Origin of the sequence: Streptomyces sp. NPDC026672 (assembly GCF_040638185.1) — a bacterium.
GTDB lineage: Bacteria > Actinomycetota > Actinomycetes > Streptomycetales > Streptomycetaceae > Streptomyces.
Genome location: NZ_JBEZXS010000033.1, coordinates 1 through 54,801 on the forward strand (window position 1 = coordinate 1; position 54,801 = coordinate 54,801).

General features: G+C 69.4%; 55 protein-coding genes and 9 pseudogenes (1 of these 64 only partly in view). 35 read left to right on the top strand and 29 right to left on the bottom strand.

What is annotated here, in order from left to right:
* The first annotated feature begins 347 nt into the window (after positions 1–347).
* The 3 genes and pseudogenes from AB0F77_RS30945 to AB0F77_RS30955 all read left to right on the top strand — a co-directional run bounded on the left by AB0F77_RS30945 (position 348) and on the right by AB0F77_RS30955 (position 3,602).
* The gene (locus AB0F77_RS30945; RefSeq protein ID WP_358079590.1) at positions 348–500 is read left to right on the top strand and encodes a DUF4240 domain-containing protein; all 153 of its coding nucleotides are present in this window, start codon (positions 348–350) and stop codon (positions 498–500) included.
* Between the two features lie 12 nt (positions 501–512).
* Positions 513–905, top strand: a pseudogene (locus AB0F77_RS30950) (DUF4240 domain-containing protein); the annotation flags it as partial.
* A 330-nt stretch (positions 906–1,235) separates the two neighbouring features.
* Positions 1,236–3,602, top strand: a complete 2,367-nt coding sequence (locus AB0F77_RS30955; protein WP_361955003.1) for a Helicase associated domain protein — start codon at positions 1,236–1,238, stop codon at positions 3,600–3,602.
* Positions 3,603–4,664: 1,062 nt separating this feature from the next.
* On the opposite strand, the gene AB0F77_RS30960 is transcribed toward AB0F77_RS30955, so the two are convergent.
* The 4 genes and pseudogenes from AB0F77_RS30960 to AB0F77_RS30975 form a co-directional block, all read right to left on the bottom strand.
* Positions 4,665–5,804: a hypothetical protein gene (locus AB0F77_RS30960; RefSeq protein WP_361955004.1), complete on the bottom strand. Its 1,140-nt coding sequence runs from the start codon at positions 5,802–5,804 to the stop codon at positions 4,665–4,667.
* A 64-nt stretch (positions 5,805–5,868) separates the two neighbouring features.
* Positions 5,869–6,681 (bottom strand): ATP-binding protein, encoded by an 813-nt coding sequence (locus AB0F77_RS30965; RefSeq protein ID WP_358079596.1) that lies wholly within the window; start codon positions 6,679–6,681, stop codon positions 5,869–5,871.
* Entirely contained in the window at positions 6,678–8,153 is a 1,476-nt protein-coding gene (locus tag AB0F77_RS30970) for a Mu transposase C-terminal domain-containing protein (RefSeq protein ID WP_358079598.1), read from the bottom strand. Before AB0F77_RS30970 ends, AB0F77_RS30965 begins: the two co-directional genes overlap by 4 nt.
* Before the next feature lie 403 nt (positions 8,154–8,556).
* Positions 8,557–8,625 (bottom strand): annotated as a pseudogene (locus AB0F77_RS30975) (XRE family transcriptional regulator); the annotation flags it as partial.
* Positions 8,626–8,650: 25 nt separating this feature from the next.
* Here AB0F77_RS30975 and AB0F77_RS30980 point away from each other — a divergent pair.
* Positions 8,651–8,821, top strand: a complete 171-nt coding sequence (locus AB0F77_RS30980; protein ID WP_361955005.1) for a hypothetical protein — start codon at positions 8,651–8,653, stop codon at positions 8,819–8,821.
* Here AB0F77_RS30980 and AB0F77_RS30985 read toward each other — a convergent pair.
* Both AB0F77_RS30985 and AB0F77_RS30990 read right to left on the bottom strand, forming a co-directional pair.
* A protein-coding gene (locus AB0F77_RS30985) for an IS5 family transposase (RefSeq protein ID WP_361955006.1) occupies positions 8,818–9,761 on the bottom strand; the annotation gives its coding sequence in 2 pieces (ribosomal slippage) (positions 8,818–9,378 and positions 9,381–9,761; 942 coding nt in all). The genes AB0F77_RS30980 and AB0F77_RS30985 overlap by 4 nt on opposite strands.
* A 70-nt stretch (positions 9,762–9,831) precedes the next feature.
* Positions 9,832–11,439, bottom strand: a complete 1,608-nt coding sequence (locus AB0F77_RS30990) for an ATP-binding SpoIIE family protein phosphatase (protein ID WP_358079741.1) — start codon at positions 11,437–11,439, stop codon at positions 9,832–9,834.
* A gap of 177 nt (positions 11,440–11,616) precedes the next feature.
* Between AB0F77_RS30990 and AB0F77_RS30995 the strand changes: the two genes are divergently transcribed.
* Positions 11,617–11,991, top strand: coding sequence for a septal ring lytic transglycosylase RlpA family protein (locus tag AB0F77_RS30995; protein WP_361955007.1), 375 nt, complete (start codon positions 11,617–11,619; stop codon positions 11,989–11,991).
* Positions 11,992–12,144: 153 nt separating this feature from the next.
* A complete protein-coding gene (locus AB0F77_RS31000; protein ID WP_361955073.1) occupies positions 12,145–12,951 on the top strand; it encodes a glycoside hydrolase family 19 protein in 807 nt (268 codons plus the stop codon).
* 190 nt (positions 12,952–13,141) lie between these two features.
* Here the strand turns inward: AB0F77_RS31000 and AB0F77_RS31005 are convergent, their stop codons facing one another.
* The 4 genes and pseudogenes from AB0F77_RS31005 to AB0F77_RS31020 form a co-directional block, all read right to left on the bottom strand.
* Positions 13,142–14,413: an ROK family transcriptional regulator gene (locus AB0F77_RS31005; RefSeq protein WP_358079805.1), complete on the bottom strand. Its 1,272-nt coding sequence runs from the start codon at positions 14,411–14,413 to the stop codon at positions 13,142–13,144.
* A 107-nt stretch (positions 14,414–14,520) separates the two neighbouring features.
* A pseudogene (locus AB0F77_RS31010) lies at positions 14,521–14,736 on the bottom strand (transposase family protein); the annotation flags it as partial.
* Between the two features lie 387 nt (positions 14,737–15,123).
* On the bottom strand, positions 15,124–17,043 hold the full coding sequence (gene htpG, locus AB0F77_RS31015; RefSeq protein ID WP_361955008.1) for a molecular chaperone HtpG: 1,920 nt from the start codon (positions 17,041–17,043) through the stop codon (positions 15,124–15,126).
* A gap of 128 nt (positions 17,044–17,171) precedes the next feature.
* Positions 17,172–17,822 carry a type III effector protein gene (locus AB0F77_RS31020; protein ID WP_361955009.1) on the bottom strand — a complete coding sequence of 217 codons (651 nt, stop codon included), beginning with the start codon at positions 17,820–17,822 and terminating at the stop codon, positions 17,172–17,174.
* A gap of 127 nt (positions 17,823–17,949) precedes the next feature.
* Here AB0F77_RS31020 and AB0F77_RS31025 point away from each other — a divergent pair, with 127 nt between their 5' ends.
* From AB0F77_RS31025 to AB0F77_RS31035, 3 genes are all read left to right on the top strand, one after another.
* Complete coding sequence (locus tag AB0F77_RS31025) at positions 17,950–18,381, top strand: Hsp20/alpha crystallin family protein (RefSeq protein ID WP_361955010.1); 432 nt, start codon at positions 17,950–17,952, stop codon at positions 18,379–18,381.
* 101 nt (positions 18,382–18,482) lie between these two features.
* A complete protein-coding gene (locus AB0F77_RS31030) occupies positions 18,483–18,878 on the top strand; it encodes a DUF2267 domain-containing protein (protein ID WP_361955011.1) in 396 nt (131 codons plus the stop codon).
* Between the two features lie 60 nt (positions 18,879–18,938).
* Complete coding sequence (locus tag AB0F77_RS31035) at positions 18,939–19,376, top strand: DUF2267 domain-containing protein (RefSeq protein ID WP_361955012.1); 438 nt, start codon at positions 18,939–18,941, stop codon at positions 19,374–19,376.
* A 308-nt stretch (positions 19,377–19,684) separates the two neighbouring features.
* Here AB0F77_RS31035 and AB0F77_RS31040 read toward each other — a convergent pair.
* Positions 19,685–20,133, bottom strand: a pseudogene (locus AB0F77_RS31040) (transposase); the annotation flags it as partial.
* 48 nt (positions 20,134–20,181) lie between these two features.
* Here AB0F77_RS31040 and AB0F77_RS31045 point away from each other — a divergent pair.
* Positions 20,182–20,274, top strand: a pseudogene (locus AB0F77_RS31045) (IS5/IS1182 family transposase); the annotation flags it as partial.
* Between the two features lie 53 nt (positions 20,275–20,327).
* Here the strand turns inward: AB0F77_RS31045 and AB0F77_RS31050 are convergent.
* The 3 genes from AB0F77_RS31050 to AB0F77_RS31060 are packed head-to-tail and all read right to left on the bottom strand — an operon-like array spanning position 20,328 to position 23,140.
* Positions 20,328–21,455, bottom strand: a complete 1,128-nt coding sequence (locus AB0F77_RS31050) for an FAD-dependent monooxygenase (RefSeq protein WP_361955013.1) — start codon at positions 21,453–21,455, stop codon at positions 20,328–20,330.
* Positions 21,456–21,479: 24 nt separating this feature from the next.
* On the bottom strand, positions 21,480–21,923 hold the full coding sequence (locus tag AB0F77_RS31055) for a hypothetical protein (RefSeq protein WP_361955014.1): 444 nt from the start codon (positions 21,921–21,923) through the stop codon (positions 21,480–21,482).
* A gap of 35 nt (positions 21,924–21,958) precedes the next feature.
* Entirely contained in the window at positions 21,959–23,140 is a 1,182-nt protein-coding gene (locus AB0F77_RS31060; RefSeq protein WP_361955015.1) for a methyltransferase, read from the bottom strand.
* A 200-nt stretch (positions 23,141–23,340) separates the two neighbouring features.
* Between AB0F77_RS31060 and AB0F77_RS31065 the strand changes: the two genes are divergently transcribed.
* The gene (locus AB0F77_RS31065) at positions 23,341–23,988 is read left to right on the top strand and encodes a helix-turn-helix domain-containing protein (protein ID WP_361955016.1); all 648 of its coding nucleotides are present in this window, start codon (positions 23,341–23,343) and stop codon (positions 23,986–23,988) included.
* 158 nt (positions 23,989–24,146) lie between these two features.
* On the opposite strand, the pseudogene AB0F77_RS31070 reads toward AB0F77_RS31065, so the two are convergent.
* Both AB0F77_RS31070 and AB0F77_RS31075 read right to left on the bottom strand, forming a co-directional pair.
* Positions 24,147–24,347: pseudogene (locus AB0F77_RS31070) on the bottom strand (IS256 family transposase); the annotation flags it as partial.
* A complete protein-coding gene (locus AB0F77_RS31075) occupies positions 24,338–24,718 on the bottom strand; it encodes a peptidase inhibitor family I36 protein (RefSeq protein ID WP_361955017.1) in 381 nt (126 codons plus the stop codon). The pseudogene AB0F77_RS31070 and the gene AB0F77_RS31075, both read right to left, overlap by 10 nt.
* A 562-nt stretch (positions 24,719–25,280) precedes the next feature.
* On the opposite strand from AB0F77_RS31075, the gene AB0F77_RS31080 reads away from it, so the two are divergent.
* The gene (locus AB0F77_RS31080) at positions 25,281–26,081 is read left to right on the top strand and encodes a hypothetical protein (RefSeq protein WP_361955018.1); all 801 of its coding nucleotides are present in this window, start codon (positions 25,281–25,283) and stop codon (positions 26,079–26,081) included.
* A 41-nt stretch (positions 26,082–26,122) separates the two neighbouring features.
* On the opposite strand, the pseudogene AB0F77_RS31085 reads toward AB0F77_RS31080, so the two are convergent.
* Positions 26,123–26,335 (bottom strand): annotated as a pseudogene (locus AB0F77_RS31085) (transposase); the annotation flags it as partial.
* Positions 26,336–26,928: 593 nt separating this feature from the next.
* Here AB0F77_RS31085 and AB0F77_RS31090 point away from each other — a divergent pair.
* Entirely contained in the window at positions 26,929–27,516 is a 588-nt protein-coding gene (locus AB0F77_RS31090; protein WP_361955074.1) for a replication-relaxation family protein, read from the top strand.
* Positions 27,517–27,537: 21 nt separating this feature from the next.
* Here AB0F77_RS31090 and AB0F77_RS31095 read toward each other — a convergent pair whose 3' ends face one another.
* Positions 27,538–28,449, bottom strand: coding sequence for a LysR family transcriptional regulator (locus AB0F77_RS31095; protein ID WP_361955019.1), 912 nt, complete (start codon positions 28,447–28,449; stop codon positions 27,538–27,540).
* Between the two features lie 204 nt (positions 28,450–28,653).
* Between AB0F77_RS31095 and AB0F77_RS31100 the strand changes: the two genes are divergently transcribed.
* From AB0F77_RS31100 to AB0F77_RS31135, 8 genes and pseudogenes are all read left to right on the top strand, one after another.
* The gene (locus tag AB0F77_RS31100; RefSeq protein WP_361955020.1) at positions 28,654–29,286 is read left to right on the top strand and encodes an NAD(P)-binding domain-containing protein; all 633 of its coding nucleotides are present in this window, start codon (positions 28,654–28,656) and stop codon (positions 29,284–29,286) included.
* 91 nt (positions 29,287–29,377) lie between these two features.
* Positions 29,378–30,316: an SDR family oxidoreductase gene (locus AB0F77_RS31105; protein ID WP_361955021.1), complete on the top strand. Its 939-nt coding sequence runs from the start codon at positions 29,378–29,380 to the stop codon at positions 30,314–30,316.
* 78 nt (positions 30,317–30,394) lie between these two features.
* Complete coding sequence (locus AB0F77_RS31110) at positions 30,395–31,054, top strand: NAD(P)-binding domain-containing protein (protein ID WP_361955075.1); 660 nt, start codon at positions 30,395–30,397, stop codon at positions 31,052–31,054.
* Positions 31,055–31,324: 270 nt separating this feature from the next.
* Positions 31,325–31,464, top strand: a pseudogene (locus AB0F77_RS31115) (DUF475 domain-containing protein); the annotation flags it as partial.
* Between the two features lie 44 nt (positions 31,465–31,508).
* Positions 31,509–32,150: a PadR family transcriptional regulator gene (locus tag AB0F77_RS31120; RefSeq protein WP_361955022.1), complete on the top strand. Its 642-nt coding sequence runs from the start codon at positions 31,509–31,511 to the stop codon at positions 32,148–32,150.
* Between the two features lie 134 nt (positions 32,151–32,284).
* Complete coding sequence (locus tag AB0F77_RS31125; protein ID WP_361955023.1) at positions 32,285–33,262, top strand: ATP-binding cassette domain-containing protein; 978 nt, start codon at positions 32,285–32,287, stop codon at positions 33,260–33,262.
* A complete protein-coding gene (locus AB0F77_RS31130; RefSeq protein ID WP_361955024.1) occupies positions 33,259–34,065 on the top strand; it encodes an ABC transporter permease in 807 nt (268 codons plus the stop codon). Before AB0F77_RS31125 ends, AB0F77_RS31130 begins: the two co-directional genes overlap by 4 nt.
* Positions 34,066–34,083: 18 nt before the next feature.
* Positions 34,084–34,311: pseudogene (locus tag AB0F77_RS31135) on the top strand (DEAD/DEAH box helicase); the annotation flags it as partial.
* A 28-nt stretch (positions 34,312–34,339) separates the two neighbouring features.
* On the opposite strand, the gene AB0F77_RS31140 reads toward AB0F77_RS31135, so the two are convergent.
* Complete coding sequence (locus tag AB0F77_RS31140; RefSeq protein WP_361955025.1) at positions 34,340–34,843, bottom strand: hypothetical protein; 504 nt, start codon at positions 34,841–34,843, stop codon at positions 34,340–34,342.
* 217 nt (positions 34,844–35,060) lie between these two features.
* Positions 35,061–35,888, bottom strand: coding sequence for an oxidoreductase (locus AB0F77_RS31145; RefSeq protein ID WP_361955026.1), 828 nt, complete (start codon positions 35,886–35,888; stop codon positions 35,061–35,063).
* A 92-nt stretch (positions 35,889–35,980) separates the two neighbouring features.
* Between AB0F77_RS31145 and AB0F77_RS31150 the strand changes: the two genes are divergently transcribed.
* Positions 35,981–36,883, top strand: a complete 903-nt coding sequence (locus tag AB0F77_RS31150; protein ID WP_361955027.1) for a LysR family transcriptional regulator — start codon at positions 35,981–35,983, stop codon at positions 36,881–36,883.
* Positions 36,884–37,205: 322 nt separating this feature from the next.
* Here the strand turns inward: AB0F77_RS31150 and AB0F77_RS31155 are convergent, their stop codons facing one another.
* Positions 37,206–37,457: a hypothetical protein gene (locus AB0F77_RS31155; RefSeq protein ID WP_358079871.1), complete on the bottom strand. Its 252-nt coding sequence runs from the start codon at positions 37,455–37,457 to the stop codon at positions 37,206–37,208.
* A 35-nt stretch (positions 37,458–37,492) separates the two neighbouring features.
* On the opposite strand from AB0F77_RS31155, the gene AB0F77_RS31160 reads away from it, so the two are divergent.
* Both AB0F77_RS31160 and AB0F77_RS31165 read left to right on the top strand, forming a co-directional pair.
* A complete protein-coding gene (locus AB0F77_RS31160) occupies positions 37,493–37,702 on the top strand; it encodes a hypothetical protein (RefSeq protein WP_358079873.1) in 210 nt (69 codons plus the stop codon).
* Between the two features lie 316 nt (positions 37,703–38,018).
* The gene (locus tag AB0F77_RS31165) at positions 38,019–38,612 is read left to right on the top strand and encodes a GNAT family N-acetyltransferase (RefSeq protein ID WP_361955076.1); all 594 of its coding nucleotides are present in this window, start codon (positions 38,019–38,021) and stop codon (positions 38,610–38,612) included.
* A gap of 81 nt (positions 38,613–38,693) precedes the next feature.
* Here the strand turns inward: AB0F77_RS31165 and AB0F77_RS31170 are convergent, their stop codons facing one another.
* From AB0F77_RS31170 to AB0F77_RS31185, 4 genes are all read right to left on the bottom strand, one after another.
* On the bottom strand, positions 38,694–39,455 hold the full coding sequence (locus tag AB0F77_RS31170; RefSeq protein WP_361955028.1) for a class I SAM-dependent methyltransferase: 762 nt from the start codon (positions 39,453–39,455) through the stop codon (positions 38,694–38,696).
* Between the two features lie 77 nt (positions 39,456–39,532).
* Entirely contained in the window at positions 39,533–40,741 is a 1,209-nt protein-coding gene (locus tag AB0F77_RS31175) for an aminotransferase class V-fold PLP-dependent enzyme (protein WP_361955029.1), read from the bottom strand.
* Between the two features lie 4 nt (positions 40,742–40,745).
* Positions 40,746–42,083, bottom strand: a complete 1,338-nt coding sequence (locus AB0F77_RS31180) for a pyridoxal-phosphate dependent enzyme (protein WP_361955030.1) — start codon at positions 42,081–42,083, stop codon at positions 40,746–40,748.
* A complete protein-coding gene (locus tag AB0F77_RS31185; RefSeq protein ID WP_361955031.1) occupies positions 42,080–43,579 on the bottom strand; it encodes a Y4yA family PLP-dependent enzyme in 1,500 nt (499 codons plus the stop codon). The genes AB0F77_RS31180 and AB0F77_RS31185 overlap by 4 nt, the downstream gene beginning before the upstream one ends.
* A gap of 203 nt (positions 43,580–43,782) precedes the next feature.
* On the opposite strand from AB0F77_RS31185, the gene AB0F77_RS31190 reads away from it, so the two are divergent.
* From AB0F77_RS31190 to AB0F77_RS31225, 8 genes are all read left to right on the top strand, one after another.
* Positions 43,783–44,229 (top strand): transcriptional repressor, encoded by a 447-nt coding sequence (locus AB0F77_RS31190; RefSeq protein ID WP_361955032.1) that lies wholly within the window; start codon positions 43,783–43,785, stop codon positions 44,227–44,229.
* Positions 44,230–44,347: 118 nt separating this feature from the next.
* A complete protein-coding gene (locus tag AB0F77_RS31195; RefSeq protein ID WP_361955033.1) occupies positions 44,348–45,286 on the top strand; it encodes a zinc ABC transporter substrate-binding protein in 939 nt (312 codons plus the stop codon).
* An 11-nt stretch (positions 45,287–45,297) separates the two neighbouring features.
* A complete protein-coding gene (locus tag AB0F77_RS31200; protein ID WP_361955034.1) occupies positions 45,298–46,164 on the top strand; it encodes an ATP-binding cassette domain-containing protein in 867 nt (288 codons plus the stop codon).
* On the top strand, positions 46,161–47,042 hold the full coding sequence (locus AB0F77_RS31205; protein ID WP_361955035.1) for a metal ABC transporter permease: 882 nt from the start codon (positions 46,161–46,163) through the stop codon (positions 47,040–47,042). The genes AB0F77_RS31200 and AB0F77_RS31205 overlap by 4 nt, the downstream gene beginning before the upstream one ends.
* A gap of 99 nt (positions 47,043–47,141) precedes the next feature.
* Positions 47,142–47,312: a 50S ribosomal protein L32 gene (rpmF, locus tag AB0F77_RS31210; protein WP_361955036.1), complete on the top strand. Its 171-nt coding sequence runs from the start codon at positions 47,142–47,144 to the stop codon at positions 47,310–47,312.
* Between the two features lie 6 nt (positions 47,313–47,318).
* Positions 47,319–48,500, top strand: coding sequence for a GTP-binding protein (locus AB0F77_RS31215; RefSeq protein ID WP_361955037.1), 1,182 nt, complete (start codon positions 47,319–47,321; stop codon positions 48,498–48,500).
* Positions 48,501–48,790: 290 nt separating this feature from the next.
* Positions 48,791–49,816: a permease gene (locus tag AB0F77_RS31220; RefSeq protein WP_361955038.1), complete on the top strand. Its 1,026-nt coding sequence runs from the start codon at positions 48,791–48,793 to the stop codon at positions 49,814–49,816.
* The gene (locus AB0F77_RS31225; RefSeq protein ID WP_361955039.1) at positions 49,813–50,541 is read left to right on the top strand and encodes a TIGR03943 family protein; all 729 of its coding nucleotides are present in this window, start codon (positions 49,813–49,815) and stop codon (positions 50,539–50,541) included. The genes AB0F77_RS31220 and AB0F77_RS31225 overlap by 4 nt, the downstream gene beginning before the upstream one ends.
* Positions 50,542–50,564: 23 nt before the next feature.
* Here the strand turns inward: AB0F77_RS31225 and rpsR are convergent, their stop codons facing one another.
* From rpsR to rpmG, 4 genes are all read right to left on the bottom strand, one after another.
* Positions 50,565–50,804, bottom strand: coding sequence for a 30S ribosomal protein S18 (gene rpsR, locus AB0F77_RS31230; protein WP_361955040.1), 240 nt, complete (start codon positions 50,802–50,804; stop codon positions 50,565–50,567).
* Between the two features lie 123 nt (positions 50,805–50,927).
* Positions 50,928–52,103 carry a GTP-binding protein gene (locus AB0F77_RS31235; protein ID WP_361955041.1) on the bottom strand — a complete coding sequence of 392 codons (1,176 nt, stop codon included), beginning with the start codon at positions 52,101–52,103 and terminating at the stop codon, positions 50,928–50,930.
* Complete coding sequence (locus AB0F77_RS31240; RefSeq protein WP_361955042.1) at positions 52,100–52,357, bottom strand: type B 50S ribosomal protein L31; 258 nt, start codon at positions 52,355–52,357, stop codon at positions 52,100–52,102. The genes AB0F77_RS31235 and AB0F77_RS31240 overlap by 4 nt, the downstream gene beginning before the upstream one ends.
* A gap of 5 nt (positions 52,358–52,362) precedes the next feature.
* The gene (rpmG, locus tag AB0F77_RS31245) at positions 52,363–52,527 is read right to left on the bottom strand and encodes a 50S ribosomal protein L33 (RefSeq protein WP_361955043.1); all 165 of its coding nucleotides are present in this window, start codon (positions 52,525–52,527) and stop codon (positions 52,363–52,365) included.
* 79 nt (positions 52,528–52,606) lie between these two features.
* Here rpmG and rpmB point away from each other — a divergent pair, with 79 nt between their 5' ends.
* From rpmB to AB0F77_RS31260, 3 genes are all read left to right on the top strand, one after another.
* Entirely contained in the window at positions 52,607–52,843 is a 237-nt protein-coding gene (gene rpmB / locus AB0F77_RS31250; RefSeq protein WP_361955044.1) for a 50S ribosomal protein L28, read from the top strand.
* Positions 52,843–53,148 carry a 30S ribosomal protein S14 gene (gene rpsN, locus AB0F77_RS31255; RefSeq protein WP_361955045.1) on the top strand — a complete coding sequence of 102 codons (306 nt, stop codon included), beginning with the start codon at positions 52,843–52,845 and terminating at the stop codon, positions 53,146–53,148. The genes rpmB and rpsN overlap by 1 nt, the downstream gene beginning before the upstream one ends.
* A 573-nt stretch (positions 53,149–53,721) precedes the next feature.
* On the top strand, positions 53,722–54,801 hold the 5' portion of the coding sequence (locus AB0F77_RS31260; protein ID WP_361955077.1) for a YibE/F family protein. Its footprint extends 327 nt past the window's final position; 1,080 of the gene's 1,407 nt are visible here — the first part of the coding sequence; it begins with the start codon at positions 53,722–53,724; its stop codon lies off the right edge, out of view.

A 54,801-nucleotide genomic window follows, 5' to 3' on the forward strand; every position in this document is an offset into this window, starting at 1 on the left:
CGCACGATGGCCCCGGGCTTGCATCAGCTTCTTTGAACTGCGGAGACACCGTCACCCATCGCGCTACGCGCGATGCAAGCGAACTCCCGTGCTGCGCACGGGAGTTCCGCTCACGCGGAGCGTGAGCGGAGGTGGGTCGCGTTGCTCGCCACCCAATTCGTGTGCTGCGCACACGAATTGACGTTCTTTCTGCTGCGCTCCAAGAACGAACGGTCCGCTGCGCGGACCTACGGTCGGGCTCCCGCCCGACCACGGCTTCCGCTGCGCTCCAGCCTTCCCCGCGCTCCGCGCGGGACGGGCCTACGGCCCTCCGCGGCAGCAAGGGTGGGTGCTGGAGACTCCCCGTCGTGGACACCGAAGCGTTCTGGCACCTCCTCAGTACCGCCAAAGACAGCGGCAAGCCTCTTGAGGATGCGGTCACCACCCAGCTGGCGGCCCTGCCCGCGGAAGAGATCCTCGCGTTCGAACACCGCTTCACCCGACTGCGCAGCGCGGTCTAGCGCTGGGACGTATGGGCAGCCGCCTACCTCATCGGCGAGGGCTGCTCCGATGACAGGTTCAGCGACTTCACCGCCGGCCTGGTCGCACTCGGACCCCACTGGTACGAACGAGTGGCCGCCTGCCCGGACATACTCGCCGAACATCCCGCCGTCCAGGCCGCAGTGGCCTCTGGCGACCAGGACGTTGTGTTCGCCGAAGACTTCGGCTTCGTCTCCAGTCGCGCCTACGCGCAGCTGACCGGAGACGAGGACGACTACTGGGAAGACTGGGAGAGCTACAGCAAAGCGCGCGCAACGGACGAGGTAACCCAGGGCGAAGGCATGGGCGAACCGTTCGATTTCGACGATGCCGAGGAGATGCGCCGACGGCTGCCGCAGCTGACCGCCCTCTACGATCCGAGTTGAGCCTTTGCGGCTGGCACGGGCTCGATGCCTCAAAAAGCAACGCGGATCAAAACTGGATCACGGCCTCCGCGGCGGTGGTGCACAGGGCTGTCGCTGCAGCCGACCGGTGAAACTGCGTGACGCTCACCGAACCTGCGCAGCGCCCAGCAAAAAGCAGCCCTCACTGTAGACCAGGTGCATCGCGTCGCGAGAGCACTCATCGTTCAGCTGGATACATCTCTGACCGGTGAGCTGGCTCCAGAGGGCGGGAAGGCCGCAACTGGCAGCAGAGCCTGTGATGGTGACGTTCTGTCGCAGAATCAGTGACATCTAAGTGCCGCAGTAGGGAGCATGTTCGTGCAGGTGAGAGGGGGCTCGTTGGTCGTAGGGAGGTCGGTGTTGCGGGCGCATCAGGCCGAAGCGGTGGACGCGGCGGTGCGCGCCCTGGGGAATGCTGCTTTCCCGGGTATGGGGCTGCGGGCGACGATCGTTTCGGCGTGCGGGACAGGCAAGACCTTGATGGGTGCGCACACCGCCTTGCGAGTGGCGCGCTCGGGTCGGGTGCTGGTGCTGGTGCCGACGCTGGATCTGCTGGTGCAGACAGTTGCCGCCTGGCGGGAGGCGGGACGCGCCGGGGCGATGGCGGCGGTCTGCTCGCTGCGTACGGACGCCGGGCTGGACGCCGCCGGGGTCCGGTGCACGACCGACGCGCGGCAGCTGCTGGCGTGGGCCGGTGGGAGGGGACGGGTGACCGTCTTCGCCACGTACGCGTCGCTGCCGGTGCTGGCTGCCTCTCACCGGGCGAATCTGGGGCGGTGGGACCTGATGGTCGTCGACGAGGCGCACCGCACGTCGGGCCCATGGGGCAAGCCGTGGGCTGCGGTCCATGACGATGCTGTGCTGCCGGCGGAGCGCCGGTTGTATCTGACAGCAACGCCCCGGGTCGCCGATCCCTGGTCCGCAGAGGACGGCGGGGTGGAGGGCGAGAAGCCGCTGGTGGCCTCGATGGGCGACGAGTCGGTGTTCGGCCCGGTGGTGTACCGGCTGTCGCTGGCTGAGGCCATTGGTCGCGGGCTGCTGGCCCGTTACCAGATCATCGTGCTGGAGATCCGCGATCCCGCTGTGGCAGCGACGGCACCGGATGAGGAGGGCTCCGGCGCCAGGGCGGGAGCGGTGCGGCTGGAGGCGTTGCAGACGGCCGTTCTCAAGGCCGCGTCGGCCCACCAGCTGACGCGGGTGATGACGTTCCATCACCGCGTCGCGGACGCCCGCGTCTTCACCCGAGCGGTGCCGGAGGCCTCCGGGCGCCTGTGGTCTGCGGATCCGGCGGTCCATCCGCGGCGGGTATGGTCCGGCTGGCTGCACGGCGGCCATGGCATGGTCCACCGGCGAGCGGTGTTGGAGCAGTTCGCCCGCGGGTGGGGCGCGGACGGGGTCGTGGTGGAGCGCTGTGTGCTCTCCAGCGCCCGGGTACTGGCCGAAGGCGTCGACATCCCCGAGGTGGACGCGGTGGTCTTCAGCGATCCTCGGGAGTCGATCGTCGACACCGTCCAGACCGTCGGGCGCGCGCTGCGGCAAGGCCCGCGCGGGGACAAGGTCGCCTCACTGCTGGTGCCGGTCTTCCTGGCCCCCGGAGAGCGCAGCGAGGACTGGCTGGCGTCCGGCTCCTATCTGCCACTGGTCAAGGTCCTGGCCGCGCTCGCCGCCCACGACACCGACGTGATCGACCGGCTCGCCGCCTGGCCCGGTGGGGATGCTGCAGGCACGGCCGAGCAGGAGGGGCCGCTGCTGTTCGCCACCGCCCGGGATCCCGCCGACATCGCGGAGTTCGTGAGACTGCGGGTGATCAACGTGGAGCGCCGCGGGTGGCTGCGCGGCTGGGCGGCCGCCCGCCGCTTCCACGCGGCCCACGGCCACCTGAACGTTCCCTTCCACTCCAAGGACGGCCGCTTCCCGCTGGGACAGTGGATCGCCGAGCAGCGCAAGGCCTACGGGACCGGCCGGCTGGCCGCGGTGCGCATCGACGCGCTGGAACGCCTCAGCATGGTGTGGAGCCACCCCGACCACGCCTTCCAGACAGGGTTGTCGATAGCCCGCGCCTACCACGCCGTCCACGACCACCTCGCGGCCGGGCACGACGCCGTCGTGGACGGCTACCCGATCGGGACATGGCTGGCCAACCGGCGCCGGGAGGCACGCCTTGCCGTCGGCGCACGAGGGGCATTGAACGATCGGCGCAAGGCGGCACTGGCCGAGGTCGACCCGTACTGGTGTCCCGAGTGGCCGCTTGTCTGGCAGCGCCGCTACGTCCTGCTGCGGCAGCATGTCGCCGCGGGAGGAGCGGTGGAGATCGCGCCCGGGCACATGATGGCCGGGGAAGACATCGGCGCCTGGCTGGCCCGCCAGCAAGCCGACTGGGACGTCCTCTACCCAGAGCAGAGGCGGCTGCTGGCCGAACTCGGCGTCACGCCGGGGGACGGCGGTGTGCAGGGCGCAGTGCGCGTCCCCCACGACGACAAGTTCACACGGAACCTCGCCGCAGCGGCTGCCTACGCCCAGCGCGAAGGGCACCTGAACGTCCCCCGCAAGCATGTGGAAATCACCGACGGCACCGAGATCAGACTGGGCATATGGATATCCAACCAGCGCTCCCGCAGAGCGAAACTGCCCCCGCAGCGCATCAACGCGCTCAACGCCCTCGGCATGCGCTGGAGCTGAAACCGGGGCGGCTGTCCGCGGCAGCAGAATCCAGTACCGGCGTCGCCTCCAGGCGGGTCAGCCACAGGGGAACTGGCCCACCCGCCCTTGGTCCGCTGCCCCTCTCAACCAGTCGCGACCGTCGGGATCTTCGCGACTATCTGGCCGAACAGGCTGCGGACGGTGCCGTGATGACCGATACTGGTGGGCAGGTCTGGCGTGCCCGCAGGAGGATGCACGAGGCCAACGAGGAAGAGAAAGGCGGCGCGGAAAAGGTTAAATGAACCGGCTTAAGGGCTTTATCAGCATTCTTTTTGTTAGCTACCACATGTAGCCCACCCTGCCCAAAAAGCCAAAGAAAACCTCCTCCGCAAAAACCGCCGAACAAACCCTCTAAACCACCCCACGGGACCAGCGAACCGGCCTCCCGAGGGGCTGACATGCCTGCCGTAAAACACCACCGGCCCGCCCCGCGGCGGCGTCGGCCCTCGGCATGCCCTCACACCACGGCACACCCGTGCCGCCTCTCCCCGTCCCAGCCGTCCCCGCACGGCTCGTTCAGGCATGAGGCGGCCCCGCCGTCACGTGCTGGAAGGGCATCCACGCGATGAACTCGTCCTCCCTTGCCCCCATCACCAGCCTCCTGGCCGGACTCCCCGCCGTCCTCGCAGGTGCCCTGGGCGGCGCACCCTGGTGGGCCATAGGAGCAATCGTCATCGCGGCCTACCTCGCCGTCCCCCTCACCAGCCTGATCCTCGAACACGCCCGACAACGAAAAGGAACACTCGTCGACGAGAAATTCGCAGCCACACTGGACCAGATAACAGACCCCGAAAAAAGAATCCAAGCCATCATCACCTACCGGCAGGCCACAGCCCCCGCCACCACCCCCCAGCCACCACCCGACCCGCCGCCAGGAGCACTACCGCCCGCAGACTCGGACAGCTCCAACCAGTCGCCGGCATCCGCGTAGTCGACTCGTACAACTGGTCGTCCTGCCGACCGGCGTCACGCTCGTCAGCGCTGAACAGGTCACCCGGGTCGGCTTCGGGGAGCAGTTCGCAAGGGTTCTGCGCGGCCTGGTCATGGTGCGCCAGCCGACGGCTTCTTGACACGTCGTACCCGCAGTCGCGGGCGCTGGGGCGGCTGGGGCACCTCAGCATCCATGCCTGTCTCCTTCAGCTCGCGGTAGAACCAGTCGATCCCACGGGCAGGAACGGCGGCGCGCTCCCTGTCAGTGCTGGGCTGAGGCGGGCGCAGCCGGACCTGTTCGGCGAGCCGAAGCAGGGCAGGGTGCTCCTCGGGCTGGACAAGCAGGGGTGTGCCAGGCGTGGGGGCGAGGCGGATGAAGTGGGCGGCGGCACGGAGGAAGACGGCCGCCCAGGCGGGCACGGGGTGGACGGCGCAGCCATCGATCTGCCCGAGCGGGTCGTGCAGGGCCAGGGCGGCGGCTTCCTCGCGCCAGTCCGTGAGGCGGGCGGTGCCCAACTGCTGCCCTGAGGCGCCGGTGAAGACGGTGGCGGCCAGCGCGGCGGCCAGGCGGGGGTGCGCGGTCGCGGCATGGATACGGCGGGCAATCTCCGCAGTGGTCTGCGGCGAGCGTGGCCGGGGCCGGGGCCGGTAGCGCCACCTGATAGGCGGCGGGACGCACCCGATGCAGTGGTCCGATCCATCCCAGTCCCCCAGCCGCTCCAACGCCGGCACGGTGATCCAGCGGCCAACAACTCGCGGCGGCGCGGCAGGCCGGTCCGGGCCAGGCGCGGACACCCCGGCGAGGATGTCGTCGGCGGCCAAGGCCTGGACGAGCGTGTGGGGCACGCCGGTGAGAGCGTCGCGCAGGGCAGCGGTCAGGCGGGAGCGGTGGCACACCAGGACCAGATCCGCTCCGGTGAACGCCCGCAGGTCGAGCAGGCGCTGCAGACGCATACGGGTGAGCAGATGAGCGCGAACAACCGTCAGGCGCCTTACGGGGATCGCCGCCAGCCACGCGGTGGCGGCCTCCCACACCGGAGCGCGCGAGTCTGGAAAGCCCGGAAGGTGCGCAGGCTTGCCCAGCGCCGCCAAGAGGTCGTGGGCGAAGTACCGGTCGCTGGTGGTGCCCGGGGCGGGGTGGACGGTGACGCAGCCGGCCGCCGGAGCGTGGCCGGCGAGCGCCGCGCGGGTGACAGCGGCATCGTCGCCGGGATCGAGCAGGACGGTTACGGCAGGGGATGTGTCGTTCACGGGTACGTGGCGTCTCGGGCCGGCGCAAGGGCGCGGCGGACAGATGCGGGCGGGCCGGGAGTGCTCAGGGCAGGGTGCGGCGGCCGAGCTTGCTGAAGACCCAGCGCAGCAGGTCCCGGTTGACCTCAAGGCCGGGGGTGGCCTCCAAGGCCCGCCCCAGGTGGTAGGTGATCTTGGCCCAGGTGCGGAAGACGCCGTGGGCGGCCACGTCGTCGCAGTACAGCAGGTCATCGGGATCCACGCCGTGCCACACCGGATGGTAGACGGGGATCGTGGTCAGAACCTCCTCGCGGGTCAGCGGCCGAAACTCCTGCCAGATGTGCACCCGGGAGGCCAGCATGTCCTTGCTGGCCAGGACCTCGTAGGTGTTGCCGCCGCCGACGAAGACCACCGCAATGTCGGTGTACAGGTCGTCGAACAGGTGCCGGAAGTACTCGAAGGACTCCTCCCGCAGCCACTGCGCCTCGTCGCAGACCAGGACCCGGAACTGGTCTGCGAGCACGTCTTTCAGCAGGGTGTCGAACGCGGTCGGCTGCCTGGGCGGCCTGCCCGGCAGACCGAGCACGTTGAACAGGTTGCGGCGGATGTCCAGCACGGTGGGCCGGCCGCGGAACTCGATCCGGCGCGTCGCGCCCGGGGCCAGCTCCCGCAGCGAGGCGTTGACCGACATCGTCTTGCCCAGTCCGGCCGCCCCGTAGACGCACATCATCCCGCGAGCGGCGATCACCTCGCCCACATTGGCCAGCGTCTCCTTCATCGCCGCCGTGCCCATCACATGCGCGTCGGGCAGCGACAGGTAGTGGTCCTTGCGGGGCGGCGGCAGCGGGCCCCGTCGCGGGCGGGCCGATGAGGGGCGGACGGCGGGTATGGCGTTCATCGCGCGGCAAGGGTGCTTTCGTGGTCATCATCGGCAGGGGCAGCAGCGACCTCGCTGTTCGGCGCGGTCCAGGACACGGGCAGTTGAGCGGGCAGCGACAGATAGCCGGGCAACGCCACCTTGGTCAGGTCCGCGGCGGCAACCGCACGCAGACCCGCCTCGGCCTCCACTTCAGTGACCGTGCCGAGCACTTCGGCCGGCGTACCGCGGGTAGCCGCCGCGTAGCGGGTGGCGCGGTCCTTCTCCGCCGCCACCAGCAGCCGCTTGAGCCGGTCGGCCTCTCTGGCACGGACCCGCTTCATCTCGCGGATCTGCTCCGCACTCGCCCGGTTCGACAGGTACGCCGACCCCAAGTGCCGCCCGCTCACGGCGTCGTAGACCTCGATCTCGTGCTCGTGGTGCGGCATGTAACGCAGCCGCACTTTCCGCCCCGCCTGCCCGGTCATCCAGGAGTCGACGTAATGCCGGTTCCGCCAGCGCACCCCCTTGCCGGTAAGAGTGCGCACCCGGCCGTCGTCCTCGAGGGTGAACATGTGCAGCGCGCCCGGCTCCGCATCCTCGACTGGGGTCAGATCCTCCTCCCACACGGCCGCGGGTGTACGGCCGGCAAGCGAGCGCGGCCGGTGCTCGGTGTTCCACCAGGCCACCCACTGCCCCAGCAGTTCGATGAACGCTTCCAGCGGCAGCAGCCGCTGCTCGGCGGCCGGCTTCTTGCCGCCCTTCAGACGCGGCGCGGCGGTGTAACCAGGCAACTGGGCGAAGAACATCTGCTTGGCGGCCTTGTTCAACGCTTCCACCGTGCCCTTGAGATGCGGGCTGTAGCCGGGAAGGTCCACCACCGGGACCGCGAACGCCCCGAGCGCCTCACCCACCGTGCGGGACAGGAAGTCCTTACCGCGGTCCACCCGCACCGCCCCCGGCAGACCGCCGAACGGGCCGTGCTCTCCCTCACGCGAGATCGCATCCCTGAGCGCGACCAGCACCGACTCCCGGGAAGGGACCTGCGCGGTGACCGCGAACCCCACGATCACCCGCGTCGCGCAGTCGATGAACCAGGTCACCCACGGACGCCCGAGAGCCCCGTCGATGTCCACCTCAACCTTCACCTGGACGTGGTCGGCCTCCCACACCTCATTACGGTGACCGGCAGGCCGCTCAAGAAACACGTCATGATCCCGGCGGGCAGCCTCACCACCACGCATCCCCGCCCGCACCCCCGGCGACACATCCCGCTCCACCGCCCGGTACAACGTCGCCAAAGACGGCACCGCATCACCCGCCACGGCCGCCTCAGCCACCAACTCCCGGTGCAAGGCGACCGCGTTCCCCCGATGAAACGCAAGCCGACGAGTCAACTGCGGCGTGAGAGTGAACCGGCGGCGCTCAGCCCGCTCCAGACGGCCCTCTTCTCGTGCTGCCACAAGCCACCGACGCACCGTGCGCTCGGACACCGCCAGCGTGTCAGCGACCATCCGCCGATGACTCGCCGTCAACTCCCCCCGAGACTCAAGCGCCAGCAGCCGCCGCACCGCGACCGGCCGCAACACACCGGCATCCGCCGCAGCCCCAACCGAGCCCACCCCACGCTCCCCCACCGCAGACCGGGCACGCACACCCACCGAAAACGATCAAGAAGGACCCTACCCCATTGGAGCCTTCACCCCGCTGACCAGCAAATTCTCAACCAGTGACCAGCCGATCCTCACTACCCGTCCACAACCACACCCCATCCACCCACCGGTCACCCCCCGTAAAACACACCCACCATCCCGGCCAACGGCACCCATCTACCCCCGGACACCAAAACAAGAATCACCCCGGACAACGCAGCGAAGACCTCCACTCGAGGTGCTCGATGTCCGTGAACCGGACCACCTGAGCCTCGAAGAGGCGGGCGGCGTAGTGGGGCGGTAGGGCGACGGTCAGGTGCCGGATGCGGTCCTGTCCCGGCAAGTCATCCGTCCTGCAGATGACGATCCAGCACCTCGCAAACGCGGTCGGCGGCGCCGGCACCAACGTGTGGTCGGGCTCCGAGCTGAACCCCCTCCCCGACGATGGCCAGTGGTCCGAACTGCGCAAGAAGGTCAACAAGCCCGAGGTCCGCAAGCGCCTGCGCAACCGACTGCACGACGAGGACTAGGTCGTTTCTGATGGCTCTTGGACGATGTCGCGGAGCCAGATGACGATCGCGGTGACGGTGAGGGTGCCGTTGAAGACGTAGTCCCGCTTGTCATAGCGGGTGGCCACCGCGCGGAACTGCTTCCACTTGTTCACGCATCGCCCGACCGCGTTGCGGTGGCGGTACCGGGCCTTGCCGAAGGCCGGTGGCCGGCCACCGGCCCGTCCCCGGCGCTTGCGGTGGGCCAGCTGGTCATCGGGCTGGGCGATGGTGGCCTTGATGCCGCGCCGTCGCAGGTAGGCACGGTTGTCCCGGCTGGAGTACGCCTTGTCGCCGCGCACCCGGTCCGGTCGGCTGCGCGGGCGGCCCGCCCCGTGGCGCCGGATGCGTAAGCCGTCCAGCACCGGGGCGAACATCAGGCTGTCACCCCGCTGACCGGGCGAGGTCAGCCAGTGCAGCGGGCGCGCCCGGTCATCGGACAGCAGATGGACCTTGCCGGTCAGCCCGCCCCGCGAGCGCCCCAACGCCTCACGCCCATCTGCCTCCTCACGCACCCCGCCCCCTTTTGCGGGTGGTCGGCCGGAGGCCTGCGGGGCGCCCCGGCCGCGTGCTGATGCGCCCGGCAGGAGGCCGAGTCGATGTTCACGGCCCACTCCTGACGCTCCGCCCGGCGGGCGAGCGCCCCGTCCGGGTCGCCGGCATCCGCCTCGATCTGCAGCTCCTCCAGGACGGCCGTCCAGGTGCCGTCCGCCGACCAGCGACGATGACGCTCGTAAACGGTCTGCCAGGGACCGTACCGTTCCGGCAGATCAGGCCAGGGCACCCCGGTCCGCGCCCGGAACAACACCCCATTGATCACCCTGCGGTGATCCGCCCACTGCCCACCCGGCTTCCCGTTGCCGGGCAGGAGAGGCTCGATCTTCCGCCACTGCGCGTCCGTGAGCTCGTGTCGCCGCACCATACGGACGTCCTGCCCGGCCAACCACGAGATCCACCCAGCACACCAAGAGCCATCAGAAACGGCCTAGTGGTCAGACGTCAAGTTTGATCTCCGCCCAGATCATCTTGCCTTCTCGTGTGTAGCGCGTCCCCCACTGGTCCATGCACTGGGCCACCAGGAAAAGGCCCCGGCCACCTTCGTCGTTGATGGCGCGCGGCAGATAGGGCGACGTGTGCGCCCCGTCGGTGACTTCGCAAATGAGGGTCCTGCTTTGCTCCCGAAGCATCCTGAGGGTGATGGGCTCGCTTCCGTAGCGAATCGCGTTCGTCACCAGCTCGCTCACCACAAGTTCGGTGACGAAGGTGATTTCCTCCAGTCCCCACTGCTCAAGCTGAACCCGCGCATGCTCTCGAATCCCGGCAACGGCTGAGGGATCACGAGCCACTCGCCAACTTGCCGTGTTCTCGGCGGGGAGTGACTTGACGCGCACCAGAAGCAGCGTCGCATCGTCTTCGGCCGACACGGCGGAGACCGGCGCGGTGATCACGTCGCACAGGGCGTCGAGATGCTGCGCGGGATCGACGAGGGCATGGCGCAGACTCGCCATACCGCTGTCCACCGCCTCGCGCCGGGATTCGACCAGTCCATCGGTGTAGAGAGCCAACAGGCTCCCCTCCGCCAAGTGAGCTTCGGCGCACTCGAAGGGCAGGCCGCCGATTCCGAGCGGTGGCCCCGCCGACAGTTCAAGGAGTTCCGGAGGATGCCCCGGCACAGTGACGATGGGGGGCGGGTGACCCGCGCTTGCGACGGTGCTGACGGCGGTGACGGGATCGTAGATGGCATACAGGCAGGTCGCACCGAGCGCCTGGTCTTCCGGCGCGTCACTGCACGTCCGATGGATACCCACCTGGGCCTGCCCGACCAAGTCGTCCAGGCGGGCCAGGAGCTCGTCGGGCGTGAGATCCAGTGCGGCAAGAGCACGGACGGTGGTCCGCAGTCGCCCCATCGTGGCAGCGGCGTTGAGCCCGTGGCCCACCACGTCCCCCACGACGAGCCCCACGCGCGCGCCAGAGAGCGGGATGACGTCATACCAGTCCCCTCCGACGCCGAACGGATCGGCAGTGGGCACGTATCTGTGGGCGACCTCGACGCCAGTGGGCTGGGAGACGACCTGCGGCAGAAGGCTGCGCTGCAAGGTCAGAGCCGTCGTGTGCTCACGCGCGTAGCGGCTGGCGTTGTCAATGCACACGGCGGTACGGGAGACCAACTCCTCTGCCAGCGTGATGTCTTGAGCCGCAAACGGATAGCGCGGCGGCGTGCGGGTGAGGGTCACCGTCCCGAGCACGGTGTCACGCGAGGTGAGAGGCAGCACAATGCGGCGCGGGCCGCCGGCCTCAGCAGAGAAAAGCAGCCCGAGTCTCGGCACGGAACCAGGTGTCAGCTGTGCGCTGAGCTCGGCCACCCGCCGCAAGGACGTAGCGCTCTGGTAATGGCCGAATGAGGAAAGGCCGCTACTCAAGACGTGTTCCGTGAGGTCGACTTCGACGCGGTCCGCGAAGTCGGGTACGACCACTGCGGCCAGGTCCTGCGCCGTGCGTGCGACGTCGAGGCTGGTGCCGATCCGGCTGGCACGGCCAAGAAGCGCCACGCGCACCCCCGCTTCGTACCGGTTCGTGATGTCGAAGGAGGACTCGCCCACCCCGAGGGACTTCCGTCGGCGTCCGACAGCCGGAAAAGGGAACAGGACCAGATCCGTGGATGGCTCAAGTCGGCCGGTGTGGGGCTGCTGTAAAGCACGTCGAAGACAGGCTCGCCGGTCTCCAGCACCTTGGCGACGACATCTTCAAGAACGCCGGCGGACTCTGGAGCAAGGATCATGCCGGGCGCGGCGAACCAGAAGTGGAACGCCCCTGCCTCCTCGGGCAGCCAGGAGCAGTGCTGGGCCACACACTACGGCCCGCAGCCCGCGGGTGCCCTGACGGCCAGCGGTGAGGTCTTCGACAACAACGCCGACACGGCGGCCACCTCGCTCTCCTGGCAGCCCCAACTGCCGTTCGGCACCCGCGTCCTGGTCACCAATGTCGCCAACGGCCGCTCCCTGACCGTACGGATCAACGACCGCGGGACGTTCGCACAGACCCCGCAGGAACCCAAGTGCCTCGACCTGACCGACGGTGCGTTCGACCGTCTGGGCGGGGTCCTCAATCCCGATGCCGGCCACATCGTCGTCACGCAGACCGTCCTGAACTGACACCACGGTTCGCCCGCTGCACGACCCCCAAGCCCCCGCTTGTCCCCTCATCCCCAGGAGCTCATTCTCGTGTCCACTCCCCAGCTTGCGAGCGTCCGTCACGGACACAGATCTGTGGTCTGGCTCGTACTCACCTTCGTACTGGCCGCCGCGATGACTACATTGTTCGCCGTCACTCCGGCCTACGCCGCGGACGGCCGCATCACCGGCCTGGCCGGCAAATGCGTCGACGTCGCCGGCGCCAACACCGCCAACGCCACCCGCCTGCAGATCTGGACCTGCACCGGCGCCGCCAACCAGAAATGGACCGCACCCGCCAGCGGCGGCGGCACCAACCCCTCCGGCTTCGTGGTGAGCGAAGCACAGTTCAACCAGATCTTCCCCAGCCGGAACTCGTTCTACAGCTACAGCGGCCTGACCACCGCCCTGTCCGCCTACCCCGGCTTCGCCACCACCGGCTCCGACACCACCAAGAAGCAAGAAGCCGCCGCCTTCCTGGCCAACGTCAGCCACGAGACCGGCGGACTGGTGTACGTGGTCGAGCAGAACACCGCCAACTACCCCACCTACTGCGACTGGAGCCAGCCCTACGGCTGCCCGGCCGGCCAGGCCGCCTACTACGGACGCGGACCCATCCAGCTGTCCTGGAACTTCAACTACAAGGCCGCGGGCGACGCCCTGGGCATCGACCTACTCAACAACCCCTGGCTGGTCCAGAACGATTCCGCCGTCGCCTGGAAGACCGGCCTGTGGTGCTGGAACACCCAAAGCGGCCCCGGCACCATGACCCCCCACAACGCCATGGTCAACGGCGCCGGCTTCGGCCAGACCATCCGCTCCATCAACGGCTGCCTCGAATGCGACGGCCGCAACCCCGCCCAGGTCCAAAGCCGCGTCGACGCCTACAACCGCATCACCTCCATCCCCGGAGTCACCCCCGGCAACAACCTCTACTGCTGACAGGCCCAACCTGACTCAGCGCCGCACGGTGGCCGTTACGTCGACGGTCACCGTGCCGGCCGCCGGATGTGTCCGTCCCTCCAGGACGGGTACGGTCCGGGTGTCGTTCATGAGGTAGGTACGACGAAAACACCCAGGGCTGAGCCGCTCCGGCACGGCGCGCAGGAATCTCCGAGGCTCGATTTACATATCAGGGTGTTGAAATTCGAGCCCCGGCGTCGCCCGGGGTACCGATGCGCAGCGCCTCCGGACGCGGCGAGAAGGAGTCGTCCAGGACGAGGGTGGCCGCGCCGACGGCGGCCACATCGCCGGGAATTGACGATTCACTGAAGCGAATGTCGTGGGGCACCACGAGCCCGCGATCGGAGCGCACGGCCTCGGTCACAGCCGTCAGCCCGATGGGCGCGAGCCGGGACCAGAAGGGTCCGCCGAACACGACCTCCCCGACGTCGAGCAGATCGATGACGACGACCAGGGCCTCGGCGATCTGCCGCGCTGCCACGGTGAGGATCTCCACCGCATGCGGATCGCCGGCATCGGCCGCGTCCGTCAACAGACCGAACGCCGCGCCGACTTGCAGCACATCCGTGGTGTCGCCTGCCTGATCCGCCGTCAGGACGCCGTCGCGCACCGCGTGTGCGACGAGTGTGCGCGGAGCCGCCACCAGGCCGACGCAGCCCCGCCTGCCGCACCAGCAGGTCGGCCCGTCGGGGTCGACCGGGACATGGGCGGTGTCACCGGCGTTCGAGCTCACTCCGCGAACTGCCGTGCCGTCTATGGCGATTCCGGTCGCGAAGCCCGATCCGTAGTACAGGAACGCGAAGCTGCGCCGTTCCCCCGGCTCGCTGAACCACAGCTCCGACACGACCGCCGCCGTGGCGTCCTTCTCGATGAGAATCGGCAGACCGGTGGCGAGTTGGAGTGCCGTGCGCAGCTGCACCCGCTGCCAGCCGGGCAGCATCGGGGGGTTGAGCACAACGCCAGTGGCGGGATCCAGCGGGCCCGGCGACGCCACGCCGACGCCGAGGACCTGCGCGCGGTCGACGTCGGCGGTCAACAGGAGGGCGTCGACCATCGCGGCCATCTCCCGCACCACCTTCGCCCCGTCCTGCACGGTGGGCGTCGCCGTACGGATTCGCTCGCGCACCTGCCCGGACAGGTCGATCAGCGCGTAGGTGATCACGGCGGGATCGATGTGCACGCCGACCGCGAACCCGCCGTCCCGGTTCAGGGTGAGGATCTTCGGCGGCTTGCCGCGGCCCCTGGCCGGTGTGGTCTCCTCGATCACCAGACCGGCCTCGACGAGCCTTCGGCACACGTTCGACACGGTCATGCCGCTGAGAGCCGTGAGCGTGGAGATCTCGATGCGGGTCACACCCCGCGGGTGGCGACGGATCGCTTCGAGGACGACGGCCACGTTGAACTCCGCCAGGGCGTCAAGGTTGACCCCGGTACCGCTCATCTGCGCTTTCCCCCTTGCTCCGCACTGTACGATCACCGTACTCGACCTCCGCGCCCTTCGGTCCGTGCTTCTGCCGGGCCAGCGTTCCCGCACCAGGTCCCTCCCTGCGCGAGGAGGGGGCGTATCCGCTGGATGACCCTGCACACCGTCGCCGGCGACACCCCGAACAGCGGGGCGAGCTACCGCATGGTGAGGTTCGTCCGGTAGCAGACCGCTACCACCAGCACCTGGTCGGCAAGCGGCAGACAACATGGACGGCCGATCCGCGGCCCGCCGCCACCCCGCTCCCGCGCCGCCTTCAACAACCGTTCGAACTGCTTCATCCGCAGCCCGGTGAACGTCTCCACTCACAACGGCTCGGCCCTCAACACCCCACGCATACAGGGGAAATGCCCAGACCACGGCCTTGTGTACCACCCTTTAACGCCGGGCAAAAGGGGTGAGGCCTGCTGTCGTTCGTCGGCACCGCCCGTTCCTGGATCGTCGGCGTGATTCGCGCGCGACAGTGTCAGGTGACCTGGCAGAGCATGAGGTGATCGACGATTCCAGAACAGAGCATCACCCCGTGTGGTGAATGGGCAGCCCGAACACACCCGCCCGCCCGGACACCCGTACGGGTGTCCGGGCGGGCGGGTTCATGGGGAGTGTGAGGTGGCGAGGTCGGGGTGGGTGCGACCGGGCGCTTGGGCCGTGCCGGGCCGCACCCATGGTCACAGAGTGCGGGTGAGGCGGTCGGTGAGCAGCCGGGTGAAGCGGGCCGGGTCGGGCAGGTCGCCCCCTTCGGCGAGCAGTGCGCTGCCGTATATCAGCTCGGCGATCTCTGCCAGTGCGGGTTCGTCGGCGCCGGCGTCGTGTGCTGTGCGCAGGGCGGTGATCAGTGGGTGTGCGGGGTTGAGTTCCAGGATCCTCTTGACGGTGGGCAGTTGCTGTCCCATCGCCCGGTACATCTTCTCCAGGGTCGGTGTCACGTCGTGGGCATCGCCGACGATGCATGCCGCCGAGGTCGTCAGGCGTGACGACAGGCGGACCTGCTTGACCTGCTCGGACAGGGTGGTGGTCAGCCAGGGCAGCAGGGCGGCGAAGTCCTGCTCGCGCCGGGCCTTCTCGGCGCCGGTTTCCTGGTTGCCGTCGGCGGACTCTCCGAGGTCGACCTGGCCCTTGGCGATGGACTGCAGAGGGTGGCCGTCGAAGGCCGGGACCCGGTCCACCCACACCTCGTCGACGGGGTCGGTGAGGATCAGGACCTCGTACCCCTGGGCAGCGAGGGCTTCCATGTGCGGGGAGTTCTCCACCATGGCGCGGCTCTCGCCGGTCAGGTAGTAGATGGTGTCCTGGCCGTCCTTCATGCGCTCGACGTACGCGCGCAGCGTGGTGGCCTTCTCCGGGTCGTGCGTGGAGGCAGCCGACACCAGCTCCAGCAGGGCCTCGGTGTTGTCCGTGTCCTCGACCAGGCCTTCCTTCAGCGCCCGGCCGAACTGCGCCCACACCTTCGCGTAGCGCTCGGCGTCCTTGGACTGCATGTCCTTGATGGCGCCGAGGACCTTCTTGACCAGGCGCCGTCGCACGCCGCGGATCTGGCGGTCGTGCTGGAGGATCTCGCGGGAGACGTTCAACGACAGGTCGTGGGCGTCCACGACACCCGTGACGAAGCGCAGATAGTTGGGCATGAGCGCTTCGCAGTCGTCCATGATGAACACCCGCTTGACGTACAGCTGCACACCGCGGCTGCTCTCGCGGGAGAACAGGTCGTAGGGTGCCTGCGAGGGGATGAACAGCAGTGCCTCGTACTCGAAGGTTCCTTCGGCACGCATGTGGATCGTCTCGGCCGGGGGCAGCCAGTCGTGGCTGATCTGCTGGTAGAACTCGGTGTACTCGTCCTCGGTCACCTCGCTGCGCGGCCGGGCCCACAGCGCCTTCATCGAGTTGAGCGTGTCGACGTCGCGGGTGGTCTCGCCCTCGGCGTCGGTGCGCTCGGTGGCCATCCGGATCGGCCAGCGGATGAAGTCCGAGTACTGCTTGACGATCTGACGGATCTTCGACTCGGACAGGTAGTCGGCGAGCCCGTCCTCGCTGTCGGCGGGCTTGAGGTGCAGGGTGACCGAGGTGCCCACGGGCAGGCCGTCGACGGCCCGGAGGTCGTAGGTGCCCTCGCCGTCGGACTCCCACTGGGTGCCGGGGTCGGTGCCGGCCCGCCGGGTGCGCAGGGTGACCTTGTCGGCAACCATGAACGCCGAGTAGAAGCCGACGCCGAACTGCCCGATCAGGCCCTCGGCGGTGGCGGCGTCCTTGGACTCCTTGATCTTCTCCAGCAGGCCGGCGGTGCCGGACTTGGCGATCGTGCCGATCAGCTCCACGAGATCGTCCCGGGTCATGCCGATCCCGTTGTCACGGACGGTCAGTGTGCGGGCGTCCTTGTCGACCTCCAGTGAGATGTGCAGGTCGGTGGTGTCGGTCCCGGTGAGGCTGGAGTCGGTCAGCGCTTCCAGCCGCAGCTTGTCCAGTGCGTCGGAGGCGTTCGAGATCAGCTCCCGCAGGAAGATGTCCTTGTTCGAGTAGATCGAGTGAATCACCAGTCGGAGCAACTGGCGGGTCTCGGCCTGGAATTCCAGCGTCTCGACACTGCTACCCATGTGGGTCTCTTTCTGTGGGAACGTCTTGAACGGATGGGACTCGGGCCGAGACGGATCGTGGCCCGCCGTCGGCATGGTCCGGGGCGGGCCGGACTGCACCCGCATTTTGTGACTCGCTGTGGTGGGAGTCAGGCATCGTCAGCTGCTGCCGCCGCGAGCCGGTCGTCGAGGGCGTCCAGGCATCTGACGAGGTCGGTGTGGCGGGCATCGATGTAGGGACGCATGCCGGTCAGGGGGGCAACGAGCTCGGCGGCGTCGGTGGCGCCGAGGGCGGCATGCAGGGCGGCCTGGGCTGAGCGCGCTCCGGGCGCGAGGTGGGCGAGCGCAGTGATCTGGCCGGCGAGGCGGCGCAGGTCGGCGGCGTTGGCGCGGGCCCAGGTAGCGGTGGCGCGTTCGGCGGCCCTGGCTTGGCGGGTGGCCGTCACGCGCTGCTCGCCGGTGGTCCCGGTGGGGCCGGGGCGGCCGCGCAGGTAGCGGCGTTCGGCGGCCTGGCGGCTGGCGACGCCGAGGGGGCGGGCGAGGTCGGCCCAGCTGGCGCCGGCATCGCGGGCGGTTTCGATCAGACCGGTCTCCCAGCCGGCGAGCTGCTCGCGCACCTGCCGCAGCAGCATCAGGGAGGCCAGCGCCTGCTCGGCACCGGGGCCGACGGCATCGGGGGTCTCGTGCTGGGCATCGCGCAGGGCGCCGTCTATCGCGGCAAGAGCCGCAGCAGCGGCGAGGAACGACGCCGGGCTGTGGGCGTTCGCACTGGTCGTGGACGGCTGATCGGCTGCGGTCACGGGCACCTCCCTCGGGTGGTCATCAGGTCGACGACATCATGTTTGTCATCCATTGGATGACATGTTACAACGGTGTTAGTGCAGCGCATTGGCAGCAACTGCCCGAACCTGCTGGAGGTGTTTCACGATGTTGATGCGCACCGACCCCTTCCGTGAGCTGGACCGGCTGGCGCAGCAGCTGATGGGCCCGGGTACCTGGTCGCGGCCGTCCCCGATGCCGATGGACGCCTACCGCGAGGGTGACCAGTACGTGGTGGCCTTCGACATCCCCGGCGTCAGCGCGGACGCGATCGACATCGACGTCGAACGCAACATGCTGACCGTCAAGGCCGAGCGCCGGCCGGTGACGAAGGCCGATGACGTGCAGATGGAGCTGTCGGAACGGCCGCTGGGCGTCTTCTCCCGCCAGATCGTGCTGGCCGACACACTGGACACCGAGCACATCGAGGCCGACTACGACGCAGGCGTGCTCACCCTGCGCATCCCGATCGCCGAGCGCGCCAAGCCCCGCAAGATCTCCATCGGCGTCGGATCCGGCCGCAAGGAGATCTCCGGCTGACACCGGCCGGACGGGTGCGGAGGGCGGGCACCTGATCTCCCCCTCGCCCCGCTCTCCGCACCCCCGTGGGCAGTCCGAAGAACAAAGGGGTGGTGGCCGAGATGACTCTGCGACGCGAGGCGTTCCTCGACCATGTGAAGGAACGCGGCGAGTACGACACTGTGGAGGAAGCCGAGCGCGCCGCCCGCGTGGTGCTCGCCCTGCTCGGCGCGCACCTGGTCGGCGGAGTCCGAGCCCAGCTCGCGGCACGCCTGCCAGAGGACTTCGCCCTCATCCTCCTCAACCCGCTGCAGAGCGCCGAACCGCTGTCGCCGGAGCGGTTCGTGCGGGCGACCGCAGCCTGGATCGAGGGCGCCACCGAGCAGACCGTGACGTGGGATGTCAGCGCAGTGCTGTCCACGGTCGCCGACACTGCCGGTGACGACCTCCTCAAGGAGATCCTGCTCCAGCTCCCCGCGGGCTACGACCTCCTCTTCGGCCGTCCCCAGCCCACCTGACCACCCACCCCCGGTGACCGCAGACCGGCACCACGACCCTGGTGAAAGGCAACCATCGCAGTGATATCCGACCGACCCGTACCGTTCCAGCAGCCCTACGGCAGGGCGTACGAGCAGATGCTGGAAAAGGTCCGCCACGACGGCGCCTACCCCACCCGTGAGAAGGCCGAGGAAGCCGTCCGCCTCGTCCTCGCCGGACTGGGACGCCAGCTGACCGGCGACGAACGCGTGGAACTGGCCGCCCGCCTGCCCCTCGAAGCCGCACGCATCCTCGCCACCCAGATCCCCGACACCCAGCCGCTGGGCGGCTGGGCCTTCGTCAAGGACCTCGCCGCCCGAACCGGCGCCTCCCTGGCCACCACCCGCTGGGACACCGGATCCGTCTTCTCCGCCATCGCGGCCTATGCCGGACCCGACCTGCTGACCCGCATCCTGCGCCAACTCCCCACCGGCTACGCGCTGCTGTTCGGCCGCGCCGAACTCACCCCCACCGCATAGCCGGAGACGTGCGTACTCGGGACGGGCGCGACGACCACCGCATCGCCGTCCGCCCCGCGCCCTGGGACCCGCGAGGTGACCACCGACAAGTCGGCATGCCCGACCAAGCGCATCAGATCCGGCAAGAACCCGGCGTCAGGGCCGCTCCTCAGCCGGGGGGCAGGTCGTGGGACGGGGCGCGGACCGCGAGAAGGCGATGTCGTCGTTACCGCCATGAGCCAGGCCGGCGAGGAGCTCGTCACAGAAGACCGCCAGCGGTTCGCGGGTCAGGGCTGCGGCGTGCTGAGAGGTCATTTTCTCCCGTTTTTTCATCCCGGGATGTGGATTTGATCCGGTGATGTCGGGTCACGCCAGGAGATGGTGGCTTCGCCGGTGAGGCGGCGGGCCAGGAGGTCGGTCATGGCGAGGTGGATCATGGCTTCGGAGCGGGCCGGGAGGGTCTCGTAGTCGCGGGCCAGGCGGCGATGAAGCATCAGCCAGCCGTAGGTGCGCTCCACGGCCCAGCGTTTGGGTATCGGGGTGAATTCCCTGGTCCCGAGGGGCGCGGGCGCTGATCTCTATGGATGCCGAGGGTGGCGGCGTGTTCGACGAAGTGCTTGCGGTAGCCGCCGTCCACCCAGGTCTTGCGGATCGCGGGGTGGTCGGCGGCGACCTGGTCGAGCAGGCGGGTGCCGGCGCTGGAGTCCTGGACGCTGGCCGCGGTGACCAGGACCGCGAGTAGGAGGCCGAGCGTGTCGGTCACGATGCTCAACTTGCGCCTTCTCCACCGAGTGCCTCGGCCAGTTGCTTGGTGGCGAAGCAGCGGGTGCACATCTGCGAGCGCCAAGACCTCCCGATCCTCACTGACCGCGCCTACACGGGCGCCGGCTCGTGGGTGACGACACCCCTCAGACGCCCGCTGGGCCGACGGGGCGGGGAAGCCGTCCTGGTCGACGACGACGCCGACGGAGGTCAGGGTGCCGGCTCCGGGCTCGGGGGCTGCCACGCTTGCAGTCGCGTCGAGGTCCGCACAGCGACGGCTGCTGGAGTCAGCCAGATGAGGGCATTGCGGAAACCGACCGCTGGTCGGCTGTGTACTTGGGCAATTTTCCCCATCTGCCAGGACCGCCGTGCAATGGCGGCGGTTCGCTCCCGCCGGGTCTCGTCGTAGAGGCCGAGCGCGGCATCGAGATTGTGCTCTCGGCCCGCGAAGGCGGCCAGCGTGATGGCATCTTCCAGGGCCTGATTCCCGCCCTGCCCGAGGTCGGGGGTCATGGCATGGGCCGCGTCGCCGACAAGGACGACGCGGCCGCGGGTGAAACGGGCAAGCGGTGCGGCGAGGGTGATGATGTCGTTGCGTAGGACGGCACGGCTGTCGGTGGCATCCAGCAGAGCCGGGATCGGGTCGTGCCAGCCGGCGAACCGGCGGACGAGCTCCGCCTTCTCATCCGCGGCTGACCAGTTGGCTGGTGTCGAGACTGTGGCGTACCAGTAGATACGGCCGTCGTTCATGGGGACGATGCCGAACCGCTCACCGCGCCCGTACGTCTCGCCTGCCGCCGGCACGTCGAACGCGACCTTGGTGATGCCGCGCCAGGCCGTGTATCCGGCGTAGCGGATACCCGGGTCGTCGGGCCAGGAACGCCTGATCCCGCTGCCGACGCCTTCGGCGCCGACCACCAGGTCGAATGTCTGGGTGGCGCCGGAGTCGAGTGAGACGGTGGCCGTGGTCGCGGTGCTGTGAACCGCGACCACGGGCGAGAACTGCACGTCCGGGGCGGCCGCGGAGAGGATGTCGCGCAGGTCGCCGCGGTGGATGACGCCGAATTCCGGGCCGGCGGCTGGTGACGGGCGGACCAGCCAGTGCCCACGCGGGGTGCGCAGGCCGAGGGGGATGTTCGGTGGTGCGCCGAGGGCGCGCACCGCCTCGCCAAGGCCGATCGCGTCCAGAGCGCGCAGACCGTTGCTGAACAAAGAGATACCGGCGCCCGCCGTCGTCGCGTCGGGCCGTTCGTAGACGATGACCTCCGCGCCCAGGCGGGCGAAAGCGACTGCGGTGGCGAGTCCGGCAATCCCTGCCCCGACGATGCCGACCTTCATGGCTCCTCCCTTCTGCTCTCCCCGTCAACAGCCGGTCCTCGGGACGTGGTCATCTGCTCTGTGCCGTTGGGCCACTGCCAGGTTGGGAACGCGGACGAATCCGGTTGCCTGCCGCACGGCGATCCCCACCGTGGCGATCGCGGCGGGAACATGTACAGCGAGCAGGCTCCTGCCGGCGTGGCCGGTCGCAATCACCGCGATCACGAGAACGAGGAGGACGATCCTCGTTGCAAGTGCTGAGGGAGTGTCACGTTGCCGTGGCAGAAGCACGAGCGCGACGACCAGGCTGATCAGCGGCGGCAGGACGAGCGCATTGCCCAGGGCTTCGTGCCAGGCGTGCCACTGGCGGTCGCCCTGCATAAAGGCGCCGGCGGACAGGCCCTGGGCGAGCACACCCACGGCGAGGACGAGACCCAGGACCGCGGTCAGGCGGGGGGCGGCGATGGTGCGTCCGGTCGGCGTGTCCATTCTGCTCCCTCCTACCGAGGCGTCATTGACGTGGGTCATTGCTCCTCCCGGGCGGCGGACGGATTCGTCGGGGCGTTCTGGGCAGGGTGTGTTGTCGGGACGGCGCAGACCATGCCGTCGCTGAGACCGGCCGCGCCGACGCCGAGGGCGAGGTTGAACCGGCCGCGCATGTTCTCCAGAGCGACGTGGTGCGTCAGTTCCACGATCTGAGGGTCGGTGAAGTGTCGCCGGAGGCGGTCGAACAGGCCGTCGGGCACGTCGACGGGGGTGCGGCTCATCGCGACGGCGTAGTCGAGGACGAGTTTGTCCAGGTCGGAGAAGAGCGGGCTCGACCGGTAATGGGGCAGTGCGAGCAGTTCCGCGTCCGTGAGCCCCCACTGGCGGGCGATCGCGGAGCCCAGGTCGATGCAGTATGCGCAGTGGGTGAGTGTGGCGGCCTTGAGCTCGGCGAGAGCGTGCAGGCGCGGATCGACGGCGTGCAGTGTGGCGGTGGCCCGCTCCAGCTTGACGTAACCCTTGAAAAGACTCGGCAGGTGCGCATACATCTGCAAAGGCCCGATCACCTGTTCAGCGTCCTTGCCTGCCGTCTTGGCCATGCTGCGTCGGACGAACCAGTAGACGAGCCTGACGCTCAATGGGGCGTCGGCGGGCGCGACCGGCGCAACGCGGAACATGGGGATCACTCCTCTCGGTGCGCAGCTCACCGGAGGTGAGCGCAGTGGGATGTGATCGCGGATCCCGGAGGGAGTCCAGGGACGAAGCCTGGGTATCCAGGCAGGCACCGCGCGACGGTATTCCTCGTACTCGGCACCGAACCGGTCAGCCAGTCGCGGTTGCTCATAGAACCGAACGGCCGCGGCGCCGACGCACCAGGAGACGGCGGCGTAGAACACCATGCCCACGGAACCGAACAGCACCGCCTGGCCGATCAGCACGACCACGAAGCCGGCGTAGATCGGGTTGCGCATGTGGCGGTAGAGGCCGCTCACCACCAGCCGCGGCGGTGACGCGGCCGGGACGGGGGTCCCGCCGGCCTCAACGAATGCGACGAACGCTCGCACGATCGGGACGACGCCGAGACCGATAAGCACCGCACCCGCGGCCATGGCGATCACGCCCTGGGGAGACGACCAGCGCAGGGTCCAGTAGCCCAGCAGAAAGGGGAGCAGGCAGCCGACGACCGCCCCGAGTGCTGAGCCCCACCCGAGGGCGATCACGGCAGCTGTCCCTCTCCGCACGCTGCGAGAGTAACACTCTCATTTCGAGAGTGCTACTCTCACAACATGAGGAACGTCATGCGGAACCCCGTGCGACCCGGCCGCGTACTGCAGGAGTTCGGTCGGCCATCGCGACCGGCCGATGCGACAGCGACCTGCGCCGGCCGGGTTCCCGCCGGGTTCGGGACGGACTGATCCTCATGACGCCCGACCACAAGACCAGCTCCGCCGGCGGCACGGGGCAGCAGGCCCGAACGCGGCTGGCCCGTGCCGCCGTCGTCGACGCCGCCCGTGCTCTGTTCGTCGAACGCGGCTACGCGGCCACGACGGTGGAGGCGATCAGCGAGCGTTCCGACGTCCCGCCCGCGACGGTGTACCGGTTGTTCTCCTCCAAGATCGGCATCCTCATGGCGCTGATCGACGCCGCCGTCACCGGCACCGGGGGCGCGGCCGCACTCGCCGACCAGCCGGCCGCCCAGGCTCTGCTCGCCGAACCCGATCCCGCCAGGCAACTCGCGGGGTTCGCTGCCATCTGCCGCGAGACCAACGTCAGGACCGCACCGCTGTACCGCATCCTCGCCAGTGCCGCCGCATCGGACCGTGACGCGGCCGCTCTGCTCGCGGAACGGGCCGAGCGCCGCAGCGCCGGGCAGCGCCAGATCGCGCGCGCCCTCGCCCGCGCCGGGACGCTGCGCCCCGGCGTACGCGAACGCGATGCGGCCGACGTCATTCACGCGCTCATGTCCCCCGAGGTGTTCAAGCTCCTGGTGAGCGACCGCGGGTGGCCACCGCAGCGTTACGAGCAGTGGCTCACCCAGACCTTGACCGACCAACTCCTGCCGAGATGAACAACAGGAGGGCCCGACGATGCGGCTGACGATCTTCGGCGCGACCGGCCGGACCGGAACCCTACTGCTCCAGCAGACACTGGATCGCGGGGACAACGTCACAGCGAACGCCCGCGACCCCCTGCGGAACCAGAAGCTGTCGGTCGTCGCCCTCCCCGACTTCCACGCTTGCGCTCCCCGGTCGCCTCGTCGACGCGCTTGTCGTTGACGCGCGGGGCCTTGACTTCGACGGTCCCGGCCGCGGTGGTCACCGAGCAGGGCTGGTGGTGGCCATTGCGGACCACGAGCCGCCGCCCAAGTTCGTCCTTCTCCTCGGCCAACTCGGCTATACAGGCGTCGACTTCGGCTATCAGCCGCAGTCGTTGCGGTTGATCTTCAGGGAGCGGGTCTGGTCGTTGAGGTTGTAGCCGCGCAGATCGTGGATGGAGCCGCCGCTGCGGGTGACGCACACCCAGCGGCCGCTGTAGTTCCGCTTCTCATAGACACGGGCGGTGCAGTCGGAGTTGTTGCGGATCGAGCTGCCGCGGTCACGGATCGCGGACGGCAGGTCCTCGACACCACCATCCACAGCCCGCCGCACCCACGGCTGACCGCCGAAGTTGATCTCGGGGTAGATGCACACATAGCCGGACGGACAGTCGATACCAGACCCGATGGCGGTGTTGTCGGAAGCCGAGGCGGAACAGCCCCCAGCAGGGAGAGTGCCAGAGCGGGGCAACGGCCGCGGCACGCATCACGTTTTTCATCACCACATCAGACATACAAAGCACCGGTGGCCACGGGAACGATTTAGCCTGCAAGTTCACCTCAGCAGCGGAGCCTGCCCAAGGACGCATCCGGCGTGAACACCGGCGTTCGGCAAGCGCGACGGGCAGCGTAATGATGCGGGCCACGGCACGAGGGGAGGAGATCTCCGCCTTCGCGCTGCGGGTAGGTAGCCTCTCCCGAGCCGGTGAACCGGTCGTCGGTGCCGTCCGGTTCGACGACGATACGTGCCTGACAGCGCAGACAGCGGGGGGTCGGTCCACCAGACCGGCGCCCGGGGGACCACGAAGAGAGCGCAGGGAGGCACCGCGATCTGACGCCGGGCGGTCTCTCGCTCATCCCAGTGAACTCCGGCCTCCTCGCCAGCGGCAGGGGTGGCGGATGTGCTTAAAGAGACCATCTCATTTGGCACCTGTAGGAGTAGCAGCCGCTGAGAAATGGTTGGGCGCGCACTGTCATGATGGTCGGGGCGTGAGGCGGTCGGGCATCAGCCTGCTTGCTTTTGTGTTGATCAGAGAGGGGCCGGCATGCCGATCGTTGTCGCTGATGACGGATACAAGCTGTGGTACGAGGTCGTCGGAGACGGGCCGGCGTTGGTTTTCCCCGCCCGCTTCCGTGGCGAGTTCGGCTCGTTGGCCGCCGCGCTGGCAGGCCAGTACCGCGTCGTCCGCTACATGCCGCGCCGCGTGGTCGGGCTGACGGAGCCGGAGGAGGACGTAGCGGTTGGCCCGGAGGACCAGGCGGGCGGTCCGTGGGACGCGGCCTCCTTGACCAGTTACCCGATCGACAGGGAAGTCGCCGACCTGCACACCGTCGCGGACGCGGCGGGCGTCGGCGACTTCGTCCTGGCCGGGTACTCCGGCATGGCGGCGTTGGCCGGTTTCCTCGTTCCGTTCGCGGAGCGGGCGAAGGGACTGATGCTGGGCGGTTTCCCGCTGCTCGCAAGCAACGCTTACTGGCTCGGCTGTGTGGAGGGCGCCCGCAGCGCGTTTTTGCTGGTCGGGGAGAAGGCCAAGGCGGACGGTCACCACGTGGACCGGCTGCTGTACCGCGAGTGGGACGAGCGCGACGACCGTCCGGCCCTGGCGGCGCTCCCGGGTCCGAAGATCCTTTGGTACGGCACCCGGGACTGCGAGCCGGATTGCCGCATGCATGACTACGTCGGCGGGGCCGCCATCGCACGCCGAATCGCCGAGCATGCCGGTGAACTGCGTGCTCTCGGCTTCCAGATCATCGATCTCGACGGTCAGGACCACATCGGTGCCCTGGCCGAAACGGATCTGATTGCTCCTCAACTGACCGCCGCGCTGGGCAAATCTGGTTGGTGAGGTGAGCTGGCACGGGACAGGCATCTCCTCGACAAACTTCCTCAGGATCGCGGCGTCCTGCCCGTCCGGGTAACAAGTCTGCGGTGGCAGATGAGAGTGCAGGCAATGCTCGTGAAGGCGAAGAAGTGTTCGGCTTTGCGCTCATAGCGGCGATGCGGTCGACGGCATCCGGCGAGCCAGGACATCGTGCGCTCTATGGTCCAACGGTGACGGCCCAGGCGGGCTGAGGACTCGGCGCCCTCACGGGCGATGCGGTGTCGGATGCCGCACTGGCGCAGCCACCGCCGCAGGTGAACAGCAGCAGGGCGAGCGTGACGGCAAGGGCCTGGTCCTGGTCATGATGACGGCGCATCGGATCCCCTCCGTGTGTGATCACGAACGGGCCAGGCTACGCCGCCCGCGCACCGGGGCCGGCATCGCCCCCGGCCGGGCAGCATCGTCTGCCCGGTCTCGCGCGCGCGGCCTCGCCGTCGCGCGCGAGGAACACCGGCGGCGCCCGATCCACTCGCCCGCCGACCGATGCCTGTCCCACCCGCCCACTTCTCGTTTCTTCCTGCTGTGGGGCGTGGACTCGGGGGCGTAGAGGGGATGTCGGCCTCCCGACCACGGCCGAAGCTGGATGGTGACCGGCTGGCCCTGGGTGTGCTGGTGCAGTACCGGATGGCGACCACCGGGCAGTTGCATCGGGCGATCGCCCCTGGGGTGCGGATCGAGCAGACGAGGCGGCGGCCGGCCCGGCTGCGGGAGGAGGGGCTGGTCCCACCGGCTCGCGCTGACGCAGGTCGGGCGGACCCGGGTGTGGTTCCCCACCCCGTACGGCGTGCGGCTCGCCTGCGAGTGGCCCGAGATGCGCGGGCCCCGCCGGCCCTCCAGGACGATGTCCGATCCGACCGCCGTGCGGCTGAAGGCCGGCCACACGCTGACCGAGACCGCGCTCGCCTTCCTCGAAGACGCGCGCCGCCGCGGCGACGTGTGCCGGCCGCTGGACTGGATCCCCGAGGTCCACCATCCGGTCGGGAGCGGCGAGGCCGTCATCCCTGACGCTCTCCTGTACTACCAGGAGGGCCCGGCCGACGGCGAGGGCGGGCCGATGCTGCGGGCGTTCGTGGAAGTCGACCGGGCCACCATGGGCCCCGAACGCCTCGCCGCCAAACTGCCCGCCCACGAACGCCTCTACCACTACGTACCCACGGTCCCGGGCCGCCGCCGGCCGACCCTCCAGGAACCGGCGGAGGAGGGAATGGCGGCGACGCCACCCGCTCTTCCCGCGGCTGAGAGCTTGCCAGGGAGCCGCGTCCGCAGCACGTACTTCCAGTCGGTCTCAGGGGCTTCCGGGCCCCCTCGGACAACTGCCGGCCGAAGAACGGAACCGGCTCAGCGGTCAGCCGCAACAGCACCGCTCCGTCAGGCCATCTCACTCTTCAGCGCAGGATGAACCGGGGGGCAGTCGAACTGTTCAAGCGTGCCTTGTGACGGCATCGCCTCCACGCTGCCACATCTCGTAGTTCCCGCACTCTGCCGTGATCTCGGCCGTCGACTGAGCCGCAGTGACGAAGTCCTCCACCACCGGCGAGGTGTGCGATGCCGCCACCGCGAGGCACACCTGGTCGGGCGCCAGATCCGGGATGGGCACATAGACGACGTCCGGATGCGAGTAGAACACGGACGCCGAACGGGCCAGGAAGGAGATGCCCCGGCCGGCCGCGACATGCTCGAGCGTCTCGTCCACCCCGCGCACCGGGTACCCGGCGTTGGGGAGCGGGCGCTTGGTGGGCTGTGTGCTCGGGTCACCGTGCCAGACCAGCGGTTCGTCGGCCAGGTCGGCCTCGGTGACCTCCTTCTTGCCGGCAAACCGGTGTCCGGCGGGCAGTACCGCTACCCGCGGCTCGGTGTACAGCGGGGTGACACGCAGGCCGGCCTCGTCGATGGGCAACCGCACATAGCCGACGTCGATGCGGCCGTCGAGCAGCATCGCAGCCTGGTCGTCCCCTTCGATCCGCTGCACGTCCACGACCACGTCCGGATGCCGGTCCTCGAACGCACGGGCCGCCGGGGTGACGGCAACGCCGGCCCGGAAACCGACCATCAGCCGCCGCTTGCCGCCGGCGGCCGCGGACACCCGGCGGCGGACCGCGTGGGTCGAGGCGAGCAGCGGACCGGCGTCCGCCAGCAGTTGCCGGCCCGCATCCGTCAACTCCACGCCGTGGCGATCCCTGGTGAACAGCGAGGCGCCGAGATCCTCCTCGAGCGCCCGGATCTGCCGGCTGAGCACCGGCTGCGCGATGTGCAGCTCATCGGCGGCGCGGCCGAAGTGCAACTGGTCGGCCACAGCGACGAAGTAACGCAGTTTGCGCAGGTCCAGATCCATGGCCGCTCCCAGTTGGTGATGCCTCCAAGGTATCACCACAGCTGAAAGAAGTCTTGGACGCCTCCTCAGGCCAATGGCAACCTAAATAGGTACCTAATGGCCCGAGCGAATTCGGCACAAGAATTCGACGGCGTCGACGACGCAACCGTCAACAACAACTGGGTGGGCATGGTGTCTTATCCAGCTCCGGAAAGCAGGAACTCCATGAGCGGCATCAGCATTATCGGCCTGGGGAACGTGGCCCGCGCCCTGGCCGGCCGGGCGCTCGCCGGCGGTAACGCCGTCGAGATCATCGGCCGCGACCAGGCCAAGGCCAAGGAATTGGCCGCGGCGCTCGGTGGTGCCACGGTCGGGACGGCCGGCACCACCCCGGCCGGGGACATCGTTGTCCTCGCCGTGCCGTACGCCGGCGCCGCGGCGGTGGTGAGGGAGTACGGGGACGCACTGCGCGGCAAGGTCATCGTTGACATCACCAACCCCGTAGCCCCCGACCTGCGGGGCTTCGTCGTCCCCGACGACAGTTCCGGCGCACAGGAGATCGCCAAGGCGGCTCCCGACGACGCACATGTCGTCAAGGCGTTCAACACCGTGTTCTCCCACGTTCTGGCGGCCGGCCCGGCCGAGGACCGCCCTCTGGACGTGTTCATCGCCGGCGACGACGCGCAGGCGAAGGCGCGCGTGTCGGCGTTCGTCGAGAGCCTGGGGCTGCGCCCCTGGGACACCGGGGAACTGTTCATGGCGCGGGCGCTGGAGAACGTCGGCCTGCTGGAGCTGGGCCTCATGAACCACTCCGTCAAGCACACCAATTTCTCCCTCGGTATCACCCTTCTCGGCTGAGCAAATCTCCTATCCCTATCTCTCGTGCCGCATCACGCCAGTTCACTTACGGCACGGGAAGACCCTGCACCTACCTCACAAGGACAGTTGGATGCGCGTATTCGTCGCCGGAGGGACCGGTCATTCCGGTTCGTACATCATTCCCGAGCTCATCGCCGCCGGGCACGAGGTCACCGGCCTGGCCCGGTCGGACGCTTCCGCGGCGGCCTTGTCCGCGCTCGGCGCGAAGGTGCGTCGCGGCGACCTTCAGGATCTCGACGGGCTCAAGGAGGCAGCCGCGGGCTCCGATGGCGTCATCCACGTGGCCCACAGGCAGGATCTGCTGCCCGCCGGCGGGATGGACGCCGTGGCCGCTGCGGAGCTCCCGATCGTGCTCGCGTACGGCGAGGCACTGGCGGGCACCGGGAAGCCGCTGGTCACGGCGGGGAGCATTGGCTCACCCGGGCAGCACCTGGGCCGGCCTGCCACCGAGGAGGACCGGGCCCTCCCCGCCGGCGAGGAGCACAAAGGCACCCTGCGGATCCGCAACGTCGTGGAGAGGGCCGTAGTCGACCTCGCCGAGCAGGGGGTGCGGTCTTCGGTCGTGCGGATCGCCAACATCGCGCACGGCACGACCGATCGAGCCGGCTTCCTCCCCACGCTGATCGCGCTCGCGAAGGAGAAGGGGTTCGTCGGCTACCACGGTGACGGCGCGAACCTGTGGAACGCCGTGCACATCCACGATGCCGCCACCTTGTTCCGCCTGGCGCTGGAGAAGGGGCCGGCCGGCAGATACTGGCACGCGGTCGGGGACGGGGGCATCCCGTTCCGCGAGATCGCCGAGGCCATCGCCGGCCGTCTGGGCCTGCCCGCCGTGAGCGTTCCCGACGATGCCCTGATGACGCCGGGGTACTTCGGGTTCCTCACGAACATCGTCACGCAGAGCTACCCGGCGTCCAACCTCATCACCCGCCGGACCCTCGGCTGGGAACCCGACCGGCCCGGCCTGCTCGCCGATCTGGACAACGGCCATTACTTCCCCGCCGGCTGACGGCGGGAACCCGGATCGTAACGAGCCCGGCAACCGGCAAGTACGGCTCTTCTGAAGGACGTTGAGATCATGACGACTGTGGGATTCATCGGAAGCGGCAGCATCGGCAGGACGCTCGCGCGACTCGCCGTCGGGGCCGGGCACCAGGTGGTGCTCAGCAACTCGCGCGGTCCCGAAACGCTCGTGGACACGGCCGAGGAACTGGGGCCGCGGGCATCCGCGGCGACGAGCGAAGAGGCCGCGGCGGCCGGCGACATCGTCGTGGTCACGGTGCCGGTCAGCGCCTTCCCCCACGTGCCCGCCGCGCCACTGGCCGGGAAGACGGTCATCGACACCTGCAACTACGGCCCCGAACGTGACGGGCACATCCCCGAGCTCGACAGCAGATCCCTCACCTCAAGCGAGTTGCTTCTGCGGTACGCCCCGGACGCCCTGCTCGTAAAGGCGTTCAACAACATCTTCTTCAAGCACCTGCTGTCACTCGCCCGTCCGGCAGGGGCGGCCGACCGCTCCTACCTGCCGATCGCCGGGGACTCCGCGCCGGCGAAGGCTGCGGTGACCGAATTCATCGACTCCATCGGCTACAACGTGGTGGACGCGGGAACGCTGGCCGACAGCTGGCGGCAGGCGACGGGCATGCCGGTGTGGGGAACACCGTACGGGCCGTACTCGAACGAAAAGGGCCGGCCGGTCGGCGAGGACGCCATCCGCGCGGCACTGGCCACCGCAACGCGGTAACCGTTGAGTGGCGCGGACCGTGATGTGGTCCGGCCGTGCCATGCCCCCGCCCGGGGCTTAGGTTCTAGCGATCTTCGACGATGAAGCACACCCGCTGGCGTGGGCCTTGTCGACGTGGGCGCCGCCGTGCATCGACGAGCTCCGCTCCGCGGACGCTGTCGGCGAGGAAGCCGATGCCGAGGCCGTGCCCGCCGGGGTGGGCTCCGGTACCCGCACGGGCGTCGCCGAGGCCCCGGCCGCGGGTGTTGAGGCTGCCGCCGACGCACCTGGTATGCCATCGGCGCGCCGGCCGTCATCCTCTGGTCACCATCCAGTACCGGATCAACGAGGTCATCACCGGCCTCGTCGGCGTCGTCCTGATCGGCTGGTCCTTCTGGTCCTCCGTACGCCGCGACCGCGCACTCACGGCAGCCGCCCCGGTCCGGCCGTCGCACCAGGCCGTAATCTGGAGCCCATGTCAGCCATCCGTCTTCTCGTGCTGGGCGCCGTGCGCCGGCATGGGCGGGCCCACGGCTACCAGGTGCGCAACGACCTGGAGTACTGGGGCGCCCACGAGTGGTCCAACGCCAAGCCGGGCTCGATCTACCACGCCCTGAAACAGATGGCGAAGCAAGGGCTGCTGCACGCGCACGAGATCGCCCCGTCCGTGGTCGGCGGCCCACCGCGGACCGAGTACGAGATCACGGCGGAGGGCACCGAAGAGTACTTCCGGCTGCTGCGCGGGTCGTTGACCGCGTACGACCAGACACCGGACGTGCTCACCGCGGCGCTCGGCTTCATCGTCGACCTGGAGCGCGGGGAGGCGCTGGAGCTGCTGCGCGAACGGGTGCGGGCCATCCAGGACTGGCGCAAGTCCGTGACCGAGTACTACACGCCGGAGGAGGGCCCGGACAGCCTCGGGCACATCGGCGAGATCATGAACCTGTGGGTCCACTCGGCGGACGCGGGCGCCGAGTGGACGGACGGGCTGATCCGGCGCCTGGAGAACGGGGCGTACACCTTCGCGGGGGAGGGCGAGCCGTTCTCGGGTGTGCTCGCGGAGGGCGAGCCGAACCCGTACGCGACCGGGGAGCGGCATCCGGGCGACGACCTCTGAGACACGCCGCCCGGCGGCAGGGCGGTCAGGGCCGCACACCGGGTCATGTAGTCAAGTTTGACTAATCCGGGCACGGGCAATAGCTTGTCCCGGCGAACAGTAGTCAAGCTTGACTACGCGAGCGGAGGGACCACATGACCGACGCGATCGAGGTCGAGGACGTACGGAAGCGATACGGGGACAAGGCCGCTCTGGACGGACTGGACCTGCGGGTGGGGCGCGGCACCGTGCACGGCCTCCTCGGCCCGAACGGCTCGGGCAAGACGACGGCGGTCCGCGTGCTGACCACGCTGCTGCGGCCGGACTCGGGCCGCGCTGCGGTCGCCGGCTACGACGTGGTGACGCGGGCCGGCCGGGTACGGGCCCGGATCGGTCTGCTCGGCCAGCACGCGGCACTCGACGAGGAGCTCGGCGGCCGGCAGAACCTGGAGATGTTCGGCCGACTCCACCACCTCGGCGCCCGGCGGGCCCGCGCCCGCGGCGACGAGCTGCTGGAGCGGTTCGGCCTCGGCGACACCGGCGACAAACAGGTCAAGCGGTACAGCGGCGGCATGCGGCGGCGGCTGGACCTCGCCGCCTCACTGATCACCGAACCGGAGGTGCTCTTCCTCGACGAGCCGACGACCGGGCTGGATCCGCGCGGCCGGGCCGAGGTCTGGGCCTCGGTGCGCTCGCTGGCCGGCGGCGGCACCACGGTGCTGCTGACCACCCAGTACCTGGAGGAGGCCGACCAGCTCACCGACCGGATCTCGGTGGTCGACCGGGGGCGGGTGATCGCCGACGGCACCGCCGACGAGCTGAAGGCCCGTACCGGCGGCGACCGCATCGACGTCGTCCTGCGCGACGCACACAACCTGGCCGCCGCGGTGGCCCTGATGCCGTTCGACGGCGACGACCTCACGGTGGACGCCGACCGCCGGAGCTTCAGCGCGCCCGTGAACGACCGGATGAGCGCGCTCACCCAGGTCGTGCGGGCCCTGGAGTCGGCGGGCATCGTGGCGGAGGACATCGCGGTGCGCAGACCCACCCTGGACGAGGTGTTCCTGCGGCTGACGGGACGTCCCGACCAGGCCCCGGCACCGGACGGGACCCGGACCAAGGAGGCGGTATGAGCACGGTGGGCACGACGGACGCGGTGCGCGAACGCGGCGGTGGCACGGCCTTCGCGCTGAGCGACTCCTGGACCATGACCCGGCGGGAACTCGCCCACTGGGGCCGGCAACCGGTGCAGGTGGCCGTCGGCGTGGTGTTCCCGGTGATGATCCTGCTGATGTTCGGCTACCTGATCGGCGGGGGCCGGAACGTCGGCGGCGACTACATCGACTATCTGGTGCCCGGCATCCTCGCGCTGACCATGGCCTTCGGCCTGGAGAGCACGATGATCGCGGTCACCCAGGACCTCAACAAGGGCATGATCGACCGGTTCCGGTCCATGCCGATGACCAACGGCGCGGTGCTGGTGGGCCGTTCGGTGGCGGACATGCTGCAGTCCGCGGTGAGCCTCGCCGTGATGATCGGCGTCGGGTACGCGATCGGCTGGCGGGCGCACACCACGGCGGGCGGGTTCCTCGGCGCCGTGGGCCTCCTGCTCCTGTTCCGGTTCGCGATGCTCTGGATCGGCATCCACCTGGCGCTGGTGGCCGGGAAACCGGAGCTGGTGCAGGCCGTACAGATCCTCATCTGGCCGGTGGGTTTCCTGTCCAACGCCATCGCGACCCCCGCGTCCATGCCGGACTGGCTGGGCACGGTGGTGCAGTGGAACCCGATGTCCCAGACCGCGACGGCGGTACGGGACCTGTTCGGCAGCGTCGGCGGCACGACGGGGCATGTCCTGCCGGCCGTGCTCTGGCCGATGGCCCTGCTCGCCGTCTTCTTCCCCCTGGCCCTACGCCACTTCGCCCGACTCAGCCGCTGAGCCCCCAGCCCGAAGACGAACCCGGCCGTGATGGACCAGGCCGCTGACCGCGCCCACCGCATCGGGCAGACCCGGCCGGTCCAGGTCCACCGCTTCGTCGCCGAGGGCACCGTGGAGGAGAAGGTCTTCCAGCTCCTGGCCGCCAAACGCGAGACCGCGGACATGGTCCTGGGGGCCGAACAGCTGGGCCTGACCGAACCGGGCGACGACCAGCTCACCGACCTCGTCGCGCTGCGGAGGCGCTAATGGTCTTCTTCCGCACCTACGGCGAGCTCTACGGCACCGTCCACGCGCACCGCGCCTCCACCGCAACCGATGCCGACGATCGGCATGTCGGCCTGTCCGGCCAGCCCGGTACGGGCAGCTGATGCAGCAGCGCCGCGACGAGCGGCGCATGAACGCCGGGATGCCGCACGTCGAGAAGAGCACCGGTCTGACGGTCCGGGCTGCCCAGGAGGGGGAAGGCGGCGCGGACGCGGGCGGCGACGTTCGGCTGGAGCAGTGTGTAGGCGTAGAGGGCGGCGCAGTCGAAGCCCTGGGGGCCTCGGCCCCATCCTTCCCGGTCGAGCAGCAGTGATGCGGTGAGGTTCGCCCGGTGCAGGTCGGCGTGGGCTGTGGTCCAGCAGGTCACGGCCGGGGCCGGGATGCCGACGAACTCGGGGATGGCGCGGTTCATGTACTGCTCGCGCACGGCGACGCGGTCGGTGCCGGTGGCCGAGCGTCCCGGCGAGCGCTGGAGGTCGAGCACAGCCTTCAGGCCGGCGCGAGCGTTCAGCATCCGCCCGAAGCCGCCAGCGGAAACGACAACACCCGCAGGCTGAGGCTTGACACCACCCTGGGCCCTGCGGTCGGAGGATCCGAGTGGCAGGTCGGCACGCCACTACCGAGTTACCCCGATCCGCGGCGGTGCTCAGCCGCTGACGGCTCGTGATGCGGCTGGGCCCGCCATGTTGTCCGCCGCACCGTGGGACAACGCGATTGCCAGTCCCGCTGCCTTATCGCGGGTAGGCGGTATCGCGAGCGGTCTTCTCCCAGGTGGTGACGTCGGAGCGGACGGCGTCGAGATGGGCGAGGACCGCGTCGACCGCGTCGCTGCCCAGGGGCAGGTGCAGCGGGGTCTGTTCGGCGTCCAGGGCGGCCAGGATCGCCGCTGCGGCCTTGGCTGGGTCGCCGGGTTCCGCGCCCCCGGCGGTCTGGGCCATCCGCCGGGTGGGACCGACCGTCTCGGCGTAGTCGGCGATCTCCGCGCTGGCGCTGATGTTGCCCATCAGGCTGGTGCGGAAGGCGCCGGGCTCGACGATCAGCACCTTGATGCCGAGCAGGCGCACCTCGTCGACCAGCGCCTCCGAGAATCCTTCCAGAGCGAATTTGGTGGCGCTGTACGCGGAGAAACCGGCGAAGGACATCCGGCCACCCATGCTGCTCATCTGGACGATCGCGCCGTTGCGTCGGGCGCGCATGTGCTGGAGCACGGCCCGGACCAGTGCGGCGGGTCCGAAGAAGTGCAGGTCGAACAGAGAGCGCAGTTCGGCGTCGGTGGTCTCCTCGGCGGCGCCGACGTGACTGCGTCCGGCGTTGTTGACCAATACGTCGATCCTGCCGTGACGGTCTACCACATCCCGCACGGTGGCCTCGATCCCTGCGGTGTCGGTGACGTCGAGCCGCAGAGCCTCCACCTGGTCGGGGTGCGCGGCGACCAGGCCGGCCAGCACGTCGATGCGGCGCGCGGTTGCCACGACTACGTCCCCGGCGGCGACCGCCGCTTCGGTGATCGCCCGGCCGAAGCCGCTGCTCGCCCCGGTCACCAGCCATACCTTGCTCATCGGACGTCCCTTCCCGGAAAGTACTGCGGACCTTTCGGGCTCAACCCTGCCGGTGGCATCGTTTGCCCGTCCAAGACCGGCTGTGATAACCAATGGTTATGGATGTGCATGGGAGGGATCTTCGGTATTTCGCCGCCGTGGCGGAGGAACTGAACTTCACCCGTGCGGCCGAGCGGCTGTTCGTTTCTCAGCCCGCGCTGAGCAAGCAAGTTCGGATGCTGGAACGTCAACTCGGCGTGCCGCTGTTCGAACGCGACCGGCGGGGTGTCCGGCTCACGCCGGTGGGTGCCGCGCTGCTGCCCCACGCCCACCAGGTGCTCGCCGCCTGGGACGCCGCGCGGGAGGCGGTCGAGATCGCAAAGGCCGGACAGCGGACGACACTCCACGTGGGGATGAGCACCAGCCCGGGCCGCGGCGGTCTGCTGCCGGCGATCAGATCCCGGTTCACCGACGCGCATCCCGACGCCACCGTGAAACTGCGCCAGATCAGCTGGGAGGACTCGACCGCGGGCCTCGCGGACGCCTCAAGCGACCTCGCCTTCGTCTGGCTGCCTCTGCCTGACCCCGATCACTACACCTGGGTGGTGGTGGCCGAGGAACCGCGCATGGTCGCCCTGTCCCAGGAGCATCCGCTGGCCGCTCGCGAAGCCGTCGACTTCGCCGACCTGCTGGACGAGCCCTTCCTCGCGCTACCGGAGAGCGCCGGCGTACTCCGGGACTACTGGCTCGCGCTGGACGCCCGCGGTGGCAGGCCGCCGCGCATCGGGGCTGAGATCGCCAGTACCGACGAGACGTACGAAGCGCTCGTGGACGGACGAGGCGTCTGCCTGCTGGCAAGCGGGAACGCACCACTGATTGTCCTGGGCGGCGTCGTCACCCGCCCGGTGCGTGGTATCTCGCCCAGCCAACTCGCGCTCGTCTGGCGTGCCGACGACCACCGCCCCCTGGTACTGGACTACGCACGCGCCTGTCGACAGGCCACCGGACAACCCTGAACGCACCCGCCTGTAAGCCGAAACCGACTCCTCCAACCGGAAGCCGAGCAACCGCCCAACCCAAGCACTCAGCCGTCCCGAACTGCTGTCCGCTCGCATCGACATTCCGCGGTCCCGCGCCATCAGGGATGCATCGACGTCCACCCCATCCGGCGTCGCGCGCGGCCTCGCCGTCACGCGCGAGGAACCGGACGCGCCGTCGTCCGGTGCACCTGCGGCCCCGACAGCGGCATCGTCGCCCAGGCCCAGGCCGTGCAGATCGCCGACGATCACCGTCGCACAGCCGCAGAAACTCGCCTCTGAACCAGCTCAGGGGTGCCGGTCACGAAGCCCGGCGGGGTCGCCTGGCAGCCGTCTTCTTCGTCGTGGCCTTCTTCGCGGCCGTCTTCGTGGTGCTCTTCTTCGCCGCGGTCTTGCAGGCCGGCTGCTTCTTCGCCGTCTTCTTGCGCGACAGCTCATGGACGTCGGCCCCGCCACCGTTCTCACCGCGGGACGACCTCGCCTTGGACACCGACTCCTGCAACGCGGCCATCAGGTCCACCACCTTGCCCGGCGCGCGCTCCGGCTCCTGCACCTCGGGCAGCACCCTGTGCTCGGGACATCGACCGGGTGCGCCTGGTCGTCGTCGCCGGCGTCAGCGGCCGGTCGGCGAACATCGTTGAGGCCGTCCGGCTCTGCGCCGAACACCAGCAACAGCGGCAGCGGCTGGTAGCACTTGAACGCAAGGTATACGCCCGCACCGCCACCGACCCGGAAAAGGCCGAGTACAAGGCGCTGAGCCGGCTACTGACGAGCTCGCTGCAGGCCCGGGTGGGGTGACCGAGGTGACGGCGCGGCCGGAGCAGGAGCATGGAAGAAGGCGAGTGCCCTAAGAGACACGTCAAGTCGCTGTCCACCACCGCTGTGGTGCAGCAGCGGGCCGCGGAGCGGGCGTGTGACGGGTGCGGAGCGCCCGGTCCGCAGCCGCTGCTGGAGCACGCCGGGCGGCAGGTGTGCGGGGCGTGCCGGCATGTGGCGCGGCTGGGGTGAGATGGGCGCGGGGTTGCCGGCGGGACGGCTGGCGGCCGCGCCGGCCTGGTCGACGGCGGGTTCGGGGAGGCCGACGGTAGCGCCACTCGCTCACAGCACCACTGTGGTGGAAGACGGCGGAACCCGTGGCAGGCTTCTGCCCGTGACATCAGGCGAAGGCGCTGCCCTCACGTTCACCCAGTTCACCCGGCCACCCGAGCTTGCCGACGGTGCAAGGCGGGAACTGGCCGTCTGCTGGGCGACGGTGGTCAACGCCGGCGGTGCAGTGATCCCGCCGGACTGTCCGCTGCCGCCGGTGACTCCGATGAACCTCGAAGCCGCCGTGGGCCGCGTGGCGGAGGACCTGGCGCCGGACCGCAGCAGGCTGCTTGCGGCCACTCTTGACGGCGCATTCGCGGGCTGGCTGGTCGTCCGCCGTGAGACGCATCCGCTCGAAAGGCACTGCGGAGTGATCAATCACGTGCAGACGCAGGTCCATCTCCGCGGCTTGGGCATCGGTGCCGCGTTGATGCAGCGCGTCCACCGCATCGCACGCGAGGAGATGGGCCTCGAACGACTCAAGCTCACGGTGCGGGCGGGACTGGGGCTGGAACACTTCTACCGCAGGGCCGGGTGGTCGGAGGTCGGCCGATGGCCTGGGGCGCTGCGGCTGGCGCCCGGGGACGACCGGGACGAGATCCTCATGAGTCTCGCCTTGTGACACCGCCCGCCGGCGGATCCCGGTGACCGCGACCGACCGTCCGAGCGCCGGGCCGGACACCGTGTCGCGCCCGGGAATGCGTCAGTCCTTCAGTGCCACCAGCACACAGCTGTCTCCGACCTGCCACACCGGTGTGACGTGGCGGAACCCGGCCTCCCGGAGCAGCTCGGCGTGGCGGCCCACGGAGAGGTGCCGGTTGCCGCCGCCCGCCGCGGGACGGTTCCGCTCCCGCTGTTCGAACAGATCGGCCAGCTCAGGGTCGGCTGCCGCGGCCTCCCACCAGGAGTCCCAGTCCTCGTGGCTGTGTCCACCGGCCCGCTCGGTCCGGCAGCGTCCGACATGGGCGGTCAGGTCCGAGCAGGGCTGTCCGTCCGGAGGGAAGTGGTCACCGTTGACCAGCGCGCCGCCGGGCCGCAGGAGACGCGCCAGACCGCGGTAGGTGCGCAGCAGGGCGGGAGCGGCAAGGTAGTGCAGGGCGGTCGTCGAAACGGCGACGTCCAGACCGCGGTCCAGCGCCAGTGCGTCCGTCCAGCCGTCCTCGCCGATCACCGCGTCCACGTACCGGGCGGCGTCCGCGTGGTGGGTGCGCCCGAGCTCCAGCAGCACGGGATCCATGTCGACGGCGACGATTTCCGCTCGCGGCAGACGGCGGGCGAGCCTGGCGGACAGAGAGCCGGGGCCGCAGCCGAGATCGAGCAGGAGTGGCCGGTCCCGCTCGGCACAGAGGTGCTCCGCGACGTCGGTGATCACCGCGAACCGCTCCTCGCGCTCCACCGCGTAGTGCTGCTGCTGCCGCTCCCAGCGTTCCACCCACATCCGGGCCGTATCCATGCTCACACCCATCCGGTCACGCCACCTCTGCCGTCTCCCGTCGCGAACTGTCACGCAATCTACAGGTGGAAACGATTATCAGTAGCCCTTTAGTGTAGCGAGCCCAGAACGGTCAGCAAACGGTCGATCTCCTCATCGGTGTTGTAGACATGCAGGCTCACCCGTACGGATGCGTCCTTGTCGTCGGCTCCCGCCTGGCAGAGGCTGTCGGCCCGGACCATGAAGCCACGGTCGTACAGGATGAAACCGAGGTCGTCGGAGGGGATGTACCGGTGCCGGAAGGTGACGATGCCGTGCCGTCGTTGGGCCGCGGGCAGTGCGCTGTCCGCGGCCACGCTGGCCGGACAGCCGAGGATGTCGTAGCCGTCCAGACGGCTCAGCCGGTCGGTCAGGCGGACGGTCAGACGACTGATGTGACGGGCGATGCGTGCAGGGCCGGCGGTGTCGAGCCAGTCGAGAGCGGTCAGCAGCGACACAATGCCCGCGGTGTTGGGGGTGCCCTGCCAGCCGGTGGGACGCAGGCCGGGCCCGCGGGTGTTGCGCGCCCACACGGCTCCGGTCCCGGGCAGGGCCATCGCCTTGTGTCCCGAGAAGACGATGAAGTCGACGTCGAGCGAGGGGTCGTCGACGCGGACGGGAAGGTGACCGACGCTCTGCGCGGCGTCCAGGCAGATCGGTACGTCGGGGCCGACAGCGGCCCGGATGCGGTGCACGTTCATGTCGCCGCCGTAGACGTGGTGGACGTGGGTCGCCGCGACGAAGCGGGTGCGTGGCCCGACGGCCGAGGCGAGGGCGCGATGGTCGTAGTCGCCGGAGGCGGTCTGGTACGGCAGGGCCCGGACGCGCACGTCGATGCCGCGTTCGGCCAGCATCCGTTGCGCTTCGAGCCACGGGTCGAGGTTGGCCCGGTGATCGGCGAACGGCACGAGGATCTCGTCGCCGTCGGCGAGGCGGGGCACCAGCCAGTCGCGGGCGACCGTACGCAGGCCGTCGCTGGCGCCGCTGGTGAAGTGGACGGTGGAGCGTTCCGGTTCCCGGTCGCCGAGGAACTCCTTGACCCGTGCGCGGGTCCTCTCGATCAGTTCCGTCGTGCGGTTGGCCCAGGGGTAGGCGCCCCGGCCCGCGTTGGCGTTGGACGTGGTCAGGTAGGCGTGGGCGGCGTCCAGGACGGCCCGTGGTTTCTGCGAGGTCGCCGCGCTGTCCAGGTACGCCAGCTCCGGATGTGCCGTGACGATCGGGAACTGCGCCCTGATGTCCCGCTGCCAGATGTTGTCCTCGTCGAGCGTCTCTCCCCTCATGAGCTCACTCCCTCACCAGCGGCGCGCCGGCGTCCCGCCAGGCCACGATCCCGCCCGCGAGACTGCGCACGTCGGGGTGTCCCATCCGGGACAGCAGGGCGGCGTAGCGCTGTGACCTCTCCCCGACCGGACAGGCCAGCAGCACCGGGGTCCGCTTGCTGAACGGCAGTCCTCCCCGCACCAGTTCCTCGAAGAGTTCGTCGATGATGTTCACCGAACCCTCGATGTGCAGCGCGGCGTACGCGTGCGGACCGCGCAGATCGACCACCAGGGGACGGGGATCTCCCTGCGCCGTCCAGCGCCGGGCGTTCTCGACTCCGATCGTCCTGGCCTCCGCAGCCACCTCGCTCTCGCCGATCGACGTGAGCGAGTGCCCGCGCCGCGCCCTGCCCAGCAGTTCGGGGCGGCGCCGGCGCACGTAGCTCAGGTAGCTCTCGGCCCGGTCGCAGACGATGAAGACGGCGCTGCGGCGGCGACCGGTTCCGTCCAGTTCGGCGTCGACGGATGCCAGGTGGCGTACGGCGCCGTGGTAGGCCGCGCCGCCGGTGGGACCGGACAGCAGTCCGCAGCGGCGGATGAGAGTGACCATCCCGTCGATGGCCTCCTGGGAGGTGACCGACGTGATGGCGTCGTACGTCGCGGGGTCGAACAGGCCGACCTGGTGCACCTCGTCGATGGTGCGGATACCGGGGATGAAGTCCGATTTGTCGGCGACCAGGCCGAGGACACGCACATCGGGGTCGTGCTGGCGCAGGACTCGGGCGACGCCGGTGGAGGAGCCGGCCGTGCCCACGCAGGCGATGAACCAGTCCGGCGACCGCCCGTCCAGGTCCTTGACTATCTCCGGCCCGGTTCCCGTGGCGTGTGCCTCGATGTTGCGCGGGTTGAAGTACTGGTCGGTGTGCAGGTAGGTACTTCCGGGCTCCGCCAGTGCCTGGTGGAAGCGGGTCAGGGGGTCGTCGGTGTCGGTGGGGTCCAGGCACTCGCTCTGGCCCGGCAGTTCCTCGATCTCGGCGCCGAGGAGCAGGAGCAGGTCCTTGATCTCCGGCACCCGCATCCGGTTGGTCACGCTCTTGAACCTCAATCCGTGCATGCCGGCCAGCAGGGCGAGGGCCTTGGCCGTGTTGCCGCTGGAGAGTTCCACTACCGTCCCGTCGCCGTCGGCCGCCCCCTCCAGATGCGGGCGGGCCATGTGCCAGGCCGGACGGTCCTTGACGGAACCGAACGGGTTGAGCATCTCCAGCTTCGCGTACAGGTCGATGTGGCGCAGACCGTGCACCGACGGGGCGATACGGACCAACGGTGTGTTGCCGATGGCCTCCGTGATGCTGTCGTACCTCATGACGGCACTCCCTGCGGGTGTGTGAGCGGCCAGTAGTCCTCGTCCGGGCACCAGTGCCAGATCCCCCCGGTGTGCGTCACCGCCACGGTCCGCGCCACCGGCCGGCGTTGCGCGTGGTGGGCATGGAAGTCCATGACGTAGCCGGCGGTGTTGACGAAGGCCAGCAGATCCCCGGTCCGGGGCAGGCGGGGCAGGAACACCAGCCGACGGGTGATCAGGTCGGCCTCCAGACAGAGATTGCCGACGAGGTGTACGCCGACGGGCCCGTCCCCGGCCTGCCCGTCCGGTGTGCCACGGCGGGGTATCAGGACGGGGTCGACGAGAACACCGTGCTCCTCCAGGCTCACGTCCCCGGCGTTCATGCCGAGACGTACCAGAGGCGGGCCCTCGCCCGTACGCCGCACCTCCACCACTTTCGCCAGCGACAGCCCGCACTGGTCGACGAGGGCACGGCCGGGCTCGATGTACAGGTCGTGCAGGTGCTCCAGAAGGAGGGTGGCCACGGGCCGGTCCAGCACGGAGGCCGGGCGGGAGAGGAGTTCGTCGAGATAGCCGGGGCCGGCACCGGGACGGTGGGCGGGGTAGAGCGCGGCGGTACCGCGCACCGTGCCGCCCTCGTTGCGCAGTCCGTAGCCGTGGCCGCGCCAGGTCAGCGGCGGCCGGGTACCGAGGACCGCCTCGCTCAGCGCAGTGGTCCAGCGCTCCCATTCGCCGGCGTCGGCGACATAACCGACCCCGAAACCACCGCCGATGTCGACCACGCGCGGCGCGAAGCCCCGGGCACGGCACTCGTCCATGAGCAGCACACATCGCTCCAGAGCCCGGCTCTTCTCCTCCAGCCCGGTCGTGTCCAAGTGGTAGGCCAGGCCAACCAGTTCGATGACGTCCGCATGCCGCTGCAGTGCCGTCCACAGCTCGTCCGCCCGGGCGGCCGGGGTACCGAACCGGCTTCGGCGCGACAGCATCCGGGTGCCCGCGCCGCCATGTTCGTCGTCAGACTCGAACCCCGACAGCCGCACCAGCACCTCTGCCCTGGCCAGTCCGTACTTCCTTGTCAGACAGGCCAGTTGTTCCAGCTCACCGACCGAGTCCACGTTCACTGTCGCGCCCACCCGGGCAGCCAGCCACAGGAACTGCGGGTCCTTCGGGCCGGTGGCCATCACCCGGTCCCCGGTGAAGCCGCAGCCCAGGGCGTGCCGCAGTTCGTCCAGCGAGGCCACATCGATGCCGACGGCGTCCGGCTCGCACGCCGCCAGTCTGCGTACCAGGGCGCTGGAGCGATTCGCCTTGTGGGCGAAGTACACCCTGCCTCTGAGGCGGTGACGGCGGTAGACGGACCAGAAGCGCTCCACGTTCCCGGCGACGGCTTCCGGGACAAGCACATTCAGCGGCGATCCCAGCGAGTCGGCGAGCGAGTGCAGGAACGACGCGTCCTCCAGCAGCGAAGCAAGCGGCGGATCCACCCGCGGCCTCAGATACAAGGGCGCGTCCTCCACGAAGTTACCTCCCGTCAGTCGATCACTGAGCCGTCGGCCCGATGATCAGTCGTGATAATCGTTTCCATCTACATATGCCGCTAAGCCTCGTCTTCCGCGGAAGGGGGGCACCCTCCATGACGCCGACATCAGTAGTCATGGAATTCATGTTCAACTAGCCTCGTGCGGTGCATCGGTCTCCAACGACACGGAAGGCGAGCACCATGGGCGGCGTACCGACCGGCGAGCAGCCACCGGGCCTGCGGTCGACCCGGCAGCGGACCGCCGTTCTGCGGGCACTGCACGGCTGTCACGGCTTCATGTCCGCGCGGGAGTTGCATGCAGCGATCACCGCCGACGGCACCGCAGTCGGACTGACCACGGTGTACCGGACCCTGCGGACGCTGGAGCGGGACGGGCAGGTGGACGTCGTACGGGAAAGGACCGGGGAACGCCTCTACCGGATCCGGCCGGCGGACGGGCACCGTCACTATCTCTTCTGCCGAAGTTGCGGCCTCAGCCTGGCGGTGGAGGCGGGAGCCGTCGAACGCTGGGCCGACGACGTCGCCGAAGCCACCGGGTTCGCCGAACTCGAGCACACCGTCGAGCTCACGGGGATCTGCGGCCGCTGCAAGCACGGAGTCGCGGGACACGACCGTCGTCCCCGCTGAGGACGTCCACCGTTGGTAACGATTCTCATATCGAACAGACCCAGCATGGTGATGACATTCGTTTTCATTTAATGTGAGGTGTCGAACGCTCCCGTCCCCATCCGTTGCGGAGGAATCCATGCCCACATCCCTGTCCCCACGCCTGGCGCTGGCCACCGGTGCTTCCCTGGCTCTCCTGGCGGGCTGCGGCAGTTCCCCGGACTCCGGCGGTCACGGAAGCGGCGCGCAGGACGCCTCCCCCTCGCCGAAGATCCAGGTGGTTGCGTCGACCAACGTCTACGGTGACATCACCGAGCGGATAGGCGGCGACAGGGTCGACGTCACCTCGATCATCAGCGACCCCGACCAGGACCCGCACTCCTACGAGGCCAACACCCAGAACCAGCTGGCCCTTTCCAAGGCGAAGATCGTCATCGAGAACGGCGGCGGCTACGACGACTTCATCGACCGCATGCTGGGGAGCGGCAACAACTCCTCCGCCGAGCTGATCAACGCGGTGAAAGTGTCCGGCAGGACCGCCCCCGAGGGCGGCGAGCTCAACGAGCACGTCTGGTACGACTTCCCCACCGTCGCCAAGATCGCCGACCGTATCGCCGCCGCTCTGGGCGAGGCCGATCCCGCGGACGCCGCGGCCTTCACCAAGAACGCCGAGACCTTCAAGGAGAAGCTCGCCGGACTGGAGGCGAAGGAGGCGGACATCAAGAAGAAGCACGGCGGCGAGGCCGTCGGCATCACCGAACCCGTGCCGCTGTACCTGACCGAGGCGGGCGGTCTGGTGAACAAGACGCCCGAGGAGTTCAGCGAGGCCATCGAGGAGGGCGACGACGTCTCCCCGAAGATCCTGCAGGAGACCCTGGCGCTGTACAGCGGCAGGCAGGTCAAGGCGCTGGTCTACAACGCGCAGACCTCCGGACCGCAGACCGAGAAGGTCGAGAACGCGGCCAAGGCGGCCGGCATCCCCGTCGTCCCCGTCACCGAGACCCTGCCCACGGGCAAGGACTACCTCGGCTGGATGACCGCCAACGTCGACGCGCTCGCGAGCGCGCTGGACAAGTGAGGCAGCCGGGCATGGCCTCCGTACCCCCGGCCCGCCCGGGCAGAACCGATCACCCCGGCACCGCCACCGCGGTGATCGGCATGCGCGGTGCGTCCCTGTCCTACGGCGCGCGCACGCTGTGGAAGGACCTCGATCTCGATGTGCGGCCGGGCGAGTTCCTGGCCGTGCTCGGGCCGAACGGGTCCGGCAAGAGCAGCCTGGTGCGGATTCTGCTGGGCCGTCAGTCCCTCTCCGCCGGAACGCTGAGCGTCCTCGGCCGCGCCCCACGCGACGCCGCCCGGCACATCGGCTACATCCCGCAGCAGGCGGAGACGTCCGCGCAGGCTCTGCTGCGCGCCCGCGATCTGGTCCGCTTCGGGATCGACGGGCACCGCTTCGCACCCCGGCTGCGCACAACCGCCGTCCGCGGCCGGGTGGACGAGATCCTGGAGGCGGTCGGTGCCTCCGCCTATGCCGATGTCCCGCTCGGCATGCTCTCCGGCGGCGAACGCCAACGCGTGCGCATAGGCCAGGCGTTGGCCACCGACCCCCGCATCCTGCTCTGCGACGAACCGCTGGTCTCCCTCGACCTGTACCACCAGCGGGCGGTCACCGAGCTCATCGACGCCCGCCGCCGCTCCCACGGCACGGCGGTCGTCTTCGTCACCCACGAGATCAACCCCGTGCTCGGCCTTGTCGACCGCGTGCTGTATCTGGCACCGGGCGGCCATCGCGTCGGAGCCCCGGACGAGGTTCTTACCTCCGCGTCGCTGTCCCGGCTCTACGACGCCCAGGTCGATGTGGTCCGCGTGCGCGGCCGCGTGGTGGTCGTCGGCGTACCCGACGATCCGTCAACCCCACCACACCACGTCGAGGAGAGGGAAGGAGTACGTCCATGACGCTCGCCGACGGGATCTGGCAGCAGATCTTCGCCTTCGACAACTACGGCGAACTCCTCGCCCTGGTCCGCAACTCCCTGATCGCCGGCGCTGCGCTCGGCCTGATCGGCGGCCTGGCCGGAGTCTTCGTCATCATGCGCGACCTGCCCTTCGCGGTACACGGCATCAGCGAGCTGTCCTTCGCCGGCGCCTCGGCCGCCCTGCTGCTGGGAACGAACGTCGTGGCGGGCTCGATCGTCGGATCGGTCCTCGCGGCCGGAACGATCGGGATCCTGGGGACGCGGGCCCGGGACCGCAATTCGGCGATCGGCATTCTCATGCCGTTCGGCCTGGGCCTGGGCGTGCTGTTCCTCGCCCTGTACAAGGGCCGCGCGGCGAACAAGTTCGGCCTGCTGACCGGCCAGATCGTCGCCGTCGACACCCCGCAGACGGCATGGCTGCTCGGCACCTCCGCCGTGGTCCTCGCCGCCCTGCTGGCGATGTGGCGCCCGCTGACCTTCGCCAGCGCCGACCCGGACGTCGCCGCGGCCCGGGGCGTACCGATACGGGGCCTGTCGTTCGCCTTCATGATCGTGCTCGGTCTCGCGGTGGCACTGTCAGTGCAGGCCGTCGGCGCGCTCCTGGTTCTCACACTGATCGTCACCCCTGCCGCGGCCGCCTCTCGCGTCACCTCATCGCCGGTACTGCTGCCGCTGCTCAGCGTGGTGTTCGCCGTGGTCTCGATCGAGGGCGGCATCCTGCTCGCCCTGGGCAGCTCCATCCCCATCAGCCCCTACGTCACGACCATCTCCTTCACCCTCTACATCGTCTGCCGACTGACGGGCAGCTACCGCACCCGACGGTGGGGCGCCAGGCAGCCAACCCCGCAACCCGCCTGAACGACGGGAAAACCAGTCAGCCAACCAGCAGTCAGCAGTGGCATTCATTCCCATACAGCCTCTCAGGCTGAGGCTGCTCACCCAACCAGGAGGAATCTCATGGCCGTTCCCAAACGGAAGATGTCCCGCAGCAACACCCGCCACCGCCGCGCCCAGTGGAAGGCGGCCACCCCGACGCTCGTGCCCATCACCGTCAACGGCGTCCCGTATCTGGTGCCTCAGCGGCTGGTGAAGGCGTACGAGCGCGGGCTGCTGCGCCCCGAGGGCTGATCGTCCATGCCCTCCGGTCCCTCCGGGCGACTGCCCGTCACCGTCCTGTCCGGATTTCTCGGCGCGGGCAAGACCACCCTCCTCAACCACGTCCTCGGCAACCGCGAAGGACTGCGCGTCGCGGTCATCGTCAACGACATGAGCGAGGTCAACATCGACGCCGCTCTGGTGCGCGGCGGTGAGGCAGCCCTGTCGCGCACCGAGGAACGCCTCGTCGAGATGACCAACGGCTGCATCTGCTGCACCCTGCGCGACGACCTGCTCGGGGAGGTCGACCGGCTGGCCCGCGAGGGCCGCTTCGACTACCTGCTCATCGAGTCGTCGGGCATCTCCGAACCCATGCCGGTGGCCGCGACCTTCGCCTTCGCCCGCGACGACGGTGCCACGCTCGGCGACATCGCCCGTCTGGACACCATGGTCACGGTCGTCGACGCCGCGGGCTTCCTTCCCGAGCTGACGAGCGGCGACGAGCTCGTCGAGCGCGGCCTGGACCAGTACGAGGACGACGAACGCACCGTCAGCGACCTGCTCATGGACCAGATCGAGTTCGCCGACGTCATCGTCCTCAACAAGCTCGATCTCGTCGACGAGGAGTCGGCCGACCGGCTGCGGGCGACACTCGCGCGCCTCAATCCGGTCGCACACGTGGTGCCGGCCGTCCACGGCCGCGTGAAGGCCGGCGACGTCTTGGGCACCAGGCTGTTCGACCTGGAACGCGCCCAGCAGGCCCCCGGCTGGGTGAGGGAGCTCAACGGCGACCACGTTCCGGAGACGGAGGAGTACGGGATCTCCTCGACCGTCTTCCGCTCCGAACTGCCTTTCCACCCCGGTCGGCTGTGGACGTTCGTGACCGAGGAACTCGACAGCGGCGCGTACGGGCAGATCCTGCGCTCCAAGGGGTTCTTCACGCTCGCCAGCCGCCCGAACGTAACGGGCCTGTGGTCACAGGCCGGTTCCGTCGCACGCTTCGAGCCCTCCGCCGTCCGCGACACCGACAGCCCCGACAGCCAGGAACTGGTCTTCATCGGCACGAACCTGCACGCGAACGCCCTGCACGCGGCACTGACCGACTGCCTCATGGCCGACGGCGAGAGTGTGCCGCCCGTCGACCCGTTCCCCGTCTGGGACACCTACGGCATCGACGACACCTGCGAGCACGAGCATCCCGGACTCGTAGCAGGCGTCTGAGGATCCCGGGCCGGGCGGCGAACGCAGCCACGGCGCCGCCCGGCCCGGCATGCACACCGATCCGGCCGAACGTCTTCGGAGAGATCGAGCACGTCTGGCGTCCCGACACCGGCGCTTGTGGACACCAACCAGTCACCCAGGACCGCGGCCCGTGACACCGTGAGGTGCCCTGGTCCGGGGTCGGCGCAGCCATCACTCTGACACCCTCCGGTGAGGCGAAGCCCGGCCGGCGCGCAGCCGGTGCCGCTAGAGTCGGCGGGTTCGTGGTGTCGTACGGCGAAGCGAGTGGTGTGAGCGAGCAGGAGTACGGGGAGGTCCGGGGCGGGCTCGGCGATGCCGTGCGCCTGGTCGTGCGGACGCTCGTGTACGTCGTCCTCGGTGGCCTCGCGCTCATCGCGATCGTCACGGTCACGAGCGTCCTCGGGCCGGCGATCGCGCTCGACCTCTACACTCCGCCCGTCGCCGCCTGGTGGACGGTCTTCACGGCCGTCGTCGTCCAGGGCATCCCGTTCCTGCTGCTCGGCACGGTCGTCTCCGCCGCCATCGGCGCCTTGGTGCCCGAGCGTGTCTTCAGCCGTCTGCTGCCGCGCAACCCAGCGCTCGCCGTGCCGGTCGCGGGCGCGGCCGGTGCCGTCCTGCCCGGGTGCGAGTGCGCGTCCGTGCCGGTGGCCGGCAGTCTGATGCAGCGCGGGGTGGCCCCGGCCGCCGCGCTGGCCTTCCTGCTCTCCGCACCCGCGATCAACCCGGTCGTCCTGGTGGCCACGTCGATCGCGTTCCCCGGACAGCCGCTGATGGTGACGGCCCGGCTCGTCGCCTCCCTCGCCGCGGCCGTCGTGATGGGCTGGTTGTGGGCGCGCTTCGGGAGGGAAGAGTGGCTACGGCTGCCACAGGCGCGTGCGACCGGATCCGACACCTCCCGCGCGGGTGCCTTCGCGGCCGGCCTGCAGCACGACTTCCTGCACGCCGGGGGCTTCCTCGTGCTCGGCTCGGCGGCCGCGGCGACCTTCAACATCGCGGTGCCGCGCTCGGTCCTCGACGTCTTCACCGGATCAGTGTGGCTGTCCGTGCCGTTGCTGGCGCTGCTCGCCGTGGTGCTGTGCGTGTGCAGCGAGGCCGACGCGTTCGTGGCCGCCTCGCTCAGCGGGTTTTCACCGACCGCCCGGCTGGCGTTCATGGTGGTCGGACCGATGGTCGACCTGAAACTGATCGCGCTGCAGGCGGGCACCTTCGGCCGAGCCTTCGCCGTCCGCTTCTCCTCGGTGACCTGGGCGGTCGCGCTGGCGAGCAGTGTGCTTGCGGGGTGGTGGCTGCTGTGAGGCGGTACGGGCCGACCGTGCTGTTGCTGCTCGTGGGCGCCGCGGTGCTGCGCATCTCGCTCTTCAGTGTCCTGTATCTGCGGTACGTGCAGTCCGGACTGCGTCCGTATCTGATCGCGTCGGGAGCGCTGCTGGTGCTGCTCGGCGTGGCGGCGGGAGTGAGGGCCGCGCGGGACACGCCGGACGAAGAGGAAGACCCGCACGACCACGGGAGCGGTCACACCCACTCGACCGGCCCGCGCCTTGCCTGGCTGCTCGCACTGCCCGCCGCCGCCCTGCTGGTCTTCCCGCCGCCGGCGCTCGGCTCCTACAGCGCGGCGCGGGAGGAGGCGCAGCGCGCGGCGCAGGGCGTCGGCACGTTCCCGCCACTCCCGGCCGGCGACCCGGTCGACCTGAGCGTCGCCGCCTTCACCTCCCGAGCGGTCTACGACAGCGGATACTCACTGAAGGGCCGTACGGTCCGGCTGACCGGCTTCGTCACGCACGGGGACGACGGCACGTGGTACATCACCCGGCTCCTGGTCTCGTGCTGCGCAGCCGACGCGACCACGAGCAAGGTACAGATCCGCGGCGCCGGTTCCCCGGCCGCGGACACCTGGGTGACGGTCACGGGCACCTGGCGCCCCAAGGGCGGGCTGGGCTCATCAGCGGCCTGGCCCCCGGTGCTGGACGCGAAGACAGTCAAGCGGGTCGAAGAGCCGTCGGACCCGTATGAAAAGAGGTGACTCCTCTTCGTACGGCCTCTCGGCTATCGGGAGCTGTAGGGCAGGAGCGCCATCTCGCGTGCGTTCTTGATGGCCTGCGCTATCTTCCGCTGCTGCTGACGCGTCACGTGGGTCACCCGACGGCTGCGGATCTTCCCGCGATCAGAGACGAACTTCCGCAACAGGTCGGTGTCCTTGTAGTCGACGTAGGTGATGCCGGCAGCGTCCAGCGGGTTGACACACCGCTTGGCGGTCTGCCGCCCGGTGCTTGTGCGTCGAGGCATGGTGAGGTCGGTCCTCTCTTCTAGCGGGATGCGGTGGACGCGCGAGGGATAGGGCGGAACGCACGGACGGGACGGGTGAATCCCATCCGTTCACGGCACGCGCCCGCCGGAACAGATCGCGGTTCAGGTCACTGGGTCGAGCAAGTCGTCGAAGACGTGCGGGAGTTGCTTCCAGTGCTCCCTGCCCGCCGCGTACTCGTGGTCGGTGAGCAGGCACGAGTCGAGCAGGGCCTGAAGACCGTCGCGGTCCAGGCCGGGCGACGTGAAGGTCAAGTACTGGCAGCGGTCGCCGTGTTCGGGGTGCCAGTCCACGGAGGCGGCCAGGCGGCGTTCGACGGGCATCATCTCCCAGGCGGCGTCGGGCAGGGCAGCCAGCCAGGGGCCGGCCGACTCGACGCACAGCGCGCCGCCGGCGGCGTCCCAGGAGAGCAGGGTGTCGGGGCGGTCCGCCAGCCAGAACCGCCCACGGCTGCGGGCGGCCGCGCACGTCAGATCCTCCAACGCCGCGTAGAGACGCTGCGGGTGGAAGGGCCGTTCGCGCCGCCAGACGAAGGTGCTCACGCCGTGCCCGTCAAGCTCCTGCGGCAGCAGCGCGCACGCAGGATGCACGCGGGCGGCGGCCGCTGCCACGTCGAAGCCCGCCAGCAGAGCAGCCTCCAGAGCGCCACTCTCCACGGGTACCTTTCGCGCGCCCGGCGTGAGCTGGGCGAGCAGCGTATGGTCGGTGTCGTCGGCGACCTCGCCGCCCGCACCACACGCATCCCCTTCGACGACGGCGATCACCGTGGGGTACTCCAACTGCCGCGCGAAGGTGTCGGAGACGGTGCGCTGGTCGGTCGGGGCCGCGGCGAGGCCGACATCGGCCAGGTCGTCGCCATTCGACAGGTACGGCAGAACGAGTGCGGGGTCGACCGCGGTGGCGACCCCGGTCAGCACCAGCGGTGCGCCCGCGGCGGCGATGACTGCGGCCATGGCCTGGGGCTCGACGGAGTCCCACAGCTCCACTACGGCCAGCCGGTACCTTGCCTCCTGCGCGAGCCGCAGCAGTTCGGGGACGAGGTCCTCACGCAGCGCGCAGCACGCGCAGTCGTTCACCAGGGGCGCGTCGCCGTTGCCCAGCAGACCGCCGGCGTCGCGTGCGGTGCGGTGCACCGTGCCGGCGACGGCTGAGGTCAGGTCGTGGTGGAGCGCGACCGAGCCGGAGACCGTGAACAGGATCTCCTCCACGGTGGCCCGGCGGGCGTCGGCGTGCAGTCCGGCGACGATCGCAACTGGCAGCCGCCTACGGTCCACGCTCACTGCGTGCTCCGTCCGCGTCCGTAGCGCCGCTCGAAGCGCTCGACCCGGCCCGCGGTGTCCAGGACCCGCTGTGTGCCGGTGTAGAAGGGGTGGCTTGCGGAGGAGATCTCGACGTCGATGACCGGGTAGGTGTTGCCGTCCTCCCATTCGACGGTCCTGTCGCTGGTGACGGTCGACCGGGTGAGGAAGGCGAAGTCGGCGACCCGGTCGCGGAAGACGACCGGGCGGTACTCGGGATGGATTCCGTGCTTCACGGATCTCAGCGCTCCTCACGGAAGTCGACGTGACGCCCGGCGACCGGGTCGTACTTGCGCAGCATCAGCCGGTCGGGGTCGTTACGGCGGTTCTTGCGGGTCACGTAGGTGTAGCCGGTGCCGGCGGTGGACCTCAGCTTGATGATCGGGCGCAGTTCGTTACGGGCCATGGACAGCACCATACAGGGAATTGGTTTTCATTTTCATCAAGGGCTAAGGTCCTGCGGTATCCACCACCGAGGAGGAAACGTGTCCGCCCACTGCCAACTCACCGGCCGACAGCCGGGCTTCGGCCATCGCATCTCCCACTCGCACCGGCGCAGCAAGCGCCGCTTCATCCCCAACATCCAGCGCAAGCACTACTGGCTGCCGAGCGAGGGCCGCCACGTCCTGCTCACACTTTCCGCCAAGGGCGTCAAGACGGTCGACACGCTCGGCATCGAGGCAGCGGTCGCTCGTATCCGCGCCCGGGGAGAGAAGATCTGATGGCGAAGAAGAGCAAGATCGCGAAGAACGAACAGCGACGCCTCGTCGTGGCCCGGTATGCCGCGCGCCGCACCGAGCTGAAGGTGATCATCTCGTCCCCCGGGACTTCGGAGGAGGACCGCGCCGCCGCGCAGAGGGAACTGCGCCGACAACCCCGCGACGCCAGCGCTACCCGCCTGCGCAACCGGGACTCCGTGGATGGGCGCCCCCGCGGCCACCTGCGTGCCTTCGGCCTGTCCCGCATCCGCGTACGTGAGATGGCCCACGCAGGCGAGCTCCCTGGCGTGACCAAGAGCAGTTGGTGACCCGCCTCCGATCCGCTCACGCCGCGAGACCCATGGCTGCTGCACCGGCCGCGCACCCGTGAGCCGCCCGCACCTGCGGCACCGATCAGGGGTTTGGCCGGAACACGCCATGCCCGCATCCTGCTTCGGTGCCGCAGGGCAGGCGTTGCTGCTCCAGCGCCTGAGCGGCATCGTGCCCATGAGGCGAGTCCCGCTGAGCCCCCACTAGCGGGTGATGCGGGTCATGCGGCCTGGTCGAGCGGCCCACGGTCCACGCTCGGTGGACAGAGGGCTCTGATATTCCCGCGATGGTTCGGACTGAGACCAAGAGCAGCCGTTCCCGTACCCTTCCTCAGAACCGCAGCGCAGGGCCCGGCTGGGGAGGGGGGCACGGACAATCGCGAGGGAGACGGCATGGGAGCCGCCGACCGGCCGAGTGCCGGAGACTGGAACGAGGCCGGCCATCGGCCCTCGGGCATAGATGACCGCGCGAGCGAGTACGGCCGCACCTACGAGTACCGGGATCTTCCCGATTCAGCGTCTTATCCCGGATACGCACCCGATGCCGACGCGGGCCACGCCGCCTCACCGGCCATGGGCCACGGGCACACCCCCGCGATGAACAACGGCACAGTGACTGACGACGGACATGGCCCCGACCACGGTCCCGGAGCGAGCCTCGACGGTCACGTACATGCGCACAGTCACAGCCACGGTCCAGCCGCCCCCGTCTCCAAACACCTCCGCAAGGTCATCGCGGCGATCCTCGTGCCGTTCACTGCGGCCGTGGTGGTCGGGCTCGCGGTGCTGTGGCCAAGCGGCGCCCCGGGACATGAACGCACCGGGGTGGGCTTCGACCGGCAGACCCAGCAGGCAACGGTCACCAAGGTCCTGAGCGTGAGCTGCGCGTCGGTGAACGCCTCGGGCGAGACCCCGACCGGCGACACCTCCACCGCCGAGGGCTCCTCCGCCCAGCAGGAGGCGAACGGCACCTGCAAGAAGGCGACCATCCGTGTCGACACCGGAAAGGACAAGGGCCGCACGTTCACCGAGATCGTGCAGCCGGACCAGTCACGACAGCTGTACGAGGGCGAGAAGGTCGTAGCCGCCTACGAACCCTCCGCACCCGAGGACCTGCAATATCAGGTCACCGACGTGAACCGCAGGTTCCCGATGCTGCTGCTCGCCGGCGTCTTCGCCCTCGCCGTCGTGGTGGTGGGCCGGATGCGGGGCATCATGGCACTGGTCGCGCTGGCCATCAGTTTCCTGGTGCTGAACTTCTTCGTCCTGCCCGCGATCCTGCAGGGCTCGAACCCCCTGCTCGTGGCCGTGATCGGATCGAGCGCCATCATGCTGATCGCCCTCTACATGTGCCACGGACTGTCGGCACGCACCTCGGTGGCGGTACTGGGCACACTTCTCTCGCTGGTGCTGATCGGCATCCTCGGCTCCGGATTCATCGGCTGGGCCGCACTCACCGGCAACACCGACGACAACACCGGCCTGATCCACGGCCTCTACCCCTCGATCGACATGAGCGGTCTGCTGCTCGCCGGCGTCATCATCGGTTCACTCGGCGTCCTCGACGACGTGACGGTCACCCAGACCTCCGCCGTCTGGGAACTGCACGAGGCCAATCCGACGATGGGCTGGCGCGGACTGTACCGGGCGGGC

Excerpts from the sequence above, each read along its gene's own strand:
- AB0F77_RS31055 (WP_361955014.1), bottom strand. The coding sequence starts at position 21,923 with ATGGACACGCCGACCGGACGCACCATCGCCGCCCCCCGCCTGACCGCG.
- AB0F77_RS31025 (WP_361955010.1), top strand. The coding sequence starts at position 17,950 with ATGTTGATGCGCACCGACCCCTTCCGTGAGCTGGACCGGCTGGCGCAG.
- rpmG (WP_361955043.1), bottom strand. The coding sequence starts at position 52,527 with ATGGCCCGTAACGAACTGCGCCCGATCATCAAGCTGAGGTCCACCGCC.
- AB0F77_RS30980 (WP_361955005.1), top strand. The coding sequence starts at position 8,651 with ATGACGATCCAGCACCTCGCAAACGCGGTCGGCGGCGCCGGCACCAAC.
- AB0F77_RS31050 (WP_361955013.1), bottom strand. The coding sequence starts at position 21,455 with ATGAAGGTCGGCATCGTCGGGGCAGGGATTGCCGGACTCGCCACCGCA.
- AB0F77_RS31105 (WP_361955021.1), top strand. The coding sequence starts at position 29,378 with ATGCGCGTATTCGTCGCCGGAGGGACCGGTCATTCCGGTTCGTACATC.
- AB0F77_RS31205 (WP_361955035.1), top strand. The coding sequence starts at position 46,161 with ATGACGCTCGCCGACGGGATCTGGCAGCAGATCTTCGCCTTCGACAAC.
- AB0F77_RS31000 (WP_361955073.1), top strand. The coding sequence starts at position 12,145 with ATGACTACATTGTTCGCCGTCACTCCGGCCTACGCCGCGGACGGCCGC.
- AB0F77_RS30970 (WP_358079598.1), bottom strand. The coding sequence starts at position 8,153 with ATGGTCGCTGACACGCTGGCGGTGTCCGAGCGCACGGTGCGTCGGTGG.
- AB0F77_RS31090 (WP_361955074.1), top strand. The coding sequence starts at position 26,929 with ATGCGCGGGCCCCGCCGGCCCTCCAGGACGATGTCCGATCCGACCGCC.
- AB0F77_RS31030 (WP_361955011.1), top strand. The coding sequence starts at position 18,483 with ATGACTCTGCGACGCGAGGCGTTCCTCGACCATGTGAAGGAACGCGGC.
- AB0F77_RS31120 (WP_361955022.1), top strand. The coding sequence starts at position 31,509 with ATGTCAGCCATCCGTCTTCTCGTGCTGGGCGCCGTGCGCCGGCATGGG.
- AB0F77_RS31095 (WP_361955019.1), bottom strand. The coding sequence starts at position 28,449 with ATGGATCTGGACCTGCGCAAACTGCGTTACTTCGTCGCTGTGGCCGAC.
- AB0F77_RS30965 (WP_358079596.1), bottom strand. The coding sequence starts at position 6,681 with ATGAACGCCATACCCGCCGTCCGCCCCTCATCGGCCCGCCCGCGACGG.
- AB0F77_RS31175 (WP_361955029.1), bottom strand. The coding sequence starts at position 40,741 with ATGAGGGGAGAGACGCTCGACGAGGACAACATCTGGCAGCGGGACATC.
- AB0F77_RS31100 (WP_361955020.1), top strand. The coding sequence starts at position 28,654 with ATGAGCGGCATCAGCATTATCGGCCTGGGGAACGTGGCCCGCGCCCTG.
- AB0F77_RS31215 (WP_361955037.1), top strand. The coding sequence starts at position 47,319 with ATGCCCTCCGGTCCCTCCGGGCGACTGCCCGTCACCGTCCTGTCCGGA.
- AB0F77_RS31005 (WP_358079805.1), bottom strand. The coding sequence starts at position 14,413 with ATGAGCGGTACCGGGGTCAACCTTGACGCCCTGGCGGAGTTCAACGTG.
- AB0F77_RS31195 (WP_361955033.1), top strand. The coding sequence starts at position 44,348 with ATGCCCACATCCCTGTCCCCACGCCTGGCGCTGGCCACCGGTGCTTCC.
- AB0F77_RS31190 (WP_361955032.1), top strand. The coding sequence starts at position 43,783 with ATGGGCGGCGTACCGACCGGCGAGCAGCCACCGGGCCTGCGGTCGACC.
- AB0F77_RS31150 (WP_361955027.1), top strand. The coding sequence starts at position 35,981 with ATGGTTATGGATGTGCATGGGAGGGATCTTCGGTATTTCGCCGCCGTG.
- AB0F77_RS31125 (WP_361955023.1), top strand. The coding sequence starts at position 32,285 with ATGACCGACGCGATCGAGGTCGAGGACGTACGGAAGCGATACGGGGAC.
- rpsN (WP_361955045.1), top strand. The coding sequence starts at position 52,843 with ATGGCGAAGAAGAGCAAGATCGCGAAGAACGAACAGCGACGCCTCGTC.
- AB0F77_RS31145 (WP_361955026.1), bottom strand. The coding sequence starts at position 35,888 with ATGAGCAAGGTATGGCTGGTGACCGGGGCGAGCAGCGGCTTCGGCCGG.
- AB0F77_RS31140 (WP_361955025.1), bottom strand. The coding sequence starts at position 34,843 with ATGCTGAACGCTCGCGCCGGCCTGAAGGCTGTGCTCGACCTCCAGCGC.
- AB0F77_RS31065 (WP_361955016.1), top strand. The coding sequence starts at position 23,341 with ATGACGCCCGACCACAAGACCAGCTCCGCCGGCGGCACGGGGCAGCAG.
- AB0F77_RS31170 (WP_361955028.1), bottom strand. The coding sequence starts at position 39,455 with ATGGGTGTGAGCATGGATACGGCCCGGATGTGGGTGGAACGCTGGGAG.
- AB0F77_RS30995 (WP_361955007.1), top strand. The coding sequence starts at position 11,617 with ATGCCGGGCGCGGCGAACCAGAAGTGGAACGCCCCTGCCTCCTCGGGC.
- rpsR (WP_361955040.1), bottom strand. The coding sequence starts at position 50,804 with ATGCCTCGACGCACAAGCACCGGGCGGCAGACCGCCAAGCGGTGTGTC.
- htpG (WP_361955008.1), bottom strand. The coding sequence starts at position 17,043 with ATGGGTAGCAGTGTCGAGACGCTGGAATTCCAGGCCGAGACCCGCCAG.
- AB0F77_RS30955 (WP_361955003.1), top strand. The coding sequence starts at position 1,236 with ATGTTCGTGCAGGTGAGAGGGGGCTCGTTGGTCGTAGGGAGGTCGGTG.
- AB0F77_RS31200 (WP_361955034.1), top strand. The coding sequence starts at position 45,298 with ATGGCCTCCGTACCCCCGGCCCGCCCGGGCAGAACCGATCACCCCGGC.
- rpmF (WP_361955036.1), top strand. The coding sequence starts at position 47,142 with ATGGCCGTTCCCAAACGGAAGATGTCCCGCAGCAACACCCGCCACCGC.
- AB0F77_RS31180 (WP_361955030.1), bottom strand. The coding sequence starts at position 42,083 with ATGAGGTACGACAGCATCACGGAGGCCATCGGCAACACACCGTTGGTC.
- AB0F77_RS31080 (WP_361955018.1), top strand. The coding sequence starts at position 25,281 with ATGCCGATCGTTGTCGCTGATGACGGATACAAGCTGTGGTACGAGGTC.
- AB0F77_RS31130 (WP_361955024.1), top strand. The coding sequence starts at position 33,259 with ATGAGCACGGTGGGCACGACGGACGCGGTGCGCGAACGCGGCGGTGGC.